At 65.2% G+C, this 56,005-nt stretch carries 55 protein-coding genes and 1 riboswitch (2 of these 56 cut by a window edge); of the genes, 32 read left to right on the plus strand and 23 right to left on the minus strand.

The window, feature by feature from the left end:
* Both HT136_RS11720 and HT136_RS11725 read right to left on the minus strand, forming a co-directional pair.
* Window positions 1-2,636, minus strand: the 5' portion of a protein-coding gene (locus tag HT136_RS11720) for a translocation/assembly module TamB domain-containing protein (protein WP_214199952.1). Its footprint begins 1,615 nt before the window's first position; only the first 2,636 of its 4,251 coding nucleotides appear in the window; the start codon lies at window positions 2,634-2,636; its stop codon lies beyond the left edge, outside the window.
* Window positions 2,636-4,747, minus strand: a complete 2,112-nt coding sequence (locus HT136_RS11725) for an autotransporter assembly complex protein TamA (RefSeq protein WP_214199953.1) — start codon at window positions 4,745-4,747, stop codon at window positions 2,636-2,638. Before HT136_RS11725 ends, HT136_RS11720 begins: the two co-directional genes overlap by 1 nt.
* A gap of 328 nt (window positions 4,748-5,075) precedes the next feature.
* Here HT136_RS11725 and HT136_RS11730 point away from each other — a divergent pair, with 328 nt between their 5' ends.
* The 5 genes from HT136_RS11730 to HT136_RS11750 all read left to right on the plus strand — a co-directional run bounded on the left by HT136_RS11730 (window position 5,076) and on the right by HT136_RS11750 (window position 9,314).
* Window positions 5,076-6,119, plus strand: a complete 1,044-nt coding sequence (locus HT136_RS11730) for a YihY/virulence factor BrkB family protein (RefSeq protein WP_246543636.1) — start codon at window positions 5,076-5,078, stop codon at window positions 6,117-6,119.
* Window positions 6,120-6,200: 81 nt separating this feature from the next.
* Window positions 6,201-7,502, plus strand: coding sequence for a 3,4-dihydroxy-2-butanone-4-phosphate synthase (gene ribB, locus HT136_RS11735; protein WP_214199954.1), 1,302 nt, complete (start codon window positions 6,201-6,203; stop codon window positions 7,500-7,502).
* Window positions 7,503-7,516: 14 nt separating this feature from the next.
* The gene (gene ribH, locus HT136_RS11740) at window positions 7,517-7,939 is read left to right on the plus strand and encodes a 6,7-dimethyl-8-ribityllumazine synthase (protein ID WP_214199955.1); all 423 of its coding nucleotides are present in this window, start codon (window positions 7,517-7,519) and stop codon (window positions 7,937-7,939) included.
* Between the two features lie 421 nt (window positions 7,940-8,360).
* Window positions 8,361-8,525 (plus strand): hypothetical protein, encoded by a 165-nt coding sequence (locus tag HT136_RS11745; protein ID WP_214199956.1) that lies wholly within the window; start codon window positions 8,361-8,363, stop codon window positions 8,523-8,525.
* Window positions 8,526-8,708: 183 nt separating this feature from the next.
* Entirely contained in the window at window positions 8,709-9,314 is a 606-nt protein-coding gene (locus tag HT136_RS11750) for a helix-turn-helix domain-containing protein (protein ID WP_214199957.1), read from the plus strand.
* Between the two features lie 90 nt (window positions 9,315-9,404).
* Here HT136_RS11750 and eno read toward each other — a convergent pair whose 3' ends face one another.
* Window positions 9,405-10,691: a phosphopyruvate hydratase gene (gene eno, locus HT136_RS11755; protein WP_214199958.1), complete on the minus strand. Its 1,287-nt coding sequence runs from the start codon at window positions 10,689-10,691 to the stop codon at window positions 9,405-9,407.
* 197 nt (window positions 10,692-10,888) lie between these two features.
* Between eno and HT136_RS11760 the strand changes: the two genes are divergently transcribed.
* The 5 genes from HT136_RS11760 (at window position 10,889) to HT136_RS11780 (ending at window position 13,033) form a co-directional block, all read left to right on the plus strand.
* The gene (locus tag HT136_RS11760) at window positions 10,889-11,419 is read left to right on the plus strand and encodes a hypothetical protein (protein WP_214199959.1); all 531 of its coding nucleotides are present in this window, start codon (window positions 10,889-10,891) and stop codon (window positions 11,417-11,419) included.
* Between the two features lie 24 nt (window positions 11,420-11,443).
* A complete protein-coding gene (locus HT136_RS11765) occupies window positions 11,444-11,839 on the plus strand; it encodes a phage holin family protein (protein ID WP_214199960.1) in 396 nt (131 codons plus the stop codon).
* A gap of 44 nt (window positions 11,840-11,883) precedes the next feature.
* Window positions 11,884-12,153, plus strand: a complete 270-nt coding sequence (locus HT136_RS11770) for a hypothetical protein (RefSeq protein WP_246543638.1) — start codon at window positions 11,884-11,886, stop codon at window positions 12,151-12,153.
* A complete protein-coding gene (locus HT136_RS11775) occupies window positions 12,146-12,685 on the plus strand; it encodes a hypothetical protein (protein ID WP_214199962.1) in 540 nt (179 codons plus the stop codon). Before HT136_RS11770 ends, HT136_RS11775 begins: the two co-directional genes overlap by 8 nt.
* A 123-nt stretch (window positions 12,686-12,808) precedes the next feature.
* Window positions 12,809-13,033, plus strand: coding sequence for a DUF4170 domain-containing protein (locus HT136_RS11780; RefSeq protein ID WP_214199963.1), 225 nt, complete (start codon window positions 12,809-12,811; stop codon window positions 13,031-13,033).
* 116 nt (window positions 13,034-13,149) lie between these two features.
* Here the strand turns inward: HT136_RS11780 and greA are convergent, their stop codons facing one another.
* The 4 genes from greA to carA all read right to left on the minus strand — a co-directional run bounded on the left by greA (window position 13,150) and on the right by carA (window position 18,582).
* Window positions 13,150-13,626 (minus strand): transcription elongation factor GreA, encoded by a 477-nt coding sequence (gene greA / locus HT136_RS11785; protein WP_214199964.1) that lies wholly within the window; start codon window positions 13,624-13,626, stop codon window positions 13,150-13,152.
* Between the two features lie 139 nt (window positions 13,627-13,765).
* Window positions 13,766-17,089, minus strand: coding sequence for a carbamoyl-phosphate synthase large subunit (gene carB / locus HT136_RS11790; RefSeq protein ID WP_214199965.1), 3,324 nt, complete (start codon window positions 17,087-17,089; stop codon window positions 13,766-13,768).
* A gap of 29 nt (window positions 17,090-17,118) precedes the next feature.
* Window positions 17,119-17,412 (minus strand): hypothetical protein, encoded by a 294-nt coding sequence (locus HT136_RS11795; protein WP_214199966.1) that lies wholly within the window; start codon window positions 17,410-17,412, stop codon window positions 17,119-17,121.
* Window positions 17,413-17,415: 3 nt separating this feature from the next.
* Window positions 17,416-18,582 carry a glutamine-hydrolyzing carbamoyl-phosphate synthase small subunit gene (carA, locus tag HT136_RS11800; RefSeq protein WP_214199967.1) on the minus strand — a complete coding sequence of 389 codons (1,167 nt, stop codon included), beginning with the start codon at window positions 18,580-18,582 and terminating at the stop codon, window positions 17,416-17,418.
* Window positions 18,583-18,742: 160 nt separating this feature from the next.
* Between carA and HT136_RS11805 the strand changes: the two genes are divergently transcribed.
* From HT136_RS11805 to rpoD, 3 genes are read left to right on the plus strand one after another with little or no spacing between them, the layout of a single operon-like run.
* Window positions 18,743-19,195 carry a GatB/YqeY domain-containing protein gene (locus tag HT136_RS11805; RefSeq protein WP_214199968.1) on the plus strand — a complete coding sequence of 151 codons (453 nt, stop codon included), beginning with the start codon at window positions 18,743-18,745 and terminating at the stop codon, window positions 19,193-19,195.
* A 20-nt stretch (window positions 19,196-19,215) separates the two neighbouring features.
* Window positions 19,216-21,099: a DNA primase gene (dnaG, locus tag HT136_RS11810; RefSeq protein ID WP_214199969.1), complete on the plus strand. Its 1,884-nt coding sequence runs from the start codon at window positions 19,216-19,218 to the stop codon at window positions 21,097-21,099.
* 52 nt (window positions 21,100-21,151) lie between these two features.
* Window positions 21,152-23,173 carry an RNA polymerase sigma factor RpoD gene (gene rpoD, locus HT136_RS11815; RefSeq protein ID WP_214199970.1) on the plus strand — a complete coding sequence of 674 codons (2,022 nt, stop codon included), beginning with the start codon at window positions 21,152-21,154 and terminating at the stop codon, window positions 23,171-23,173.
* Window positions 23,174-23,243: 70 nt separating this feature from the next.
* Here the strand turns inward: rpoD and HT136_RS11820 are convergent, their stop codons facing one another.
* Window positions 23,244-24,959 carry a M20/M25/M40 family metallo-hydrolase gene (locus HT136_RS11820; RefSeq protein ID WP_214199971.1) on the minus strand — a complete coding sequence of 572 codons (1,716 nt, stop codon included), beginning with the start codon at window positions 24,957-24,959 and terminating at the stop codon, window positions 23,244-23,246.
* 146 nt (window positions 24,960-25,105) lie between these two features.
* Between HT136_RS11820 and rpiB the strand changes: the two genes are divergently transcribed.
* From rpiB to HT136_RS11865, 9 genes are all read left to right on the plus strand, one after another.
* Window positions 25,106-25,543, plus strand: coding sequence for a ribose 5-phosphate isomerase B (gene rpiB, locus HT136_RS11825; RefSeq protein ID WP_214199972.1), 438 nt, complete (start codon window positions 25,106-25,108; stop codon window positions 25,541-25,543).
* A gap of 20 nt (window positions 25,544-25,563) precedes the next feature.
* Window positions 25,564-26,862: a serine hydroxymethyltransferase gene (gene glyA / locus HT136_RS11830; protein ID WP_214199973.1), complete on the plus strand. Its 1,299-nt coding sequence runs from the start codon at window positions 25,564-25,566 to the stop codon at window positions 26,860-26,862.
* Window positions 26,863-26,867: 5 nt separating this feature from the next.
* Window positions 26,868-27,095 (plus strand): hypothetical protein, encoded by a 228-nt coding sequence (locus tag HT136_RS11835; protein WP_214199974.1) that lies wholly within the window; start codon window positions 26,868-26,870, stop codon window positions 27,093-27,095.
* A gap of 38 nt (window positions 27,096-27,133) precedes the next feature.
* Window positions 27,134-27,622, plus strand: coding sequence for a transcriptional regulator NrdR (gene nrdR, locus HT136_RS11840; RefSeq protein WP_214199975.1), 489 nt, complete (start codon window positions 27,134-27,136; stop codon window positions 27,620-27,622).
* Window positions 27,615-28,385, plus strand: coding sequence for an RNA methyltransferase (locus HT136_RS11845; protein ID WP_214199976.1), 771 nt, complete (start codon window positions 27,615-27,617; stop codon window positions 28,383-28,385). The genes nrdR and HT136_RS11845 overlap by 8 nt, the downstream gene beginning before the upstream one ends.
* Before the next feature lie 4 nt (window positions 28,386-28,389).
* Window positions 28,390-29,295, plus strand: a complete 906-nt coding sequence (bla, locus tag HT136_RS11850; RefSeq protein ID WP_214199977.1) for a class A beta-lactamase — start codon at window positions 28,390-28,392, stop codon at window positions 29,293-29,295.
* A gap of 81 nt (window positions 29,296-29,376) precedes the next feature.
* A riboswitch (SAM-I-IV-variant riboswitch) is annotated at window positions 29,377-29,482 on the plus strand.
* A 42-nt stretch (window positions 29,483-29,524) separates the two neighbouring features.
* Window positions 29,525-30,451, plus strand: a complete 927-nt coding sequence (locus tag HT136_RS11855; RefSeq protein WP_214199978.1) for a homoserine O-succinyltransferase — start codon at window positions 29,525-29,527, stop codon at window positions 30,449-30,451.
* Between the two features lie 246 nt (window positions 30,452-30,697).
* Window positions 30,698-31,309, plus strand: coding sequence for a 30S ribosomal protein S4 (gene rpsD / locus HT136_RS11860; RefSeq protein ID WP_214199979.1), 612 nt, complete (start codon window positions 30,698-30,700; stop codon window positions 31,307-31,309).
* Between the two features lie 145 nt (window positions 31,310-31,454).
* The gene (locus HT136_RS11865; RefSeq protein ID WP_214200093.1) at window positions 31,455-31,652 is read left to right on the plus strand and encodes a hypothetical protein; all 198 of its coding nucleotides are present in this window, start codon (window positions 31,455-31,457) and stop codon (window positions 31,650-31,652) included.
* A gap of 10 nt (window positions 31,653-31,662) precedes the next feature.
* Here HT136_RS11865 and HT136_RS11870 read toward each other — a convergent pair whose 3' ends face one another.
* Window positions 31,663-32,313, minus strand: a complete 651-nt coding sequence (locus HT136_RS11870) for a ParA family protein (RefSeq protein WP_214199980.1) — start codon at window positions 32,311-32,313, stop codon at window positions 31,663-31,665.
* 315 nt (window positions 32,314-32,628) lie between these two features.
* On the opposite strand from HT136_RS11870, the gene HT136_RS11875 reads away from it, so the two are divergent.
* Complete coding sequence (locus tag HT136_RS11875) at window positions 32,629-33,228, plus strand: murein L,D-transpeptidase catalytic domain family protein (protein WP_214199981.1); 600 nt, start codon at window positions 32,629-32,631, stop codon at window positions 33,226-33,228.
* A gap of 44 nt (window positions 33,229-33,272) precedes the next feature.
* Here the strand turns inward: HT136_RS11875 and tgt are convergent, their stop codons facing one another.
* From tgt to HT136_RS11920, 9 genes are all read right to left on the minus strand, one after another.
* A complete protein-coding gene (gene tgt / locus HT136_RS11880) occupies window positions 33,273-34,412 on the minus strand; it encodes a tRNA guanosine(34) transglycosylase Tgt (protein ID WP_214199982.1) in 1,140 nt (379 codons plus the stop codon).
* A gap of 18 nt (window positions 34,413-34,430) precedes the next feature.
* Window positions 34,431-35,393, minus strand: a complete 963-nt coding sequence (locus HT136_RS11885; protein ID WP_343222173.1) for a DUF481 domain-containing protein — start codon at window positions 35,391-35,393, stop codon at window positions 34,431-34,433.
* 107 nt (window positions 35,394-35,500) lie between these two features.
* Window positions 35,501-36,274, minus strand: coding sequence for an ABC transporter permease (locus tag HT136_RS11890; protein ID WP_214199984.1), 774 nt, complete (start codon window positions 36,272-36,274; stop codon window positions 35,501-35,503).
* A complete protein-coding gene (locus tag HT136_RS11895; protein ID WP_214199985.1) occupies window positions 36,271-37,221 on the minus strand; it encodes an ABC transporter ATP-binding protein in 951 nt (316 codons plus the stop codon). Before HT136_RS11895 ends, HT136_RS11890 begins: the two co-directional genes overlap by 4 nt.
* 69 nt (window positions 37,222-37,290) lie before the next feature.
* A complete protein-coding gene (gene queA, locus HT136_RS11900; protein ID WP_214199986.1) occupies window positions 37,291-38,331 on the minus strand; it encodes a tRNA preQ1(34) S-adenosylmethionine ribosyltransferase-isomerase QueA in 1,041 nt (346 codons plus the stop codon).
* Window positions 38,332-38,405: 74 nt separating this feature from the next.
* Window positions 38,406-39,092, minus strand: a complete 687-nt coding sequence (locus tag HT136_RS11905) for a peptidylprolyl isomerase (RefSeq protein ID WP_214199987.1) — start codon at window positions 39,090-39,092, stop codon at window positions 38,406-38,408.
* A gap of 96 nt (window positions 39,093-39,188) precedes the next feature.
* On the minus strand, window positions 39,189-39,716 hold the full coding sequence (gene coaD, locus HT136_RS11910) for a pantetheine-phosphate adenylyltransferase (protein ID WP_214199988.1): 528 nt from the start codon (window positions 39,714-39,716) through the stop codon (window positions 39,189-39,191).
* An 87-nt stretch (window positions 39,717-39,803) separates the two neighbouring features.
* Window positions 39,804-40,712, minus strand: coding sequence for a polyprenyl synthetase family protein (locus HT136_RS11915; protein WP_214199989.1), 909 nt, complete (start codon window positions 40,710-40,712; stop codon window positions 39,804-39,806).
* Between the two features lie 4 nt (window positions 40,713-40,716).
* On the minus strand, window positions 40,717-40,971 hold the full coding sequence (locus HT136_RS11920) for an exodeoxyribonuclease VII small subunit (RefSeq protein ID WP_214199990.1): 255 nt from the start codon (window positions 40,969-40,971) through the stop codon (window positions 40,717-40,719).
* Window positions 40,972-41,105: 134 nt separating this feature from the next.
* On the opposite strand from HT136_RS11920, the gene purL reads away from it, so the two are divergent.
* Window positions 41,106-43,265 (plus strand): phosphoribosylformylglycinamidine synthase subunit PurL, encoded by a 2,160-nt coding sequence (gene purL / locus HT136_RS11925; RefSeq protein ID WP_214199991.1) that lies wholly within the window; start codon window positions 41,106-41,108, stop codon window positions 43,263-43,265.
* 96 nt (window positions 43,266-43,361) lie between these two features.
* Here purL and HT136_RS11930 read toward each other — a convergent pair whose 3' ends face one another.
* Together HT136_RS11930 and serB are read right to left on the minus strand one after the other, a co-directional pair.
* Entirely contained in the window at window positions 43,362-44,123 is a 762-nt protein-coding gene (locus HT136_RS11930; RefSeq protein WP_246543657.1) for an HD-GYP domain-containing protein, read from the minus strand.
* 155 nt (window positions 44,124-44,278) lie between these two features.
* Window positions 44,279-45,187 (minus strand): phosphoserine phosphatase SerB, encoded by a 909-nt coding sequence (serB, locus tag HT136_RS11935; protein WP_343222174.1) that lies wholly within the window; start codon window positions 45,185-45,187, stop codon window positions 44,279-44,281.
* Here serB and miaA point away from each other — a divergent pair.
* From miaA to HT136_RS11970, 7 genes are all read left to right on the plus strand, one after another.
* A complete protein-coding gene (gene miaA / locus HT136_RS11940; protein ID WP_214199993.1) occupies window positions 45,180-46,175 on the plus strand; it encodes a tRNA (adenosine(37)-N6)-dimethylallyltransferase MiaA in 996 nt (331 codons plus the stop codon). The genes serB and miaA overlap by 8 nt on opposite strands.
* Window positions 46,176-46,351: 176 nt before the next feature.
* On the plus strand, window positions 46,352-48,094 hold the full coding sequence (ilvB, locus tag HT136_RS11945; RefSeq protein WP_214199994.1) for a biosynthetic-type acetolactate synthase large subunit: 1,743 nt from the start codon (window positions 46,352-46,354) through the stop codon (window positions 48,092-48,094).
* 28 nt (window positions 48,095-48,122) lie between these two features.
* Window positions 48,123-48,641, plus strand: coding sequence for an acetolactate synthase small subunit (ilvN, locus tag HT136_RS11950; RefSeq protein ID WP_214199995.1), 519 nt, complete (start codon window positions 48,123-48,125; stop codon window positions 48,639-48,641).
* A 130-nt stretch (window positions 48,642-48,771) separates the two neighbouring features.
* The gene (gene ilvC, locus HT136_RS11955; protein WP_214199996.1) at window positions 48,772-49,791 is read left to right on the plus strand and encodes a ketol-acid reductoisomerase; all 1,020 of its coding nucleotides are present in this window, start codon (window positions 48,772-48,774) and stop codon (window positions 49,789-49,791) included.
* Between the two features lie 169 nt (window positions 49,792-49,960).
* Window positions 49,961-50,284, plus strand: a complete 324-nt coding sequence (locus HT136_RS11960; protein ID WP_214199997.1) for an I78 family peptidase inhibitor — start codon at window positions 49,961-49,963, stop codon at window positions 50,282-50,284.
* A 293-nt stretch (window positions 50,285-50,577) separates the two neighbouring features.
* Window positions 50,578-52,266: a 2-isopropylmalate synthase gene (leuA, locus tag HT136_RS11965; RefSeq protein ID WP_214199998.1), complete on the plus strand. Its 1,689-nt coding sequence runs from the start codon at window positions 50,578-50,580 to the stop codon at window positions 52,264-52,266.
* Between the two features lie 183 nt (window positions 52,267-52,449).
* On the plus strand, window positions 52,450-53,424 hold the full coding sequence (locus HT136_RS11970) for an NAD(P)H-dependent flavin oxidoreductase (RefSeq protein WP_214199999.1): 975 nt from the start codon (window positions 52,450-52,452) through the stop codon (window positions 53,422-53,424).
* Here HT136_RS11970 and HT136_RS11975 read toward each other — a convergent pair.
* The 3 genes from HT136_RS11975 to HT136_RS11985 form a co-directional block, all read right to left on the minus strand.
* Entirely contained in the window at window positions 53,379-53,948 is a 570-nt protein-coding gene (locus HT136_RS11975) for an AHH domain-containing protein (RefSeq protein WP_214200000.1), read from the minus strand. The two genes, HT136_RS11970 and HT136_RS11975, sit on opposite strands and share 46 nt — an antisense overlap.
* A 13-nt stretch (window positions 53,949-53,961) precedes the next feature.
* Window positions 53,962-54,738: a hypothetical protein gene (locus HT136_RS11980; protein WP_214200001.1), complete on the minus strand. Its 777-nt coding sequence runs from the start codon at window positions 54,736-54,738 to the stop codon at window positions 53,962-53,964.
* A gap of 132 nt (window positions 54,739-54,870) precedes the next feature.
* Window positions 54,871-55,377: a flavodoxin family protein gene (locus tag HT136_RS11985; protein WP_214200002.1), complete on the minus strand. Its 507-nt coding sequence runs from the start codon at window positions 55,375-55,377 to the stop codon at window positions 54,871-54,873.
* Window positions 55,378-55,459: 82 nt separating this feature from the next.
* Between HT136_RS11985 and recJ the strand changes: the two genes are divergently transcribed.
* Window positions 55,460-56,005, plus strand: the 5' end (the start) of a protein-coding gene (recJ, locus tag HT136_RS11990; RefSeq protein WP_214200003.1) for a single-stranded-DNA-specific exonuclease RecJ. Its footprint extends 1,251 nt past the window's final position; 546 of the gene's 1,797 nt are visible here — the first part of the coding sequence; it begins with the start codon at window positions 55,460-55,462; its stop codon lies beyond the right edge, outside the window.

Genomic DNA, 56,005 nt, shown 5'->3' on the forward strand with positions numbered 1-56,005 from the left:
ATGGCCATGTCGAGGCCTTCGAGGCGGCTCTGGAGCTTCATGTCCTCGCCGTAGTGGCCCGCCACCCGCAAGGTTCCGCTGCCGATCGAGAGTGCGGTGGGCAGCAGCTCGTAGGTGCCGTCCTTGATCGCAATGCGCGCGGGGCTCAGCGTCTTGACCGATTGCCCGCGCATGCGCCCATTTAGCGCCACGCGCCACAATTCGGGTTGCATCTCGGCGTTGAGGCCCACCCGGAACGGAATGCCGCTGACCCCTTCCACCAGCGCTTTCGCCTTGCCCTTGCCGTCGCGGTAGTCAACCAGCACGCGCGCGGCGGCAAGGTCGAGCGTGCCAAACTGGGTCCCTGCCACTTGCGCATCGGCAACCAGCAAGGGCTGGTCGTAAAGCACCACCCGTCCATCGATGATCGCCGAACCGATCGTCAGCTTGGCGGGGCCATCGAACACGGCATCCTTGGCGCGAAGATGGAACGCCGCCGCCTGGTAGGCTCCGTCGGCGGACAAGTCCGCGACACCACCGATCCCGTTGCCCGTAGCGGTCAGCTGACCCGAGAAGGGCCCGGCCTTGGTCTGAACCAACCGCCCCGCGAAGTCGACGCCCGACAGGTTGGCGCTGTTGATCTGCACGGCGGTCGCCTGTGCCAGTTCCAGCGTCACGTCGGCCTTGAGCGGTCCGTAATCGGTGTCACTGGTCAGCGCGAGGCGATAGCCCCTGGGCGCGCCTGTAACGCGCGCTTCGAGATTGGCGAGGCCGATCCCCAGCCCCGGTTTCTCAGCGGTCAGATGGGCATCGGGATTGCGGATGGTCCCCGTGACGCGCAGCGCCAATGCACCGTAGTTCGTCGAAGTGCCATTGGCGCGGAAGGCGATCCGGCCATCGGGCGACCACAGGCCCGATCCACCGCGCACCTTGAGCAAGGGAGCCGTCAGCGCGAGATCGGAGAAGCGCGCCACACCATCGGAGCCGTATTGGACCCGCGAGGACACCGCGAAGTTGCCCCCCAGATACGTCGCGACATTGTCGTTGAGAAGCTTGGTCGATTGCGCCCGTACGGTCCCGTCGAGCGCATAGGCACCGCCCTGGCTCTTGAGATCCATGTTGGTGCGGATGTTGAAAATGCCGACGCTTGCCAGCTTGTAGTTGTCGATCCGCCCGTCGATGGCGCCGGTGTAGAGCCCGGTGCTGACGTCGGCGACGAGGATGACGCCGGCATCGATGCGATCCGAGCGCAGGCGGATGTTGTCCGAAAGCACGCGCGGCCCCTTGATCGCAAGGTCGCCATCCAGACGCACGTTCGCGAGCGTGCCACCCGCCACGGTATCAAGCCCGGTGATCCGCGTGACCCGGGCTGCGACAGGGATCAGGATCTTGTCGGCATCGACCGTCGCCTTGCCGCTCGCACGCAGCCCCTGGAGGCCCATGTCGTTCATCACCAGCCGCGCGGCGGAAAGGGTGTAAGCGACCGTGGGGGTCGTGAAGGCACCGTCGAGCGCCAGCCGCGCATCTACGCCCGCACCCTTCAGGTTCTGCGCCAGGGCCGAGGGTCGCAGCAGGGCAAAGTCGAGCGAAAAGCCGCGGAAGGTGTTGTTGGAAAGGTCGATGCGTCCCTTGGGAACCAGTCGGAACGCCTCGCTCGCGACAAGCCCCTGCACGTCCATGTGACGCTCGGCAAGGGCAGCCGTAAGGTCGACTTGCGTCGTCGGTCCGAGGAGCTGCGCGGTCGGTCCACCGACCACTTGCGCAAGCTGCGCGTCCCCCTTGATGTGGAAAGTGCCGTTACGTGCGGTCAGCGCGAGGTCGGCGAGATCGCTCTTGCCGTAGGTGCCCTTGAGCGTGCCGTCCCATCTCGCCCAGTCGCCCTTGCCGCCGAGGCGCAAGGCCATAGGCTGCTTGAAACCGCCCAGCGCGGCAATCACGCCGCCCGTGGGCGCATTGAGGTCCAGCTCGATCCCGAGGCGATTGCGCGAAGGCACGGCGTCGAGCTTGACGTCGAAACTGTCCCCGCCCTCCTTGCCTTCGATCGCGATCGTCGCGCCCTTGGCTTCGACTTCGGCGCGGCCATTGGCGATGTGGGTGTGCCCCGCCACGGTGAGGATACGCCGTTCGCCCGAAACGGGTGCCTCGGCGATGAAGCGATCGATACGCAGTTCCCCGATGTCGATATCGAGATCGGGGAGAAGCGGCGCGTCGCTCGCAGGTGTCGGCTTGAACACCGGAGAACGACGCAGCACCATCTTCTCGGCGATCGCGCTGCGTACGTCGACGTGGTTCTGCAGGTAGGCGAAAGGCCGCCAGTCGACGACGATGTGCGGCGCGAACAGAAACTCGCCCTTGGTGTCGCGCACCGAAAGATCGTGCAGCGTCATCTTGCCGTAGAGAGAGCCCTCGATCCGACCGACGCGTATCCGCATGCCATTCTCGAACGCGAGGCTGCCGATCTGCTCGGCGACGAAGCGGTGACCCGGCCCGGTGTCGATCCCGAAGATGAAGGCCCCGACGAGGACGACGAGGCCGAGCACACCGGCCACGATCGTCTTGAGCAGGCGCATGCGCGTACGCTGCCAGATGGTCGGCTTGACGGGTGCGGTCTCCACCACCTCGGTTTCGACGGCTTCGGGGATCGGTTCATCCGCCATCAGAAGGACTGCCCGATCGAGACATAGACGTTGATCCTGGATTCGCCCGGCCGGCGATCGATCGGGGTCGCGACGTCCAGTCGCATCGGCCCGAAATTGGTGTAGAAGCGGCCGCCGATGCCGACGCCGTAGCGGATGTCGTTGAACTGCGGGGTCGTCTCGCGATAGGCCTGCCCCGCGTCGACGAAGGCGACGACGCCGTAGTTGCCAAAGCGATAGCGCGCCTCGACCGAGGCCTCGTTGAGGCTGCGTCCCCCCACTGGCTTGCCGTCAGGTGCCTGCTCCCCCAGTCCCTGGTAGCTATAGCCGCGCACCGATCCGCCGCCGCCCGCATAGAGCCTGCGCGAAGGCGCGAGGTCGAACAGGCCGACGCCCTGGATCGTCCCCAGGCGCACCCGTCCGGCAAGAACCAGGCTGTCCATGACCGGGAAATAGGCCGAACCGTCGATCCGCGCACGCACGTATGGGTTGAACCCCTTGTTGAGCGTCGCTTCGGGCTGGATCAGTGTGGTGACCTTGTAGCCCTTCGTGGGATCGAGCAGGCTGTTCGAGGTGTCGAAGCCAAGCTGTCCGTTGACACCGGCAATATAGTAGGTGCGGCGAATGCGGTCGTTGGAGGCGGCGTCGTAGTCGGTCTCTGCCGTGCCGATCAGCTCCACGCCGTAAGCGTAAGTGACGCGCTTCTGCCAGATCGGGGTCGAATCGCGGCTGACACGCGCGGCGAGGCGCCCGGTATAGGCACTGTAGGCGTCGTAGTCGTTGTGGAAGGCCTCGGCGGTCAACTCGAGCGTCCGGTCGCGACGCCCGGCGTTCGAACGGCGGAACGTGGCGCCCAATCCCTGCTGCTGCGTACCCGCGATACCGCTGGCGATGAGCGCGCCTTCGGGCGGAAACATGTTGCGGTGGGTCCAGGTCGCCTGCGCGGTGATGCCCTCACCCGCCGCGTAGCCAACTGAGCCCGCGATGGTGTGCGGCGGGCCCGCCTCCTGATGGACGCGCAACTGCACCGCCTCGGTGCCATCCTCGAGGGTCTTGCCGGTCTTCTCGGGCTCGACCGCGATCGTCGCGAACAGGCTCGTGCCCACCAGCGCCTTGCGCAAGTCGTCCACCTTGCGGCTGTCGTAAATCTCGCCCGGCTTGAAACGGGCCAGAACCGCGATGTGCTCGGCATCGAACGCGGTCTTGCCGTCGGTCACGATCTCGCCGAACCGGCCGCGCGGCCCGATCGTGATCGGGAGCGTGTAATCCCCCTCGCCGCTCTCGCGGTCCAGCAGAATGTCGCGCTGACCGACTTCGGCGAAAGGATAGCCATTTTGCGGGAGCGCCACCGCAACCTGGGCTTCGGCGCCCTGGACCCGCTGCGCGACGATCGGCTCGCCGACCTTGAGCGCGAAATTGTCGGCGATGAGGTTTTCCGGCACGGTCGGATCGGCTTCGATCTTGATGCTCGAGAGCACATAACGCTGGCCCGGCGTCACCGTAAGGCTGGCTTTGAGCGTGCCGTCGTCGCTTTCGCGCGAAGGTGCGAGGCGCGTGCGGATGCGCGGCGTATACCAGCCTTCGGATTCGAGGATGGTCTGCAGGAGCTGGCTGTCCTCCTCGAGCCGCGCCGAGACCATCGCCGCGTTGGCAGCCTTGCCATCGCCCTTGTCGAGCGCCGAGAGCGACTTGAAGGTATCCTCGATGCTGGTCGTGGTCTCCTTGTCGACATCCTGGAGCCCGTCGAGCGCCACGACATAGCGCACCTGGCTTGCCTTCTCGTCGCTCTTCGCCTCGGCGAACTCGACGGGTGTCACCTCGAACTGGTCGAGTGGCGGGAGTGGAACGGCAAGTTCCGCATCCTCGACCGGAGCGTCGCCGATTTCCTCGTCGGCATCACCATCGGCCAGTGCCGCATCGCCGAGCGGCGGGGCGCTTCCTTCATCAGGCTTGGCGCCGGCCTGCTCCTGCGCGAGCCGCTTCTCGAAGGCCTGGACCGATTCCAGCGGCTTGTCGAGTTCGGCATCGTCGCTCGCATCGAGCGCCGGCACGCGCCGGTTGAATTCCTTGTCGGTGATCACCGGTTCGACTTGCGGAAGCTGATCGGACGCAGGCGCTGCGGGGACATCCATGGTCCCGGCCTTCAATGCGTTGCTGTCTTCCACTCGTTCCTGGGAGGTCCGCGACGAACTGCCGGCCTTTGCGCCCGTGGCGTTCGCAGATGCCGCATCCTGAGCGCAGAGCGGTGCAGCTTGGGCGATTCCCGCCGCCAGAGCCAGGAGTGCGCAACTGCAGCGGATAACACGAGCCCTTCCCGTTCCAACGCCGGAAATGGATGTAACGCCTAGCCCATTTATAAACAACGCCGTTTCTGCTCCTTAGCGCGCCGGATCGCATTCGCACCCGCGATAGTCTGTATCGCATTGCAACCGCAATGGTTCCCGATCAGTTTGTCCTGACATGAGCGACGATTATCTCCCACAAGACTATCCGCCCGGCGCGGATTCGCGATGGCCCGTGCAATTGCCGCCACGAGCCTGGCTGACGATCCTGCGGCGCGTCTGGATCATGGCTGGTTTTCACGAGCTTGGGCTGATCGCGGGGGGGCTCGCGTTCTACTGCTTTCTTGCGCTGACGCCGCTGATTGCGGCCACAGTGATGATCTACGGGCTGATCGGCGATGCCGATACCGTGCGCGAACAGATGCAGAGCATCGTCGAAATCGTTCCGCCCGAAGTCGCGCATGTCCTTGAGCAGCAGCTGATCCAGATCGTCTCGACGAGTTCGGGCGTGACCGGCCTCGCTCTGTTCATCGCCCTGTTCTTCGCGATCTTCGGCGGCATGCGCGCCGCCAATGGCATGATCGCCGCGCTCAACATCGTCAATGAGGAGCACGAGACGCGCGGGACCATCGCCGTCTCGCTGCGCGCCGCGAGCCTGACGCTCGCCGCGGTGCTCATCGCGCTGACCGGCGTACTCTCGGGCGGTGTCTTCGCCTGGCTGCAAAGCCGTGCGGCCTTTTTCCTGGGCGATTCGACGGCAACCTTGTTCAAGTGGCTCACCTGGCTCGCCGCGATCCTGTTGGGAACGGCGGGATTCGCGCTCATCATGCGCTTCGGGCCCGATCGGCGCCCCGCGAAATGGCGCTGGCTCGCACCGGGCGCGAGCCTTGCAACGCTTCTGTGGCTGGCGGTATCGTTCGGCTTCTCGCTCTATGTCGCCTACATCAGCGACTACAACGCGACCTACGGATCGCTCTCGGCGATCGTCGTCTTTCTCATGTGGCTCTATCTTTCGGCTTACGGAGTCCTTCTCGGCGCTCTCCTCAACGCCGAAATCGAGCGCCAGGTCTTCCGCGACACCACCAAGGGCATCGACCGCCCGCCCGGGAAGCGCGGCGCCGTCCTGGCCGACATTCTCGACGATCGGGTCCCTACCCGACGCGACCTGGAAGACCGCAAGGTCAACCGCGCCCGCGTCGCGCGCCACCAGCACGAAGCCTGACCGCACAGCGAGAAGACAGCGCTTGCATTGTGATGTGATTAAGGTCTACCGGACGCACATCGCAATGTGAGTACATCCGACATGCCCGCCAAAGTCATCGATCAGGTCCGCAAGCTCATCTCCGACGGCGGCATGAGCCGCGCCGGCCTCGCCCGCGCCGCCGGCCTCCACGCCAACACCCTGCGCGACTGCACCGAAGAAAGCTGGAATCCGACCACCGAGACCCTCGCCAAGCTCGAGCACGTGCTCTTTTCGAACGATGACACGCAAGTCCTTGTGCCGATCGAGGAGATCATCGACGAAGCGCGCAATGGCCGCATGTTCATCCTCGTCGACGACGAGGACCGCGAGAACGAGGGCGACCTCGTGATCCCGGCGCAGATGGCGACCCCGGCCGCGGTCAACTTCATGGCCACCCACGGACGCGGGCTGATCTGCCTCACGCTGACCAGCGAGCGGGTGGAGGAACTCGGCCTCGAACTCATGAGCCGCAACAACGGCACCCGGCATGAAACGGCCTTCACGGTCTCGATCGAAGCGCGCGAAGGCGTGACGACCGGCATCTCGGCCGGCGATCGCGCGCGCACGATCTCGGTCGCGATCGACGGCACCAAGTCACGCGACGACATCGTGACGCCTGGCCACGTATTCCCGCTGCGCGCGCGCGACGGCGGCGTCCTCGTGCGCACCGGTCACACCGAGGCGGCAGTCGACATCTCGCGCCTTGCAGGCCTCAACCCTTCGGGCGTGATCTGCGAGATCATGAAAGACGACGGCACCATGGCGCGCATGGACGACCTCATTTCCTTCGCGCGCCTGCACGATCTCAAGATCGGCACGATCCGTGATCTCATCGCCTATCGCCGCAAGCACGATCGCATGGTCGAGAAGACGAATGAACTCACCTTCCAGAGCCGTTACGGCGGCCAGTGGACGGCCTGCTGCTACTACAACCGCGCCACGGGCGACGAGACGATCGCGCTCGTCAAGGGCCGCATCGACCCCGCAAAGCCGACTCTGGTGCGCATGCACACGCTCTCCAACTTCGTCGATCTGTTCGGCGAGGAATCGGACGATCGCTCCGACCTCCTGCAGCGCTCGATGCTCACCATTGCGGAAGAAGGCGCGGGCGTGATCGTCGTCATCAACAGTCCGATGAAGCATTCCATCTCGCAGGTCATGGACCTCAAGCGCCAGTTCCGCGAAGGAAGGAATCCGAATCTGGAGGAACTGCGCGATTACGGAGTGGGTGCGCAGATTCTCGCCGAACTGGGCATTCACGACATGATCTTGCTGACCAACACCCGTCATTCGCTCGTCGCGCTCGAGGGCTACGGCCTCAACATCGTCGACGAACGTCCGATCGCAGCAAGCGAAAGCTGAAGGAACACACGACCATGGCTCGATTTCTCATCGTCGAAGCACGCTTCTACGACCACCTCAACGACATGCTGGTCGCCGGCGCGCGCAAGGCCCTCGAGGCCGAAGGCCATTCGGTGGACTGCATCACGGTTCCCGGCGCGCTCGAGATCCCCGGTGCCCTGGCGCTGGCTGACGGCTCGGGCGAATACGACGGCTATGTCGCCATCGGCGTCGTGATCCGGGGCGAGACCTACCATTTCGAGATCGTCGCGGGCGAAAGCGCGCGCGGGATCATGGCCCTGACGATGGACGGCATCGCCATCGGCAATGGCGTCCTGACGGTCGAGAACGAGGAACAGGCCCTAGTCCGCGCCGACCCCGCACAGAAGGACAAGGGTGGCGAAGCGGCCAAGGCGGCCATCGCGCTGCTCAAGCTCCAGGAAAAGTTCGGGGCCTGAACGCCCGCGCGACCGGGTCTTTCCCACCTCCCGCCGTCAAACAACCAGTCATCAAACAAGGCGCCGCAGCACTTCGCTGGGGCGCTTTTTTTTCGGGCTCAAAGTGTCTCAGGCGCCGCGATCCAAGCCCCTTCACACCATCGAAGCCACGCCAGGAAGTGCATGCCGGCGTCAACGATCCGGCGCTATTTGGGGTTGCGGCATTGGCAATGTGGCCCATGTCCCAAGCCATGACAGGCCTTACCTTCGCTATTGCAACATCCGCCGGATCGTTGCAATTGATTGCAGAAGAGATGATTGGCCCATACCGGATGTTAACATGACAACCCTCGGGTGCTGATCCAGTTACCAGAGCAGAAGATAAATCCCATGCGCGTGATGTCGCACACACGCAACGACAGCCGACAGGAGAAACGGCACGATGGATAGCAAACGCGAACTGAAGTCCTTGCTCGAGGACCTCTATCTACGACTCGCCCAGCTCGACATGGCGGGAGAGGCAGTGGCGGCTGCGCATCTCGACGCAGCGGCCTGCATGTTGTCACGATCGATAGAATTGCTGCCAACTGCCGCCGATTCGGAGTAACCTCGCGGAGACGCGAAACCGCAATTGCGCTTAAGGTAAACGTCCATGTTGAACGGTCGGGGCAAGAAATCGTTCGGGCGGATCGAGCAAGGTTGAGTGCCCCCTACGTCGGCATGGGTTCAGGCTTCCGGTCGGCCATTCGGCCCATCGGACCACCACCTTGGGCGACGGTGATCCGAACTGATGGAAAATACCGAACACATGATGCGCAACCGAAACAAGGCCATTCGCCTGATCGGAATTGCGAACGAATTGCTGGCCATGGCGCGGCAGCTGGAAATCGGAGATGACCCGCTCGACGGCGTGGCTCCGGTCGACTTCCTGACTGACGTCTCCGCGCAGAGCACCAATGCAACGAGGTTGCGAAAGGGGCCTGCCTCGGGCGAAGTATGCCGGCGCGACCACCCGATCTGGGTGGAGCTCGCACGTCAGACCTACGAGGACCGGCGCAGGCGATCCAAGATATTCCAGTCCGACGATCTCTTCGGTGAGCCGGCCTGGGACATCCTGCTCGACCTCTTCATCGCAGCCAAGGAACGGCGAAGCGTCTCGGTCACGAGCGCGTGCATCGGCTCGGCGGTCCCCTCCACCACCGCCTTGCGCTGGATCACGATCCTCGAGCGCAACGGCCTTTTGGTGCGGGAAGCTGACCCCGGAGATGCCCGCAGGGTTTACGTGAAACTCAGCGCGCGCGGCTACGCCGCGATGCTCGACTATTTCACCGCCTCGTCGCGGTCGGTCGTCCTGCTCGACGAGACCCCCGCGGTGCCTCTCGCGAAAATGCGCTGAAACTGAACGCGAAGGGCCCCGCTGCCTATCGGCAACGGGGCCCCTTGTTTCACAGCGGCGGCCATTCCCAACGGGGATGGCCAAAACCAATCAGCCAAGGAAGGCCTTGAAGGCACCGGCGCCGGCGTAGTGTGCCGCATTGCCCAGCTCTTCCTCGATGCGGATGAGTTGGTTGTACTTGGCAAGCCGGTCCGAACGTGCGAGCGAGCCGGTCTTGATCTGGCCGCAATTGGTCGCAACCGCGAGATCGGCGATGGTCGCGTCCTCGGTTTCGCCCGAACGATGCGACATGACGGCGGTGTAACCCGCGCGATTGGCGATCGACACCGCTTCAAGCGTCTCGGTGAGCGTCCCGATCTGGTTGACCTTGACCAGCAGCGAGTTGGCGAGACCCTTCTCGATGCCCATGGTGAGGCGCTTGGGGTTGGTGACGAAAAGATCGTCACCAACCAGCTGGACCTTCTTGCCGACCGCGTCGGTCAGCGCCTTCCAGCCCTCGAAATCGTCCTCGGCCATGCCATCCTCGACCGAGATGATCGGGTAGGCCGCGCACAGATCGGCCAGATATTCGGCGAAGGCGCCCGGCTCAAGCGAAAGGCCCTCACCGCTGATCTCGTACTTTCCGTTCTTGAAGAACTCGGTCGAGGCGCAGTCGAGCGCAAGCTGGATCTCGCTGCCGGGCTTGAAACCGGCCTTCTCGATCGAGGCCATCACGAAGTCGAGCGCGTCGCGCGTGCTGGCAAGATTGGGCGCGAAGCCGCCCTCGTCGCCCACCGCGGTGGCCAGGCCCTTTTCCGAAAGACCCTTCTTGAGCGTGTGGAAAATTTCCGAACCCCAGCGGACCGCCTCGGCGATCGAGCCGGCGCCCACCGGCATGATCATGAATTCCTGGAAATCGATCGGATTGTCGGCGTGCTCGCCGCCATTGATGATGTTCATCATCGGCACCGGCAGGACATGCGCCGAAACGCCGCCAATGTACGAATAGAGCGGCAGGCCGCGTGCGTTCGCGGCGGCCTTGGCGACCGCGAGGCTGGTGCCCAGGATGGCGTTGGCACCAAGCAGGCTCTTGTTCTCGGTGCCATCGAGAGCGATCATGGCAAGGTCGATGTCGCGCTGGTCTTCGGCGTCGAGCCCGACGAGCGCCTCCGCGATCGCGTCGTTGACGGCATCCACCGCCTTGAGCACGCCCTTGCCGAGATAGCGCGACGTGTCGCCGTCTCGCAGTTCAACCGCTTCGTGCGCGCCGGTCGAGGCGCCCGAGGGAACCGCTGCGCGGCCAAAGCTGCCGTCTTCGAGCAGCACGTCGACTTCCACCGTCGGGTTGCCACGGCTATCCAGAATTTCACGGCCATGAATGTCGATGATCGCGGTCATTTTCAAAAGCTCCTCTGACGCCACTTTCGAGTGACTCCGGAACCGCGCCTTAAGCAGCGGAACAACCGGTGACAAGTTGCGTTGCAGCAATAACGATGAGCTTGTGCTACACTGTGCGCACACCATATCATACAGACGCCGTGCTCTTCCCCTCAGGGAAGGTGCTTGCGGCGCTCGGGCTAAGGAAGGAATCTGCAATGGTCGATCCCACCGTAACCGCAGGCGACGATCTGAACACGAACGGCGCCGAAGCCGCCAAGAGCCACTTCGCCAAGGCCATGGATGAAGCCAAGGCGGGCGCCCATGCGCTGGCCGAGGAATACCGCGAGAAATTCGCGCAGAAGAAGTCCACTCTCAGCGACGAAGCCAAAGTCCGCTCGGACGAAGCCAAGACCAAGGCCGACGCCTTCGCCACCGATGCCAAGGCAAAGGCCGGCGAATACGCGTTGGAAGGCAAGGCCCAGACGAGCAAGGCGATCGTGCGCCTCTCCAAGGTCATCGACGACAACGTCGCCTACATCGACGACAAGGCTGGCCCCAAGTACGGGGACTATGCCCGCTCGGCGTCGAAATCGATGCAGGATGTGGCGACGCGGCTCGACGCGAAGTCGTTCGAGGAACTGGGCGAGGATGCGCGCACCTTCGTACGCACGAACCCGGTCATGGCCATGAGCATGGGCATCTTCACCGGATACGTGCTGGGCCGCCTTTTCGCCAAGAGCAAGTAAGGCGGCGCGAACGAGCCTGGATTGATGAACTACGAAGCTCCGGCGCCATCCGCGTCGCTCACTGACCGCGAGGGCATCACCCTTGGCGAAGATTTGCGCCTGCTCGCCGAGGAAGCCCGCGAGTTCGCCAAAGCCGAGGTCACGTTCCAGAAGTCGCGCGCCGCATTTGCGGGCAGCCAGATCGGCCGGATCGTGGGCTTGCTCGTGGCCGCTCTGGTGGTTCTGTTCTTCGCGGTCATGGCTCTGGTCGTCGGACTTGTCATCGCCCTGGGCCCGCTGCTCACCCCGTGGGGCGCGATGGCTGCTGTTGCGATGGCATTGCTGATCCTTGCCATCATATGCGCGCTGGCCGCGAAACGTGCACTCACTACGTTGAAGCGGGTGATGTCCGCCCCCCTGCGCGGGGAACCCAGCGAATGAGGGTCTCGGCCGAGGAAGTCCTGGCAAATCGCGACACGCGCAACTTGGCCAAGGCCGCCTTTGACTCGCGCTACCGTGCGATCCGCGCCGACATGGAGGAACGCGGCATTGCCGGGCGGATCATCGACGAGACGATCGAGAAGGCCGTCGGCATCGTCGACGAGGCGGTCGAAGTTGCCGAGGAACACCCGGCGCTGGTCGGAGGAACTCTCGCCGCCCTGATGCTTTGGATATTCAGAAATCCGCTAATCGCGTGGATCGGAAGCGTCCTGCGGACCGATGGCGACAAAGAAGAGGAAATCGAGCATGGCTGACAGCGAACCCACGATCCCCGCCACTTCGGCGACGAGCGCCAACACCGGCAATATCGTCGCATTGCCGGGGCAGAAGCAGCGTGAAAGGCCCTCGAGCAAGGTGCTCGGTTTCGTCAAGCGCCATCCCGTCGTCGCGGTAGCCGGTGGCCTCGCGGTCGGCGCTGCGGTCGCCGCACTGCTACCCCGGCGGATCACCCGTGGCCCCGCGATCCGGGCGATGAACCTCGCCGAGGCCGCAGGCACCTCAACAGCCCTGTTCGGCAAGCGCGCGGGCTCGCACATCAAGCGGCTGACCGGCCGGGCCGGCGATGAAGCGCACGAGGCGCTTTACGGGATCGAAGCAAAGGCCGAGCGGATCGGTGACTTTACCGCCACCCGGCTTGAGAAACTCGCGACCATTGCGCTGGCAACTGCGTCTTCGCTTGGCAAATTGGGCGGAAAGCAGGCCGAACGTCTCGAGGACGCGGCCAGCGAAGGCACGCACAAAGCGCTCGATATCGCGGAATCCTTGCGCAAGAAGCTCCATCGCTGAGCCATATTGATAATACTTCGCGATAGCAGAGTAGGGTATTTCCAGTAGGCGATACGGCCTTGCCCAAAAGGGCCTCTAAAATTATAGGCCAAGGCTCTCCCAACTGGAAAAGTGGCACATCGCATGCAGCAGAAACTTCATCTCGTGATGGGCGGCCGGGTCAAGGATCCGACCGGTCTCGAATTCGTCGACCTCGACAACATGGACATCGTGGGTGTCTTCCCGAACATGGAAACGGCCAAGAACGCCTGGAAGTCGGCCGCGCAGCGCACCGTCGACGATGCCGAGATGAAGTACGTGATCGTGCACCTGCACCGCCTGCTCGATCCGGAACAGACCGAGGTCTGATCCACCGCGATCGCAGGACATGAAAAGAGCCGCACAAGCACCGGGCTTGTGCGGCTCTTTTCATGTCTTTCTCGGCCGACCGGCAGGGAGCCCCCTGCCCGGCCGCCCAAGCGAATTCAGATGAAGTCGATCTTCTCGACGAGATAGAACTTGTCGCCCGAGGGCACGGTCACTTCGATCTCCTCGTCGACCTTCTTGCCGATCAGCGCCTTGCCGAGCGGCGAGGCATAGCTGATGCGGCCCGCCTTCGCGTCGGCCTCATAAGGGCCCACGATCTGGTACTTGACCGGCTTGTCCTCGTCGTCGAGCAGCGTGACCGTCGCCCCGAAGATGATCTTGTCGCTGGTCAGCGACGCGGGATCGATGATCTGCGCACGGCTGAGCTTGTCTTCCAGGTCGGCGAGCGTCGCCTCGATCTGACCCTGGCGTTCCTTGGCAGCGTGGTATTCGGCGTTTTCCGAAAGGTCCCCGTGCGCGCGCGCTTCCTCGATCGCGTCGACGACGCGCGGGCGCTCTTCACGCAGGGCCTTGATTTCCGCTGCCAACCGTTCGTAGCCCTCGGCGAGCATCGGCAGCTTTTCAACACTTGCCATTTTCCAAATCTTCCTTCTGTCGCCTCCCCCCCGAACACCGCCGCGCCGCGATCAGCGACTAGAGACCTGCCCGGTCCCCGGCGTGATGCCAAACAGGGACCGGTCCGATCTGCAGCGATGTGGGAAGGCTAGATCGATCTCAACTATAATAATCTTGCAACGAACGGACTTCAAGCTGGCTCCCACGGATCGTCGCAATCGCCTCGCTGGCGGCGACGCTTGCCGCCGCCGTCGTGAAGATCGAGACCTTGGCCGTCAGCGCCGAAGCGCGGATCGACTGCGAATCCTTGAGGCTCTGCCAGCCTTCGGTCGTGTTGAAGATAAGGGCGACTTCGCCGTCCTCGATCTTGTCGACGATGTGCGGGCGCCCTTCGGCGACCTTGTTGACGCGTTCCACCGCGATCCCGGCGTCGGCCAGGAACTTCTGGGTGCCCGAGGTCGCGATGATGCGGAAGCCTTCGTTCGAGAGCTTCTGGACTGCCGAAAGGATCTGGTCCTTGTCGCTGTCCTTGACCGAGACGAAGACGGTGCCCTCGGTCGGCAGGCGCATGCCAGCGCCGAGCTGGGCCTTGGCGAAGGCGCGCGGGTAATCACGGTCGATGCCCATGACTTCGCCGGTCGACTTCATCTCGGGGCTGAGCACGGGGTCCGTGCCGGGGAAACGCGCGAAGGGGAAGACCGCTTCCTTGACCGCGTAGTAGCTCAGCTCGCGCTTGATCGGCGGGAACGTGGAGAGCTTCTCGCCCGCCATGACGCGCGCGGCGATCTTCGCAATCGGCTGACCGATGGCCTTGGCGACGAAGGGCACCGTGCGCGAGGCGCGCGGGTTGACCTCGATGAGGTAGACCTCGCCGTCCTTGACCGCGAACTGCACGTTCATGAGGCCGCGCACGCCCAGGCCGAGCGCAAGCGCGTGCGACTGGCGCTCCATCTCGGCGATGATCGCGGGCGGGAGGCTGTAGGCGGGGATCGTGCAGGCGCTGTCGCCCGAGTGAACACCGGCCTCCTCGATGTGCTGCATGACGCCGGCCACGACAACCTGCTCACCATCGCACAGCACGTCGACGTCGCACTCGACGGCATCGCGCAAGTACTGGTCGATGAGCACCGGGCTGTCGCCCGAGACCTGCACCGCGGTAGCGATGTAGTCGTCGAGTTGCTGTTCGCTGTCGACGATCTCCATCGCGCGGCCACCCAGCACGTAGCTGGGACGCGTCAGGACGGGGTAACCGATGCGGTTGGCGACCGCCACGGCCTCGTCACGGCTGCGTGCGATGCCGTTGGCGGGCTGCTTGAGGTTCAGCTTGTCGACGAGGGCGGCAAAGCGCTCGCGATCTTCGGCCAGGTCGATCGCATCGGGCGAAGTACCCAGGATCGGGATACCCGCCTTCTCGAGGGCGGCCGCAAGCTTGAGCGGGGTCTGCCCACCGAACTGGACGATCACGCCGACGAGTTCACCCTTCGACTGCTCGACGCGCAGGATTTCCAGCACGTCCTCGGCGGTCAGCGGCTCGAAGTAGAGACGGTCCGAGGTGTCGTAGTCGGTCGAGACGGTTTCCGGGTTGCAGTTGACCATGATGGTCTCGAACCCGGCTTCCTCCAGCGCGAAGCAGGCGTGGACGCAGCAGTAATCGAACTCGATGCCCTGGCCGATGCGGTTGGGACCACCACCCAGGATCACGACCTTGCGGCGCTCCGAAGGCATGGCCTCGTCCTCGGGGGCGCCGAACAGCGGCGCTTCGTAGGTCGAGTACATGTAGGGCGTGACCGCCTCGAACTCGGCCGCGCAGCTGTCGATGCGCTTGAACACGGGGTGGACACCCAGCTTGGCGCGAAGGTCACGGACCTCCTCTTCGCTGGTGGCACCGGCCATCGCGCGGATGGTGTCGTGCAGAAGCCCGGCGCGCTTGGCCTGGGTCTCACCCAGACCGCCCGCAACGTGGACCGAACGCACGGCGAGCGTCGCGAGGCGCTTGTCCGAGAAGCCCATGGCCTTGACGCGGCGCAGACCGGCTGCGTCGATCGGCAGGCCGTCCTTCATGATCTTCGCTTCCTCGGCGATGATCTCCTCGATGTGGCGCAGGAACCACAGGTCGTAGAAGGTGATCGCGTGGATCTCCTCGACCGTGAAGCCCTCGCGCATGGCCTGCGCGACGTTGAGGAGGCGTGTGGGCGTGCGCTGCGAGAGCGCCGCCGTGATCGTGTCGCGGCTCGCGCCTTCGAGCTCGACCACGCGGTTGAAGCCATCGAGGCCGGTCTCGAGCCCGCGCAGGGCCTTCTGCATCGATTCCTTGATGTTGCGGCCGATTGCCATGACCTCGCCGACCGACTTCATCGCGGTCGAGAGCTCGGGCTTGGAGCCCTTGAACTTCTCGAAAGTGAAGCGCGGGATCTTGGTGACGACGTAGTCGATGGTCGGCTCGAACGAGGCGGGCGTGGCGCCGGTGATCTCGTTGGTGACCTCGTCGAGCGTGTAGCCCACGGCCAGCTTCGCCGCGACGCGCGCGATCGGGAAGCCAGTGGCCTTGGACGCCAGCGCCGAAGAGCGCGAAACACGCGGGTTCATCTCGATCACGATGAGGCGCCCGTCCTTGGGGTTCACCGCGAACTGCACGTTCGAACCGCCGGTTTCGACGCCGATCTCGCGCAGCACCTCGAGCGAGGCGGTGCGCATGATCTGGTATTCCTTGTCGGTCAGCGTGAGCGCAGGCGCGACGGTGATCGAGTCGCCCGTGTGGACGCCCATCGGGTCGACGTTCTCGATCGAGCAGATGATGATGCAGTTGTCCTTGCGGTCACGGACAACTTCCATCTCGTATTCTTTCCAGCCGAGCAGCGATTCCTCGATGAGGACCTCGGTGGTGGGCGAAGCGTCGAGACCCGACTTCACGATCGCCTCGAACTCGGCCTTGTTGTAGGCGATGCCGCCGCCGGTGCCGCCGAGCGTGAAGCTGGGGCGGATGATCGAGGGCAGGCCCGTGCGCTCGAGCACGGCAAGCGCTTCCTCCAGCGTGTGCGCCACGCCCGAACGCGCGCTTTCGAGGCCGATCTTGTCCATTGCTTCGCGGAAGCGCTGGCGGTCCTCGGCCTTGTCGATCGCGTCGGCGTCGGCGCCGATCATCTTGACGCCGTACTTCTCGAAGGTGCCGTCGTTGAACAGCGCCAGCGCGCAGTTGAGCGCGGTCTGACCACCCATCGTGGGCAGGACCGCGTCGGGGCGTTCCTTCTCGATGATCTTGGCGACGACCTCGGGGGTGATCGGCTCGACATAGGTCGCATCGGCCATGTCCGGATCGGTCATGATCGTGGCGGGGTTCGAGTTGACGAGGACGACCCGGTAGCCCTCTTCCTTGAGCGCCTTGATCGCCTGGGTGCCCGAATAGTCGAACTCACAGGCCTGGCCGATGATGATGGGTCCTGCGCCAATGACGAGGATCGAGGAGATGTCGGTGCGTTTGGGCATGGTTCAATCCTGCCTTTGATCTGTTCGGGTCAATTCGGGTTCGGAGCGGACGGCGCGGACGTGCTGCGCGATCCGGCTTCGACGATACGGGCGGCGGGGAGCGAGCGGCGCACTTCGCGCAAGGTGCAGGTGCGCTGCTCGTCCGTGAGAGTGGATACGAGGGTGACCGTGGCTTCGCCTTTTCCGCCCGAGAACATCGTCTCGGGCACGCCGCAAATCTCGGCGATCGCCTTCCCGTCGGTGGTCACGACCTGGGCCTTGGGCGGCGGATTGCCGCAGGCCGCCAGCGCGAGGACGGGAAGGAGATGGAAGCGGCGAAACATCGCTCAGCCCAGCATGCCCACGAACTTCTCGAAGAGGTAGAAGCTGTCCTGGGGCCCCGGCGAGGCCTCGGGGTGGTATTGCACGCCGAAGGCCTTCTTGCCCTTGATCGTGATACCGCAGTTCGAACCGTCGAAGAGCGAGACGTGGGTCTCCTCCACATTCGCGGGCAGCGAAGTGTTGTCGACCGCAAAACCGTGGTTCATCGAGGTGATCTCGACGACGCCGTCTTCGTAGCGCTTGACCGGGTGGTTGGCGCCGCGGTGGCCCTGGTGCATCTTGGCGGTCCTGGCGCCCGCCGCGATGGCCAGCATCTGGTGGCCAAGGCAGATGCCGAAGATCGGCACGTCGCGTTCGAGCAACCCCTGGATGACGGGCACGGCGTAAGCGCCGGTCGCCGCCGGGTCACCCGGGCCGTTGGAAAGGAATACGCCGTCGGGCTTCAGCTCGAGGACCTTCTCGAGGCTCGTCTCGGCGGGAACGACGGTCACGCGCGCGCCGGCCTTCACCAGGTTGCGGAAGATGTTGTCCTTGGCGCCGTAGTCGAGCGCGACGACGTGCGGGCGGCTTTCGCCCTCGCCCGCCGCGTAGCCTGCGCCCAGCGTCCAGGTCGAGCCGTCCCAGCTTTCCTCGTGCTGGCGGCTGACGCCCTTGGCAAGGTCCATGCCCTCAAGCCCCGGCCAGGCCTGCGCCTGCGCGATCAGCGCGGGCACGTCGAACTTGCCTTCGGGATCATGCGCGATCACCGCGTTGGGCGCACCGGCCTTGCGGATGCGGCGGGTCAGCGCGCGGGTGTCGATCCCTGCGAGGCCGACCTTGCCCTTGGCCGCGAGCCAATCGCCGAATTCACCGGCGGCGCGGAAGTTGGACGAGAGCGTCACGTCTTCGCGCACGACGCAGCCGACCGCGCCATCGACCTTCGATTCCAGATCCTCGTCGTTGACGCCGACGTTGCCGATGTGCGGGAACGTGAAGGTGACGATCTGGCCCGAATAGGACGGGTCGGTCATCACTTCCTGGTAGCCGGTCATCGCCGTGTTGAAGCAGACCTCGCCTTGCGCCACGCCAACGGCGCCGAAGCCGCGACCCCACAGAACTTCCCCCGTGCTGAGTACGAGAGCGCCAGTGGCTCCTTCCGGTTTGGGCGCAGGCGAAGATGCGGCGTCGGCCATAGTGGGTCGCTCCGTTGAGGCTGTTTCGGACATGTGTGCTAAGGCGCTCCCGCTAGAGAGGGTTGTGCATCACGTCAAGGCAGCAGGGTGCAAATTTCCCTGCGGCTTGCTAGTTATGCTGCCCTACCACATCCCACATACTAGCACTGACAGGAAAACAATGCTCCGTGATTCGATCAAGGCCGCCCAGATCGCAGCCATGAAGGCCGGCGACAAACCGCGCCTTGCCGCCGTTCGGCTGATCCTTGCCAAGCTCAAGGACCGCGACATCGAGCTGCGCACCTCCGATGCGCCGGTGGACGATGATGCCATGGTGATCGAAGTCCTGCAGAAGATGGTCAAGCAGCGCCGCGAATCGATCAAGCTGTTCGAGGAAGGCGGACGCCCCGAGCGCGCCGCCGAGGAACAGGCCGAAGTCGACGTGATCGAGACCTTCCTGCCCGCGCAGATGAGCGAGGAGGAAACCAAGGCCGCGATCGAGGCGATCAAGGCCGAAGTGGGTGCGAGCGGCATGAAGGACATGGGCAAGGTCATGGGCCTGCTCAAGGAACGCCACGCCACCACGCTCGACATGGGCAAGGCCTCGGGCTGGGTGAAGGCCGCCCTCGCCTGATCGTATAAGGCAGATCCCCCGTGCTCACCCCGCAATGGCTCGACCAGCTTCGCTCGCGCACCACGCTTTCCGCGCTGGTGGGGCGCAGCGTGCGCCTGCAGAAGGCCGGGCGTGAGCACCGGGCCTGCTGCCCCTTCCACGACGAGAAATCGCCCAGCTTCTACGTCAACGACGAGAAGGGCTTCTACCACTGCTTCGGCTGCGGCGCGCATGGCGATGCCATCCGCTGGATGACCGACCACCAGGGCCTCGCCTTCATGGACGCGGTCAAGGAACTCGCCGCCGAGGCGGGCATGGACGTGCCCCAGCCCGATCCGCGCGCAGCCAAGGCCGCCGAAAAGCGCGACACGCTCTACGACGTCACCGGCGCGGCGCAGGAGTGGTTCCGCCAGATGCTCGGTGCACCCGAAGGGGCACAGGCGCGCGCCTACCTGGAAACGCGCGGGTTCGACGCGCACACGATCGCGCGCTTCGGTTTCGGCTTCGCCCCCGATGAACGCCAGGCGCTCAAGCACGCGCTCGTTCGCTACCCCGAGCCCATGCTCGTCGAGGCGGGCCTGCGCATCGAGGTCGAGGAGCGCGATCCCTACGACCGCTTCCGCGGCCGCCTGATGCTGCCGATCGAGGACGCGCGCGGGCGGGTGATCGCCTTTGGCGGCCGCATCCTCTCAAAGGAGAAGACGAACGCCCCCAAGTACCTGAATTCACCCGACACCCCCCTCTTCGACAAGGGACGCACGCTTTACAACCTGCACCGCGCCGCGCCCGCTGCGCGCCAGTCGGGCCGGATCGTGGTGGTCGAAGGCTACATGGACGTGATCGCGCTGGCCGCGGCCGGCATCGCCGAGGCAGTCGCCCCGCTCGGCACCGCACTAACCGAGACGCAGATCGAGATGCTGTGGCGCCACGTCGAGGCGCCGATCCTGTGCTTCGACGGCGACGCCGCCGGGCAACGTGCCGCGATGCGCGCGATCACCCGCGCCCTGCCCCTGCTGCGCCCAGCGCACACGCTTCGCATCGTGCGTCTGCCCGAAGGCCTCGACCCCGACGATCTCATCAAGCGCAGCGGGCCAGCGGCGATGGAGGAGCTGCTCGGCCAGTCGCGCAGCCTCGTCGAGGTGCTGTGGGAGGTCGAGCACGCCGCGCAGCCACTCGTCACGCCCGAGGACAAGGCCGGGCTCAAGGCACGCCTCATCCAGCACGTCGAGACCATCCAGGACCCCGACATCGCCAGTCTCTACAAGCGCGAACTGCTTGATCGCTATGGCGAATTCGCCTTTCCGCGCCGCGAGAACCGTTGGCAGGCCGGTGGTGGCGGCAACGCACGACAGGGCGCGTTCACCCGCGGACGTCCGCAGGGCCGCTGGAACGGACGCAATGCCCCAGCCCCCTCGCTGCCCGAATCCATCGAGCGCTTGAAGCACGCGCTTTCGGGCGGATCGCGCGATGCACTTTCCGCGGCCGTGATCGCGGGCCTGATGCGCTGGCCCGACCAGTTGTCGCGCCACGCAGAGGCGCTTGCGCGCACGCCCGATCTCGATTCGCGCTTCGACGCGCTCATCGAATGCTGCGATGCGATGGCGCCGCTTGAAAACGGCGACCTTCCCACCATATTGAGCAAAAATGGTCTCCAGGTTCCCAGGACCGCTGAATACTCGGGGCTTCGCTTCGGCTTCCTTGCCCCCGACGCAAATGCACAGCACGCGGCAGAGGAACTTGCCCAGGCCATCGATCTCTTGGTCGAGCGACCAGTTCTCGAAACGGCACTGGCTCAGGCGACGGCGCGGTTCGAGACCGAGCTTTCGGAGGAATCTTTTGCCGAGCAGCAGCGCCTACTCAAGAGAAAGCTGGAATTTGACAATCGCCTGAGGCAAATGGCGACAAGACATGCGTCTTCGTCCTAATTGTATAATTGTACGTTCAGGGTGACGGACAGCACGGGATAACGGCGGAAGAATGAGCAAGAACGAGACCACCAGCGGCGATAACGACGGTACCGACGCGCCGCTGATCGACCTCAACGAGGCTTCGGTCAAAAAGCTGATCGCTCGCGCGAAGCGCAAGGGTTACATCACGATCGACGAACTCAACGAGGCCCTGCCGCAGGACCAGATGAATTCGGACCAGATCGAGGACATCTACGCTGCCATCAACGAAATGGGCGTCAACATCGTCGAGAACGACGAGGACGCTCAGTCGGACGACGACGACGACGAGGAAGAAGACGTCGATTCGGGTGACGATTCGTCGCCCAAGCCCTCCGTCGAGACCAAGAAGAAGGAAACCGTCGAGCGCACCGATGACCCCGTGCGCATGTACTTGCGCGAGATGGGCGCGGTGGAGCTGCTCAGCCGCGAGGGCGAAATCGCCATCGCCAAGCGCATCGAGGCCGGCCGGGACATGATGATCCTGGGCCTGTGCGAGAGCCCGATCACCTTCCACGCCATCATCCAGTGGTCCGAGGCGCTCAACAACGAGGAAATGCAGCTGCGCGAGATCCTCGATCTCGACGCGATGCTCTCGAAGGAACCTGCGCCCGAAAGCCTCAACGAAGACGGCGAGAGCGAAGACGACGGCGAGATTTCCGAAGCCACGGCCGGCCCGTCCTACAAGGACGACGAGGACGACGAGGAAGAGGACAACTCGAACGAGGACGAGGACGGCGAGGAAGGCTCCTCGCGCCGCAAGGAAGAGGAAGACGAGGAAGACAACACCCTCAGCCTCGCCCAGATGGAAGCGGCCCTCAAGCCCGAAGCGCTCGAGAAGTTCGCCACCATCACCGAGCTGTTCCAGACCTTCGAGAAGCTCCAGTCCGAGCGCCTCGAGGCGCTCGCGCTGGGCATCGACTTCCCAGCCGCGAAGGAGGACCGCTACAACGAACTGCGCGAGGAACTCACCGCGCAAGTCGAATCAGTCCAGTTCCACGCGACCAAGATCGAATACCTCGTCGACAACCTCTATACCTTCAACCGTCGCCTCACCACGCTAGGCGGCCAGATGCTGCGCCTTGCCGAGCGCCACAAGGTCAAGCGCACCGATTTCCTGGGCAGCTACGTCGGACGCGAGCTCGACGACACCTGGCTTCCCGAAGTCGGCAAGAAGGACAAGAAGTGGGCGGCCTTCGCGGCCGAGGAAGCCGATGCGGTCGAACGCATCCGCCAGGAAGTCTCGGACATCGCGGCAGCCACCGGCATGGCGCTTCCGGAATTCCGCCGCATCGTCAACATGGTCCAGAAGGGCGAGCGCGAGGCGCGCATCGCCAAAAAGGAAATGGTCGAGGCGAACCTGCGCCTGGTGATCTCGATCGCCAAGAAGTACACCAATCGCGGCCTGCAGTTCCTCGACCTCATCCAGGAAGGCAACATCGGCCTGATGAAGGCGGTCGACAAGTTCGAGTACCGCCGCGGCTACAAGTTCTCGACATATGCCACGTGGTGGATCCGCCAGGCCATCACCCGCTCGATCGCCGACCAGGCGCGCACGATCCGTATTCCGGTCCACATGATCGAGACGATCAACAAGCTCGTGCGCACGAGCCGCCAGTTCCTTCACGAGCAGGGTCGCGAGCCCACGCCCGAGGAAATGGCGGAGCGCCTCTCGATGCCGCTCGAGAAAGTGCGCAAGGTCATGAAGATCGCCAAGGAGCCGATCTCCCTCGAAACGCCGATCGGCGACGAGGAAGACAGCCATCTGGGCGACTTCATCGAGGACAAGAACGCGATCATCCCCGTCGATGCCGCGATCCAGGCCAACCTCAAGGAAACGGTCACCCGCGTGCTCGCCAGCCTCACGCCGCGCGAGGAACGCGTGCTGCGCATGCGTTTTGGCATCGGCATGAACACCGACCACACGCTCGAGGAAGTCGGTCAGCAGTTCTCGGTCACCCGCGAACGCATCCGCCAGATCGAGGCCAAGGCCCTGCGCAAGCTCAAGCACCCGAGCCGCAGCCGCAAGATGCGCTCGTTCCTCGACCAGTAAGGTCGCCGAACACCAGACAGGAAAAGCCCCGCTCCGGCGGGGCTTTTTTGTGTCCCGCGAGAGGCGAGGGTCACAGGCTCTTTAGCGCACTGCGCGCTTCCGAATAGACCGGAATGCTGGAAGCGAGCGGGTCGAGACGCACCCACAAAGCAAGGGCGAAGGCGCCCGCCAGGCCAACGAGGGCGACCTTGGGCACTCGCGATTTCAAGGCGCCCGTGGGCCGCAGCGGCACGAATACGAGCGCGATCAACGCCAGGGGAAGTATGGCAATCGACGGCAACCCCGGCCCGACCGCCTGATAGAGCGCGAAGCCGATCACCAGCGCGTAGCCCCCGACCAGCGCGGCCGAAATGGTCTGAAATGCTATCACCGGTCCGGCAGGCAACCTGCCCCCTGCGGCGAACCCCAGGCCGGACAGCATGACCGCGATGACGACGAAATAGACCGCCACGGGCGCAAGCGCCTGTCCAGCCACCGCCATCAGCAGTACGGGAAGCGCCAGTCCGGCCTCGCCCGAAGCACTATCGGGCCTGCGCGCGAGCAAGGGGACCGCGACACCGAGGCACGCCAGCACAGCCATCGCCTGCAGCAGCGGTATCGCGGCGAGACGGTCGTAATAGTCGTCGCCCCCGGACCGCCCGGATATCGCGTTCAGCACCGTCAGGAGCAGCCCCACCCCGGCGATCAGCGCCAGCATGCGCGCGGCCCCCGCACCGAAAGCGCGCGCATCCCAGCGTCCAACCAGCCCAACTGCGAAACCGCCGAGCCCGAGGATCAGCATCGGCCATCCCCATGCGGGCGCGTAGTCGAGCACGAAAAGCCCGAAGACGTCGAAGAACACCCGGTCCGCGCTCGGTCCCGGCAGTCTTTCGGATTGCACGAGCGCCCGCGCCAGACCCAGTGTCTGGTCCCCCATCTGCCGCAGCGCCCCGCGATCGAGCGCATCGGCGCTTGCCAGTGGCGAGTGGTAGAGCGAAGGCCGACCAATGAAGGCGAAATTCCACGCGGCATAACCGCGCGGCAACGCGACGGTCAGGTCAGTATCGTTGGGCAGCAGGCCATAGATGAACGTCGCCATCGAAGTTCCCGCCGGGCTCGGGGCATGTTCGGCCCAGAACCGCGCCACTTCGCCATTGCCGGGTGAGGTCTGGAACAGGTTTGCCCGGCCACCGCCCCCGCGCGCCTCCAGATTGATCACCGCACCGATTCGGTCCGCCTCCGGCGCCTCGCCGAAGAACAGGCGCGCACCCGAAAGGTCCGCCTCCTCCCCATCGGTGAACAGCACGAAGACATCGCGCCGGCGATCCTTCATCGCGGACAGATGGCGCACCGTTTCGAGAATCGCGGCCACCCCCGCGCCATCGTCCGCCGCGCCGGGCGAACCATAGACGCTGTCGTAATGCGCCATGAGAAGTAGCGCGGGCTGGCTGCGATCGGTTCCCGGCAGGCGGGCCACCAGGTTGACGAGTGGGATTTCCCTCGCCGCCTCGCCGCTGCGCCGATTGAGCCTTTCGCGCACCGCCACTGGGAATTCCCCCCGCTGCTCGCGAACCTGCAAGCCCATCGCGCGCAAGCGCACCTCGAGATAGCCGCGTAATCGCGCAAGCTCGGGTGAGCCACTGGGGTGCGGCGCACGGGCGATCACGCGCACATCCTCCATCGCCCGCACGACCGAAAACGCATCGCTTGCCTCGGCCACGCCGCGCGCGACGGGCGGCGTCGTCCCCAGCACCGCAAGCGCGACGCCCCCCACCAGCGCAAGCCAGAAACCCCAAATTCGGACCATGCCAAACCCCTATTGGCGCATTTCCCTATCGCGCGAAGCAGTCTGACTGTAAAAGCGTGGGAGGCAAGGGTGTGGTTTCTTCGGCCCCATGAGACTAAGGGGTGCGAATCGAGTCTTACACCCCAAAGGACAGGGCCCTCTCACCCATGCGCATTGCCATCGCATCCGATCACGCCGCCGTCGATCTCAAAGCCAGCTTGTGCGAGTACCTCATGGAACTCGGCCATGAAGTTGCCGACCTGGGTCCGGCCACCGCCGATCGCGTCGACTACCCCGACTACGGCTACCTGCTGGCCTCGGTCGTCGCCGATGGCACTGCGGACTACGGCGTGGCGCTGTGCGGTTCGGGCATCGGCATCTCGATCGCCGTCAACCGCAACCCGGCGGTGCGCTGCGCGCTCGTTTCCGAGCCGCTCTCGGCCGCCCTCGCGCGCGAGCACAACGATGCCAACTGCATTGCGATGGGCGCCCGCCTGACCGGCATCGACATGGCCAAGGCCTGCCTCGACGCCTTCCTCTCGACCGAATTCGGTGGCGGACGCCACGCCGGACGCGTCGACAAGCTCTCCAACCCTCCCGCCTGAACCGAAGAGGCTCCTCCCAGATGACCGTTGAAACCGCAATCCGCTCCCCCGGCTTCTTCACCGACAGCGTGGCCTCGAGCGACCCCGCCGTCGCCGCTGCCATCGGCAAGGAAATGAAGCGCGAGCGCAAGCAGATCGAACTGATCGCTTCGGAGAACATCGTCTCCAAGGCCGTCCTCGAGGCGCAGGGCTCGGTGCTCACCAACAAGTACGCCGAAGGCTACCCCGGCAAGCGCTACTACCAGGGCTGCGAACCCTCGGACGAAGTCGAGAGCCTCGCCATCGATCGCGCCAAGCAGCTGTTCGGCTGTGATTTCGCCAACGTCCAGCCCCACTCGGGCGCACAGGCCAACGGCGCGGTGCTCCTCGCCACCGTCAAGCCCGGCGAAACGATCCTGGGCATGAGCCTCGATGCCGGTGGCCACCTCACCCACGGTGCGCGCGCCGCGCTCTCGGGCAAGTGGTTCAACGCCGTGCAGTACGGCGTGACCAAGGACACCCACCTCATCGACTACGACGAAGTCGAGCGCCTCGCCAAGGAGCACCAGCCCAAGCTGATCATCGCGGGCGGCTCGGCCTATCCGCGCGTGATCGACTTCAAGCGCATGCGCGAGATCGCCGACAGCGTGGGCGCGATCTTCCAGGTCGACATGGCCCACTTCGCCGGCCTCGTCGCGGCGGGTCTGCACCCCTCGCCGTTCCCCCATGCCCACATCGCCACCACCACCACGCACAAGACCCTGCGTGGCCCGCGTGGCGGCATGATCCTCACCAACGACGAGGCACTGGCCAAGAAGATCAACTCGGCGGTGTTCCCCGGCCTCCAGGGCGGTCCGCTGATGCACGTGATCGCGGCCAAGGCGGTCGCCTTCGGTGAAGCGCTGCGTCCCGAATTCAAGGACTACGCCGCCAAGGTCATCGAGAACGCCAAGGTCCTTGCCGACACTCTGGCCGGTCGCGGTGCCGCGATCGTCTCGGGCGGAACCGATACCCACGTCGCGCTGATCGATCTTTCGCCGCTGGGCGTCACCGGCAAGGACGCCGACGAGGCGCTCGAGCGGGCTGGCATCACCTGCAACAAGAACGGTATTCCCTTCGACCCGCTGCCGCCGATGAAGACCAGCGGTATCCGCGTCGGCACGCCCGCCGGCACCACGCGCGGTTTTGGTGCGGAAGAATTCCGTGAAATCGGCAACATGGTCGCCGACGTGCTCGACGGCCTCGCACGCTGCGGCGAAGAAGGTGACGCCCAGGTGGAACAGAACGTGCGCGCGCGCGTAGAAGCCTTGTGTGACCGTTTCCCGATCTACGAGGACTAAAAGCCATGACCGACCCCGAACGCCCCCACGACACTGGTGACTTCGTCTACGACGCGCGCCAGGAGCTTGCCGGAATGCTGAGCGATGGCATGGCCCATCCCTCGACCAAGCCGGTGCTCGCGTGGGGTGCGGTCGGGGCCGTCGCTGGCGCCTTCCTGCCCTTCGTCTCGATCGGCATGGGGCTGGCCGCCGGCGCCGGATACGCCTTCTACAAGCGCGTGCGACCCGACTGAGGTCGCCCGCGCCCCCTTTCCAGTTGCGATAGGCTGAAATGCGCTGCCCTTTCTGCGCCCATGACGATTCCCAGGTGAAGGACAGCCGTCCGGCCGAAGACAACGCCGCGATCCGCCGGCGCCGCCAGTGCACCAGTTGCGGCGCGCGCTTCACGACCTTCGAGCGCGTCCAGCTGCGCGAAATCACCGTGATCAAGTCGGGCGACGAAGGCGATGAGCGGCGCGAACCCTTCGACCGCGCCAAGATCGAGAAATCCGTCGCGCTTGCCTGCCGCAAGCGCCGGATCGATCGCGAACGCATCGACCAGCTCGTCTCGGGCGTGCAGCGCCAGGTCGAGACCGCAGGCGAATCCGAAGTCCACTCACGCGAGATCGGCGAGATGGTGATGGAAGGCCTGCGCCAGCTCGATTCGGTCGCCTACATCCGCTTCGCCTCGGTCTACCGCGCCTTCGACGAAGCGCGCGACTTCGAGGAATTCGCAGGCACCGTGCGCGACGTGGCGACAGGCGATAGCAAAAATGACTGATACCCGATCGAACACCCCCGCCATCGGCAGCGTTCCTGCCGAGCGTAAGCCCGTCGTCGTGCTGGTCCGCCCGCAACTGGGCGAGAACATCGGCAAGGCCGCGCGCGCGATGCTCAACTTCGGGCTCACCGAGATGCGCCTCGTCACCCCGCGCGACGGCTGGCCCAACCCCTCGGCGGGCCCGGCCGCAGCCGGCGCCAACGTGATCCTCGAGAAGGCACAAGTCTTCGAGAGCCTTGCCGAAGCCGTCGCCGACTGCGCCAACGTCTACGCCACCACCGTGCGCAAGCGCGGCGTGACCAAGCCCGTCGTCACGCCCGAAGAAGCCGCGCGCGAGATCTACGCCGAACAGGGCCGCTCGGCCTTCGTCTTCGGTCCCGAGCGTTCGGGCCTCGAGACCGAGGACGTCGCGCTCGCGCGGTCGATCCTGACCGTGCCGATCAACCCCGAATTCGCCTCGCTCAATCTCGCCCAGGCCGTGATCCTGTGCGCCTACGAGTGGTCCAAGGGCGCTGGCCTCAGCCAGCCCACGCAGGAGGAAACGCTGCCCCCTGCCCCGCAGGATGAACTGGAAGGGCTCATCGGCCACTTCGAACGGCTGCTCGAGGACAAGAACTACTTCTGGCCCGAGACGCGCGCCGAGGCGAACCGCCTGACCTTGCGCAATCTCCTCACCAAGCCGGCGTGGAACCATCTCGAAGTGCGCACCATGCGCGGCGTGCTCTCGACCCTCGAGAAAGCCCGTCGCGCACGCGAGGGCTAAGCCCTTGCGCAGGCCGCTCGCCATGCTGACCCGGCGCAAAGCCTGCTCGCTGGGCGTCGGCGCGGCGCTGGCGCTGGCCGACCTGCCGGTACTGGCCCGGAGCCCTCGAAGCTCGGCCGAAGTCGAACTCGGCACGCTCGAGAAGCGCGCGGGCGGACGGCTCGGCGCCTTCGTGCGCGACACCCAGACCGGCGCACATTTCGGCTGGCGCCAGCACGAGCGCTTTACCCAGTGCAGTTCGTTCAAGCTCTCGCTGGCCGCCATGATCCTGGCACGCGGAGACGCAGGCACGCTCGATCCCGATCGGGTACTGCACTGGAGCAAGGCCGAACTGCTCGGCCATGCGCCGGTCACGCGCGCGCATCTGCGCGATGGCCTGAGCGTACGCGACCTCGCCCGCGCGGCGGTAATCGAGAGCGACAACACCGCCGCCAACGTGCTGCTCAAGGCCTTCGGCGGACCGCAGGCGCTTACCCGCTTCTGGCGCTCGCTGGGCGACACGCAAAGCCGGCTCGACCGCTTCGAACCCGACCTCAACGTGACGCCGCCAGGCACGGCGCTCGACACGACGACACCGGCTGGCATGGCTGGAACACTCGAGCAGCTGCTCTTCGGGCACGCCCTCACCGAGGCATCGCGCTGCACGCTCCAGGACTGGATGCAAGCCGTCGCGACCGGAAAGAATCGAATTCGCTCGGCGTTTCCAGGTCACTGGATCAGCGGTGACAAGACCGGCACCGGTCCGCAAAGCGTTATCGATATCGCCTTTGGCGGACCGGCCGGACGCAAGCCTCTTATCGTCACGGCCTATTTCGACCCGGCTGCGGATCGTCGCGCGGACACGGGCGCGGCCAGCGCCATACTCGCCCAAGTCGGCCAGGTCGCCGTGCGAACCTTCCTCGCGCGATAAAGCGCCATCCCAGCTTCCTCGGCGAATTTCCCGATATGCCCGAAACCCCATTTTGATTTTGTCCGAATAGGTGTATGGGCGGCTCAGCATCAAGAGTTGGGACGACGCCCAACGCCAACCTGCCGGTCCGGGCAAGGTGGCACTCCGCATGGAGGATGTGGCCGTTCCGGCAACCCACGGAAAAAGCCACATGTAAGCGTCGTTTCCCGCCCAGGAGTACGACGTTACAATGCCCATCAAGATCCCCGACGACCTGCCCGCCCGTCAGACTCTCGAAGCCGAGGGTGTCACGGTCATGGGCGAGGCCGACGCCGTGCGGCAGGACATCCGCCCGCTGCAGATCGGGCTCCTCAACCTCATGCCCGACAAGGTGCGCACCGAGACCCAGCTCGCGCGGCTGCTCGGCGCAACGCCGCTGCAGATCGAACTGACGCTGGTGCGCATGACCGATCATGTCTCGCGCAACACCTCACAGGACCACATGGAGGCGTTCTACCGCCCCTGGGACGACGTGCGCCACGGCCGCTTCGACGGCTTCATCATCACTGGCGCACCGGTGGAGCGCCTGCCCTATGAGGACGTCACCTACTGGTCCGAATTCGTCCAGATCCTCGAATGGACGCAGACCAACGTGCACAAGACGCTGACCATTTGCTGGGCCGCGCAGGCTGCGCTCTACCACTTCCACGCCATCCAGAAGCGCACGCTGGGCGAAAAGGCCTTCGGAGTGATCCCGCACGGCACGTGCGTGCAAGGCTCGCCGTTCCTGCGCGGCTTTGCCGATACGTTCCAGGTGCCGGTCTCGCGCTGGACGGAAATCTGCGCCGAGAGCCTCGCCGCGACGTCGGGCCTCGAAGTGCTGGCCGAGAGCTCGCTTACCGGCCCCTGCCTGGTCGACGATCCTGCCCACCGCGCGCTGCACATGTTCAATCATCTCGAATACGACACCGAGACGCTGGCCAAAGAATACTTCCGCGACGGTGGCAGCCAACTCCCGCTGGGCTACTTCCCCGAGGACGATCCAGCCAAGGCGCCGATGAACTCGTGGCGCGCCCACGGGCACCTGCTCATCGGCAACTGGATCAACGCGATCTACCAGACCACGCCTTTCGATATCGCCGCGATCGGTTCGGGAAGCGCCCTGACCGCGGCCTGAGCGGCAAATTTCCGGCTCTCCGGCGGGGCGCGAGGCGGGTTTCAGCTTGACTTTGCGCCCCCATCCCGTAAGGGCCACGCCTTCACGGGACGCCTGTTCGACATGTCGCCAGGCGCCTCCTTCGGCCCCGCACCCCGGTGAAGCGGCGGCCGCATCCGGCACTCTATGGCCGGATGGTGCGCTCCGGGACCTCACGGATCGCCCTGCCACGGTGGCACGGGCGGCAGCAGAACGGAAAGAAACGTTATGTCGAAGCGTAAAAGCGCCAAGTACAAACTCGATCGCCGCATGGGCGAGAACATCTGGGGCCGTCCCAAGAGCTCGGTCAACCGCCGCAGCTACGGCCCGGGCCAGCACGGCCAGCGCCGCAAGGGCAAGCTGTCGGACTACGGTCTGCAGCTGCGCGCCAAGCAGAAGCTCAAGGGCTACTACGGCGACGTGACCGAGAAGCAGTTCAAGCGCACCTACCAGGAAGCGTCCTCGATGAAGGGCGACACCGGCATGAACCTGATCGGTCTCCTGGAGCAGCGCCTGGACATGGTGGTCTACCGCGCCAAGTTTGCGCCGACCATCTTCGCGGCTCGCCAGATCGTCTCGCACGGCCACATCCGCGTCAACGGTGTGAAGTGCAACATCGCTTCGCGTCGCATCCGCGTGGGTGACGTGATCTCGCTCGGTGAAAAGGCCAAGGAAATGGCTCTGGTCATCGAAGCTCAGGCTCTGCCCGAGCGCGAGATTCCCGACTACGTCGCTGCTGAAGGCGACAAGGTGACCTTCGTTCGCGTCCCGACGCTCGACGAAGTGCCCTACCCGGTGAAGATGGAACCGAACCTGGTCGTCGAATTCTATTCGCGCTAAGTTTCGGCTCCTTCGGGAACGAAATTCTTTCGGGAAAGGGCGGTTCTTCGGAGCCGCCCTTTTTCGTTGCGCTTCCCCCGCGCGAAAGGGCCTTGCACAATTTTAAGTGGGAACCTGGGAGCCCTCCCGGCATTCCTTGGTGGCCATGCACCGCTACCGCTACATCACGCCCCACCGCGTCGGAAAATGGTACCCGGACCTTGCGACCGCGCAGCGCTACGCCTGCACCATCGGCGCCGGTTTCCTCGAGGAAAGCAGCGGCCAGTTCGTCGCCTATGTCGGCACCGTGCTTGAACGGGTGGATGACAGCGAACACGCCAGCCGCCTCGCAGAAATTGCCTGAATTATCGACCTTAGGCGTCTGAATTAGAATATTTTTCTGAAATTCCAAGCTGCGTGCTGGCCCAGGCCCACAAGGCTCCGACCTCCCCCGCTGCCTTACCCTCGGGCTCGATCTCGATGGCGACCTCGCCCGACGCCGAACTGCGGTGAAAGGCTGCGCGTTCGCCGAAATGGAGAGGGCACACGGATAGACCCAAGGCCTGTGCCGACTTGGCCGCCTCCTCGAGCATCCGGCTCGCCCGCGCCGGCACTGCGTTGAAGACGACATGCGCGGGCTTCGAGGCATAGGCCATAAGCCCTGCCGTCGCCTCCAGCGCATGCAGATCGAACGCACGGGCCTTGGTCGGCACAAGCACGAGGTCGGCCACGCGCACCGCCTCGCGCGAGGCGGTATCGCCATGCGGCGGGGTATCGATGACGATGACTTGCGCCCCGCCCCGCCGTGCCCGGTCGACCGTGCTGAACAGGCGCACCGGAGGACAGGTGATCACTTCGGGCAGGAAATCGCCGCGCCAGTCGCCCCAGGCCGCGGCCGTTGCCTGCGGATCGGTGTCGATGATACTGGCCCGGTAGCCCGCGTATACCGCGCTCGTCGCGAGATGCAGCGCAAGCGTCGTCTTGCCCGATCCCCCCTTCTGGCTGACAATCGCGATCGTGGGCATCGTGGCAATCTCCTTGCGTGGGGGAGCGCGTGCCCTGCATCCGAATCGAAGCAGGGCTCCCGACGAATGTCCGGACCATCCCGAAGGTTGTCCAGTGAAAGCCACGAAAATCGCTACTTGCCTCGCGGCCCCATGCGCCCAGACCGCAGCGCGATGCTATAGATCCCGACACATCCCCCGATCGCAAAATATATCCAAATGAAAGCAATCTATTATGCGCTTTTTCGGCGCACGCTGCGATCAGTGTTTGAATTTGACGATGTGAAAACACATACTGCAGCCAACGAATATGCGGGTCGGACTACACACAAAACGATGAATTTCTCCAGACGTCATGTACTTGGCGCGCTTGTTACCGGCGCGGCGAGTCTCGCCTCCCCTGTCTCCTTTGCTGCCACACGCCCGCGCGACATGCCGCGCGGTCTCGATCGTGCAATGGCCGCTCTCGACAGCCATGCGGGGCGCATTCCCCACCGGGACATTCTCGGTCTCGTCGATTTCAACGCGCCTTCGGGCGAGCCGCGCTTCCGGCTCGTCGACGTCGGCAACGGACGGATCCTGTCCGATTTCCTCGTCGCGCACGGGCGCGGCTCGGACCCCGCCAACACCGGCATGCTCCAGAGGTTCTCGAACCGGCCGGGCTCGAACGCCTCGTGCCAGGGCAGCTTCCTGATCGGCGATGCGTACTACGGCAAGCACGGTCGCTCGCGCCGTATCCACGGCCTCGATCCGGAAAACAGCCTCGCCTACGAGCGCGCGATCGTCATCCACTCCGCACCCTACGTGAGCGAAGCCATGGCGCGCAGCAGCGGACGGGTCGGCCGCAGCCTGGGCTGCTTCACGGTCACGTCGCAGGATCTTGGCGCGGTGATGACGCAGCTGGCGCCAGGACGCCTGCTCTACGCGCACAAGTAAGCCTGCGCCGCCTGGCGCAGTCCCGTCCACCCGGAGGAGGCGGCTCAGCCGCCCTTGCGCCCCGCGAAATAGTCGCGCCGGAAATCCGCTGCGAAAGCCGCGAAACGCTGTTCGGCAATCGCATCGCGCATGCCCTGCATGAGCTGCTGGTAGAACCAGATATTGTGCTCGGTCAGCAGCATCGCGCCGAGCATCTCGCCCGAACGGATCAGGTGATGCAGATAAGCGCGACTGTAGGTCGTGCAGACCGGGCACTGGCAGCGCGCATCGATCGGATCGGTATCCTCTGCGTGACGCGCGTTGCGCATGTTGAGCGGACCGTTCCAGGTAAAGGCCTGCCCATTGCGCCCCGAGCGCGTGGGCAGAACGCAGTCGAACATGTCGACCCCGCGTTCCACCGCACCGACGAGGTCGTCAGGCTTTCCCACGCCCATCAGGTAGCGGGGGCGGTCCTCGGGCAGTTGCTGTGGCGCGAATTCGAGCGTCGCGAACATCGCTTCCTGCCCTTCGCCGACCGCAAGCCCGCCGATCGCGTAGCCGTCAAATCCGATATCGACGAGCGCGTCGGCGCTCGCCTTGCGCAAGCCCTCGTCGAGCGCACCTTGCTGGATGCCGAACAGCGCCGAGCGTTCGGCGTGCTCCTCGCCGCTGTCGAAGCCCTCGCGGCTGCGCCTGGCCCAGCGCATCGACATCTCCATCGAGCGCGCGATCACGTCGCGGGGCTGATCGATCTTGGGGCATTCGTCGAAGGCCATGACGATGTCCGAGCCGAGCAGGCGCTGAATTTCCATCGAGCGCTCGGGGCTCAGCATGTGGCGCGAGCCGTCGAGGTGGCTTGCGAAAGTCACGCCCTCCTCGGTGATCTTGCGCAGGTCCGAGAGGCTCATCACCTGGTAGCCGCCGCTGTCGGTGAGGATCGGGCGGTCCCAGTTCATGAACTTGTGCAGTCCCCCCAGCCGCGCCATGCGCTCGGCGCCCGGGCGCAGCATGAGGTGATAGGTGTTGCCAAGAATGATGTCCGCCCCCGCGGCACGGACCGCCTCGGGCTTCATCGCCTTGACAGTCGCGGCGGTTCCCACTGGCATGAAGGCGGGAGTGCGGATCTCGCCCCGGCGCATCTTGAGGACGCCGGTACGGGCCCGTCCTTCGCGGGCGTGGATCGAAAATTCAAATCTGGGGTTCATCCCCGCCCGTTAGCCCGATCAGAACCCGTAGACCAGCGAGAAGGTGGAGGTCGTGTCGGTCTTCAAGGTACCGGACGCGGGCGAGGTCTCGTGCTCGAAGTTGTAGGAGAGCCTGAGCTTGAGCCGCTTGGTCATCGCGCTCTCGATACCGGTCAGGGTCGTGAAGGTGTTGTTGTCCGACCCGACATAGGCACTCGCGGTCTGCGTGATCTTGACGGTGTCGTTGAGTTTCCAGCCGAAATCGAGCGACGTCAGGATCGACCACTGGGTTTCGCTGGGATCGTCGACATAGTCGATCTGCCGCAAGGCCGGACCCGCTTCCACTGAAAGCGTCATCGCCTTGTTGCTGATCAGACGGCGCCCGAGACCGCCCGAGAGCGAATAGCGGTTGTCATAACCGGAAATGGGATCGCGTTCGTACTGCGTCCGCCCGTAGACGAAATACCCTTCATGCAGCGTGAAGCGCGGCTGGTAGGCGAACAGGTACTTGTTCGTCGTCACCGCGCCCGAGGTTTCCTGGTAGTTCGCTGTCGCCGTGATCGTGTGCTGCCACTTGATCCCCTGGCGATCGAGCTTGAGCGCTCCGGTCACGCCGAAATTGTCTGTATTGCCGGTATTGCGAAAGCCGCCAAGTTCCACCTGGCCGGTCCAGAGCTGGAGGAACCCGGCCTGGCGGATACGCCGTTCCTTGGCCTCGGCCTTGTCCTTGGCTTCTTGGTCGCGGCGGTCGTGATCCGCCTTCTGCATCGCCTTGATCTCGTCCTTGAACCAGGGCTGGACCTTCATGGCGAACTTGACGACGGCATCGGCCTCCTCGACCTTGTCCGACTTCATCGCCTCGGTGATCATGTCGCGCACGTTGCGGGGCAACTTGGGCTGCTCGGCCGGAACGAACGGCACCGGCTCGACGAAGTCGGGCAGGTCAAGCCGGATCGGCGGCTGCTCGATCGGATCGGGCATCGCGATGACGTCCCAGTCCACGCCCTCATCCTCCGGCACTTCCTGAGCAAGGGCCGGGGTGGAAAATACCAGAACGGAAAGGGCGAGACTTGACCGAATACGAAAAGGCATGCCGCACGACTACTTAATCAGGATCGCAAACGCCACCCCGTAGCGAAAATCCGAGCGATAATCAGGACGCACAGAGCCAGGAAGCCCAGGGTCATCGCCAGCGAGAGCATGACCGGGAAATCCGCGGTGTCGTAGAAGCACCAGCGCAAGCCGTTGACGAGGTAGACCATCGGATTGACGAGCGCGATCGAGCGCCAGGGCTCGGGCAGCACGTCGATCGAATAGAAGGTCCCGCCCAGGAACGTCAGCGGCATGACGAAGAGCGCGGGCACCATGCCCACCTGCTCGAAACTGCGGGCCCAGATGCCCAGGATGAACCCGAAGAGCGAGAACGAGGCCGAAACCAGAAGGATGAACCCCAGCACGAAGACGGGGTGGACAATCGAATAGTCGACGAAGAAGCGCGCGGTCCCGAGGATGATCGCGGCGAGCACCAGCGACTTGGTTGCCGCCGCGCCGACGAAGCCGACCAAGGTCTCGGCAAATCCGACGGGCGCCGAGAGCAGTTCGAAGATGGCGCCGGTGAAGCGCGGCATGTAGATCCCGAAGGCGCCATTCGACGTGCTTTCGCTCAGCAACGTGAGCATGAGCAACCCGGGCACGATGAAGGCGCCGTAGCTTACCCCGGCCAGGCCCGAATCCATGCGTCCGCCCATCGCCGCGCCGAACACGACGAAATAGAGCATCGTCGAGAGCAGCGGCGCGATGATCGACTGGAGCGCGGTGCGCAAAGCGCGGGCAAGTTCGTGCTTGTAGATGGTCCAGGCGCTGCGCGCGTTGAACAGGCTCATGCCGCCTCTCCCTCTGCGTCCGCATGTTCGAGCAGATTGACGAAGATCTCCTCGAGGTTGGATTCGCGAATGTCGATCGCGGTGTAGTCCACGCCCGTCGCAATCAGGGCCTTGGTCAGGCGCGCGACCTCCGCCTTGCCCTGCCCGGTTCCATCGCCGCCCCGGTAGACGAGGCTGAGCCGGTCGGACGCCAGCACGAGCGGGAAGCTGTCAAGCGCTTCGGGCACGACCTCCAGAGGCTGGGCCAGCGTGAACACCGCTTCGGTGCGGCCGAGCCGCGCCATGATCTCGCGCGTCTCCTCGACCATGCGGATGCGCCCGGCCTGGATGATGCCGACCCGGTCGGCCATCTCCTCAGCTTCCTCGATGTAGTGCGTGGTGAGGATGATCGTGGTGCCACGTTCGCGCAGCGCCGAAATCTGGCGCCACATGTCGCGGCGCAGCTCTACATCGACGCCGGCGGTCGGTTCATCGAGGAACAAGAGGTCCGGGTCGTGCGCGAGCGCCTTGGCGATGAGCACACGGCGCTTCATGCCGCCCGAGAGCGCGCGCAGCGATTCCTTGCGCTTGTCCCACAAGCTGAGCGAGCGCAGGATCTCCTCGACCCGGTCGGGATCGGGCCCAAGGCCGAAGAGCCCGCGCGAATAATTGACGGTGTTGATCACCGAATCGAACATGTCGGTGCTCAGCTCCTGGGGGACGAGGCCGATCCGCCGCCGCAGGCGACGCCAGTGGCGCCCCATGTCCTCGCCAAAGGCCCGGATCGTTCCTCCGGTCGGTTGGACGAGCCCGCAGACCGCTCCGATAAGGGTGGTCTTGCCGGCCCCGTTGGGGCCGAGCAGAGCGAAAATCTCCCCCTTGCGAATGGTGAGATCGACGCCGCGAAGTGCGGTGAAGCCACCGTCATAGGTCTTTGCAAGACCTTCGATTTCGAGAATGTTCTGCATCGCGGGCCAAGATGGGCAAGACCGCTGCCGGTTCCAACCCCTTTTTGTACCGCGAGGTAAAAAAAGATTTCAACCGCCCTGCGAGGGCAACAGCAGGCTCGAATCGCCGTAGCTGTAGAAGCGATAGCCGTTCGCGATCGCATGCGCGTAGACGGCCTGCATCTTCTCCAGCCCCATCAGCGCCGAAACCAGCATGAACAGCGTGGACTTGGGAAGATGGAAATTGGTCATCAACCCGTCGATCGCCTTGAAGCGGTAGCCGGGCGTGATGAAGATGGCGGTGTCGCCCTCGAAGGGGCGCACCACGCCATCCTCACCCGTCGCGCTCTCGAGGAGGCGCAGGCTGGTCGTACCTACCGCGATGATGCGTCCTCCCGCCGCCCGCACGGCGTTCAGGCGATCGGCCGTCGCAGCATCGATACGGCCCCACTCGGAATGCATCTGATGCTCGGTGGTGTCATCGGCCTTGACCGGCAGGAACGTCCCCGCGCCGACATGAAGCGTGAGCGTTTCGCGCCCGATCCCGGCGGCATCGAGGCGCTCGACCAGTTCGGGTGTGAAATGGAGCGCGGCGGTAGGGGCCGCGACAGCCCCCTTTTCGCGCGCGAACATCGTCTGGTAGTCGCTTTTGTCGGCTTCGTCGGTATCGCGCTTGCCCGCAATGTAGGGCGGCAGCGGCATGCGGCCGGCACGCTCGAGCAGGATCTCGACGGGCTCCTCGCCCTGGAAGGCAAGCGTCCAGCTGCCATCTTCCCAGCGCTCCTGCGCAATCGCTTCGACGTCGGCCGGGAATGCGATCCGGTCGCCCACCTTCAACCGCTTGCCATTGCGCACGAAGGCCTGCCAGCGGCGCAAGTCGAGCCGCTTGTGCAGCGTCGCACCAATGCGCGCCTCGCCCCGGCGCCCCTCGAGCTGCGCGGGAATGACGCGGGTGTCGTTGAAGACGAGCACGTCGCCCGCGCGCAGCACCTCGGGCAGATCGCGCACGATCCGGTCGGCAAGCGGCGCAGTGCCATCCGCGACAAGAAATCGTGCCGCGTCCCTCGGCTTGGCCGGGCGCAGCGCGATGTTGTCGGTGGGCAGGTCGAAATCGAAAAGGTCTACTCGCATGGAGGCATGCCGCTAGACCGAGATGCGCGCGACGGCAAGCGCGGCGTCACCACCGCGCTCGCCAAGCCACGCCCTTACTTCGAGGGCGAAGCGTTCAGGTCGTCGAGCGTGACCGGCTTGCCGGTCGCGGCCGGGGCCAGGGGTGCGGCCGGCTGGGGCTTGTTCTGCGAATAGAGCGAGGCCTGGAGGATCTTGGTCGGATCCTCGGGCGGCTCGCCGCGGTGAATTTCGTCGACATAGTTCATGCCCGCGATCACGCGGCCGAACACCGTGTACTTATGGTCGAGCGAGAAGCGCGGGTAAAAATCGATGAAGAACTGGCTGTTCGCGCTGTCCGGATCGTTGGTACGCGCCATCGCCACGGTGCCGCGCACGTTGGGCATGGCGTTGAACTCGGCCTTGAGGTCGGGGAGCGGCGAGCCGCCCTGCCCGGTTCCGGTCGGATCCCCGGTCTGCGCCATGAAACCGTCGATCACGCGGTGGAAGATCACCCCGTTGTAGAAGCCCTCGCTTGCCAGCTTGGAAACGCGCTCGACATGGTTGGGGGCCCATTCGGGCACCATGCGGATGAGCACGCGCCCACCGTTGCTCAGATCGAGAACGAGCACGTTCTGCGGATCGTGCGTGGGATCCATGTCGATCTTGGTCGGCAGCGCGGGAGGCGCCTCGACTACGTCCTTTTCCTTGTCCTTTGCCAGGGCAGAGCCGGAAAAAGCAGTGGCACCAAGCATCAAAGCGGCAATGGAAATGCGAAATTTCATGGATTACTCACAAACTCGGAACCGATCCTCGGCCTGCGGCGATAGAGCCGCTGCGCTGTCGGTACAATGAATGATTTGCAAAAACGCGTGGCCCGCTCAGTAGTCCCCGAGCTGGCCGCGCTGCGCGATCCGGGCGATGACGTCGTCGCGCACCGAAGGACTGACAAACTTCGCGATGTCGCCGCCGAACAACGCGATTTCCTTGACCAGCTTCGAGGCGATCGGCTGCAGGCTGACGTCGGCCATCAGGAAAACCGTCTCGATTTCGGGATCGAGTTGCTGGTTCATGCCCGCCATCTGGTACTCGTATTCGAAGTCCGCCACCGCGCGCAGGCCGCGCAGGATGACGTTGGCGTTCTGCTTGCGCGCAAACTTCATGAGGAGCGCGTTGAAGCCCACCACTTCGACATTTTCGATCCCCATGTCCGCGACCTCGCGCCCGACCATCGCCATGCGCTCGTCGGGCGTAAACATCGGGTTCTTGGACGGATTGGTCGTCACGCCGATGATCAGCCGGTCGACCAGCTTGGCGCCGCGCCGGATGATGTCGGCATGGCCCAGCGTGATCGGATCGAAGGTGCCGGGGTAGACCCCGATACGCGCGCTTGCCGGATTGTCCGTCATTCCTGTCCTCCAGGGCAGCTCATGGCCGCCACTCCCTAGCTTGATGGCCGATCCGGAGCCTGGCCCGAGAGGCCCGGCACGCCCGGCTCAGTGATCGCGTTCTACGATGTAGCGTGCAACGGCGCGCAGAAGATCGGCTTCCGTGCCGTGCTGGGCGAGATGGCCGATCGCCTGTTCGACCAGCATGCGCGCCTGTTCGCGCGCGCGTTCGGCCCCCATCAGCGAGACGAACGTTGCCTTGCCCGCATCGGCGTCCTTGCCGACCGCCTTGCCCGCAACCGCAGCGTCGCCTTCATGGTCGATGAGGTCGTCGGCGATCTGGAACGCGAGGCCGATGTCGCGCGCGTAACTGCGCAAGTGCGCCCGCCCCTCGGGCGCGACATGACCGAGCACGGCCCCCATCTCGACCGCCGCCCCGAGCAGGGCCCCGGTCTTGAGTTGCTGGAGCTTGGTGATCGTGTGCAGGTCGAATTCGGTGGTTTCGGCGACCAGGTCCATCATCTGCCCGCCAGCCATGCCCGCCGCCCCGCTCGAGGTGGCGAGCACGCGCACGAGTTCGATGCGGGTGAACGGATCGGCGCTTGTCGCGACTTCGGACAGCAGTTCGAAGGCGAAGTCATGAAGCGAATCGCCGGCCAGGACTGCCGTCGCATCGTCGAAGGCAAGGTGCACCGTCGGCTTGCCGTGACGCATGGCGTCGTTGTCCATGCACGGCAGGTCGTCGTGGATCAGCGAATAGACGTGGATCGATTCGAGCGCGATGGCCGCACGGATCGCCGCCTCGCGCTGAACGCCGTACATTTCGGCGACGGCCGTGAGCAGCAACGGGCGCAGCCGCTTGCCGCCCCCGATGCAGGCGTAGCGCATCGCTTCGTAAAGCCGCGCACGGGCATCGTCGGGAACCGGAAGGAGCGCGTCGAAGGCCCCGTCCACTTCCTCGGCGATGCGCGCGAGCGCCTGGCCCAGCAGCGAATCGGCCGGAACGACCGTGCTCATCGGCTCAGCGCTCCTGCGCGTCGAAGGGTTGCGTCGATACCGGCGCCCCGTCGGGGCCGGTCACGATCTTCTCGATCCGGGCCTGCGCCGCATCGAGCCGCTTCTGGCAATGCTGGCGCAGCTTCTCGCCCTTCTCGTAAAGCGAGATCGAATCCTCGAGCGGCACTTCCCCGCTCTCGAGGCGGCGCACGATCGTTTCCAGTTCGCGCAGCGCATCTTCGAAGCTGAGCGTGTCGAGTTCGGGTGTCTGGGCATCCATGCCCCAGCAATGGCGCTGCCCGCTACATGGGTCAAGGTCGCACGGGGCTGTTACTCCACCCAAATTGCGCTTCGTCGGGCTTCAGGCCATTTTCGAGACTAGAAAGCGGGCACCGAGATGGCTAAGGGCCACGCATGAGCGAAATCACCCCTGACGTCGTCGAGGCGCATGGCCTCAACCCCGAGGAATACGAGCGCGTCGTGAACGCGATGGGCCGCGTGCCCAATCTCCTGGAACTCGGCATCTTCTCGGTCATGTGGTCCGAGCACTGCTCGTACAAGTCGAGCCGCTTCCACCTCAAGAAACTGCCGACCGAAGCGCCCTGGGTCATCTGCGGCCCCGGCGAGAACGCGGGCGTGATCGACATCGGTGATGGACAGGCCGCCATCTTCAAGATGGAAAGCCACAACCACCCCTCGTACATCGAGCCCTACCAGGGCGCGGCGACGGGCGTGGGCGGTATCCTGCGCGACGTCTTCACGATGGGCGCGCGTCCGGTGGCGAACATGAACGCGCTGCGCTTCGGCCGCCCCGAACACCCCAAGATGAAGCACCTCGTGCAAGGCGTCGTCGCGGGCATTGGCGGCTATGGCAACTGCGTGGGCGTGCCCACGGTGGGCGGCGAGACCAACTTCCACAAGGCCTACGACGGCAACATCCTCGTCAACGCGATGACCGTGGGCGTGGCCGACACCGACAAGATCTTCTACTGCGCGGCCACCGGCCTCGGAAACCCGATCGTCTACGTCGGCTCGAAGACCGGCCGCGACGGCATTCACGGCGCCACCATGGCCTCGGCCGACTTCGACGAAAAGTCGGAAGAGAAGCGCCCGACCGTGCAGGTGGGCGATCCCTTTACCGAGAAGCTGCTGATCGAGGCCTGCCTCGAACTGATGGCGACCGACGCCATCGTCGCGATCCAGGACATGGGCGCGGCGGGCCTTACCTCGTCCTCGGTCGAGATGGCCAGCAAGGGCGGCGCGGGCATCAAGCTCAACATGAACATGGTGCCGTGCCGCGAAGAGGCGATGACGCCCTACGAGATGATGCTCAGCGAATCGCAGGAGCGCATGCTCATGGTCCTGAAGCCCGGCAAGGAAGCCATGGCCGAGGCCATCTTCAAGAAGTGGGAGCTCGATTTCGCGGTCATCGGCGAAGTGACCGACACCGGCCACATGGTGCTCGAGTTCGACGGCGAAGTGGTCTGCGACATTCCGCTCGGGCCGCTCGCCGACGACGCGCCCGAGTACGAGCGCCCTTACGTCAGCCCCGAGGACTACAAGGCCTGGGCGAAGGTCCCGGCGATGAGCGCGGTTCCCGAAACGACCGACCTCGGCGCGGATCTCACCACGCTGATCGGTTCCGCCGACCTTGCCTCGCGCAAGTGGATCTGGGAGCAGTACGACAGCCAGGTCGGCGCCGACACGATGCAGAAGTCGGGCGGTGACGCCGCCGTCGTGCGCGTCCACGGCACGCAGAAGGCGCTGGCGATCAGCACCGACTGTAGCCCGCGCTACTGCTATGCAGACCCCTACGAGGGCGGCAAGCAGGCCGTGGCCGAGACGTACCGCAACATCTCGGCCGTGGGCGGACTTCCGCTCGCGATCACCAACTGCCTCAACTTCGCCAACCCGCAGCGCCCCGAAATCATGGCGCAGATCGTGGGTTGCCTGAATGGCATGGGCGATGCCTGCCGCGCGCTCGACTACCCGATCGTTTCGGGCAACGTCTCGCTCTACAACGAATCGAAGGCCACCGGCGGTGGTTCGGCGATCCTGCCCACCCCCGCAATCGGCGGCGTCGGCATTCTCGTCGACCACGCGGTGATGGCCACGATCGCGTTCAAGAACGAGGGCGATGCGATCTGGCTGATCGGCGGCGTGGGTACGCACCTTGGCCAGTCGCTCTGGCTCAAGACCATCGGCGGCGAGGAAGCGGGCGAGGCACCCAAGGTCGACCTCAAGGCCGAAGCCACCAACGGCGCAGCGGTGCGCGGTCTGGTCCAGGCCGGCACGGTCAACGCGGTGCACGACATCTCGGACGGCGGCCTGCTCGTCGCCCTCGCCGAAATGGGTCTGGCCAGCGGCCTTGGCTGCACCCTCGACCGTGATCTCACGACCGCCGAGGCCTTCGGCGAGGACCAGTCGCGCTATGTCGTGACCGCGCCGGCCGGAACCGAAATCCCTGGCGCCGTAAAGATCGGCACGGTTTCGGGCACGCAAGTCGCGGGTGTCGAGATCGCCGCGCTGCGCGCCGCGAACGAGGCCTTCTTCAAGGAGTGGATGGAGGCCTGAGCCTCTCACCCCCTTCACACCGGAACGCGAGAACGCCCCCGCGCCGAAAGGTCCGGGGGCGTTCTTGCGTTCGGGGGTATCTGGGTCCGGCCTGCCTCAACGGCGCAGCAGGCTCTTCTCGAAATGGGCGAGCAGTTCAGCGTCGTGCCCCCCGGATCGATGCAATTCGGTAAGCGCCTCTTTGCCGCTCCAGGGCGTCTTGTACGAGCGTGTCGAAATCAAGGCGTCGTAGACGTCGCAAATCATCGCCATGCGTACCGGCCGCGAGATCGCCTCGCCGCTCAAGCCATCGGGGTAGCCGCTGCCATCGAGGCGTTCGTGGTGGTGACGGCAGACATCACGGATCACCGCGCTCGCGCCGCCGCAGCGATCGAGCATGATCTCGCCATCCTCGGCGTGCTCACGCATCCGGTCGAGTTCGTCATGGTCGAGCGGGCCAGGCTTGTCGAGGATGACACCGGGGACGCGCAGCTTGCCGATGTCGTGCAGCAGCCCCGCCGTTCCCAATTCGATGGTCTGGTCGGACGGCATGTCCAGTTCGATGGCGAGGTTGATCATCAACCCGGCCACCGCCAGGGCATGCGAGCGCACACCGTGACGCCCATAGTGATCGTGCACCGCGGCCAGAAAAATCTGCGGGCTGTCCTCGACCAGGCGCGCAAGCCGACCGGCGAGCCGGTGTGCGCCTTCCAGTGCGCTGCCGTCGCCTTGCGAAATCTGCAAGGCGACCCGTTTCATGGATAGGCGCAGGGCATGACGGATGGTCGGAGCCGACGCGTCGCACCACACGGCGCGCGCCTGCCCTTCGTCCTGCGCAAGGCCCGGCCCTGCGTGTCCCCAGTCCTCGTAAAACGCCATTTCCACCGTTTCGCTCTCAGGCTCCCGATGCCGTCAACGGCCGACAGGCCGGCACGCACATCACGGGCTCACGGCGACGAACAGCCGCCGACAAGGGTGATAGCCCCCAAGCGTTGCTATTGCCTAAACGTAGGAAAAGTGGACGGATTACTCCGTCAGGAACGCACCCAGGCCTGCTCGTCAATGCCCAGAAGGCGCAGCACGTCGGTCAGGTCGCCGCGGTCGATCCAGCCATTTGCGGCGAGGCGCGCCTTGGGTTTGGCATGATAGGCGATACCGTAGGTCGAGGCCTCCAGCATCGGAATGTCGTTTGCTCCGTCACCCGTCGCCAGGCTCGGCACAAAGGCATCCGGACCGAACGTGCCAGCGCTCTGGATCGCCGCGATCTCGGCGAGCAGGGTCGCCTTCTTGACCGAACTGTCGACCACCGGCCCGGCGAGATCTCCGGTCAGCTTACCATCGGCCACGCCCAGGCGATTGCCTACGACGTGCTCAAAGCCCAGCATCGCCGCGATCGGATCGGCGAAATGGTGGAAGCCGCCGGTCACCAGGACCGTGCGGCAGCCCAGCTTCTTGAGCGTTTCGACCAGCGTCTTGGCGCCGGGCATCGGGCGGATGCGTTCGGCGAGGCAATCGTCGACTGCGGTCTCGCGAAGGCCCGCAAGCAGCCCCACGCGCTCACGCAGCGCCGATTCGAAATCGAGCTCGCCCTGCATCGCGCGCTCGGTGATGTCGGCGATCTTTTCCTTGAGCCCCGCAAAGTCGGCCAGTTCGTCGATGCATTCCTGCCCGATCATGGTCGAATCCATGTCCGAGATGAAGACCTTGGGCACGATCGGCTCGTGGTCGGTGACAAGGCCGTCGCTGGGGCTGAAGTGGGCGTCGAGCGCGGCGCGCAGCACGCCTTCGTTGCCGTCGGGCGAACCGATCTGCATCGTACGGTCGCAGAAATCGAGCATGGTCGCCGAAGCGAGGCGCACCCCGCCCTGCTCCATCTCGGCGCGCGCCGTGTCGATTTTTGCCGAGAGATTTTCCGCGTCTGCTATCAGCCGGGCGATGAGCACTGCCAAATTCCTTGATGCTATCGGTGATTCATTCGGAACCGGGGCCGACGTGCGGCCTCCGCTCGCGCTCATTGCAGGGCCGACGGCCAGCGGCAAGAGCGATTGTGCGGTGGCGCTCGCGCGCGAGTTGCAAGACCGGGGCCGCAGCGCCGTCATCGTCAACGCCGACGCCTCGCAGGTCTACGCCGACATCCCGATCCTGAGCGCCTGTCCAAGCGAAGACGAACGCGGCGGGATCGACCATCGCCTGTTCGGCACCTGGGACGCGGCCGAAAGCTGCTCCGCCGCCGACTGGGCGAACGCCGCGGCCCGCGAGATCGCCGCCATCCACGCGCAAGGCGCGGTCCCCATTCTGGTGGGCGGCACCGGCCTATATATTCGAACCCTGCTCGATGGCATCGCCCCGATCCCGCCGATCGATCCCGAAATCCGCGAGGCCGTCCGCGCGCTTCCCGTCGCCGAGGCGCATGCCGCGCTAACTCGCGAAGACCCGGAGCGCGCCATGCGGCTTGCCCCTGCCGACACCACCCGCGTCGCGCGCGCGCTCGAGGTCGTGCGCTCGACCGGGCGTCCGCTCGCCCACTGGCAGGCGCGCAAGGAAGGCGGCATCGGCGAGACGGTCACGCTTTTTCCCGCCATCCTCATGCCCGAGCGCCAATGGCTCTATGATAGGTGCGATTTGCGCTTCGCGCGCATGATCGAGGCCGGAGCCCTCGAGGAAGTGCGCAAGCTGCTTGCCCGCGACCTCTCCCCTGACCTTCCCGCGATGCGCGCAATCGGGGTGCCCGAACTTGCCGAGCACTTGCGCGGGGCGATCGCACTCGACGAAGCCATGGCCCGCGGCGCACAGGCCACGCGGCGCTACGCCAAGCGGCAATTCACCTGGCTGCGCCACCAGCCCCCGGGAGATTGGCTCCGAATTGAAGTTGAAAATTACACCCTGAAGTCGATATGCGATATTTTATTTCGACGTTTTGGGTTGACGTGATATTTCGCAATGCCTAAAGGCTCCCCATCGAGCCCTTGGAAGTTGGGCTGGGAGGAGAGGATGACCCGGCGCGGCGATTGTCGTGCCGGGTCCGCTTCTTTGGAGGAATATCCTCCTGACTTATCCATCTCGTGTGTGGCGGATTTCCGCGGCCTCGAGGAAAAAAGGAACGTAGTGTGAGTGACGAGCGCAGTGGCGCCAACATCCTGGTCGAAAGCCTGGTCCGGCAGGGCGTCGAATTCGTTTTCGGCTATCCCGGCGGCGCCGTGCTACCGATCTACGATGCCCTATTCGGTGATGAGCGCCTGCGTCACATCCTCGTACGGCACGAAGCCGGTGCAGCCCACGCCGCGGAAGGCTACGCGCGTTCGACCGGCAAGCCCGGCGTCGTCCTCGTCACCTCGGGCCCGGGCGCGACCAACGCGATCACCGGCATCGCCGATGCCTACATGGATTCGATCCCGCTGGTCATCATCTCGGGCCAGGTCGCGACCAACCTGATCGGTTCGGACGGCTTCCAGGAAGCCGACACCGTTGGCATCTCGCGCCACTGCACCAAGCACAACTACCTGGTGAAGGACCCGGCGGACCTCGCCGCGGTCATCGACGAGGCGTTCCAGATCGCGACCACCGGCCGCCCCGGCCCGGTCCTCATCGATATTCCCAAGAACGTCCAGGTCGCGACCGCTCCCTGGAGCGACGGCCCGATCCAGCGTCGCGACCGCTACGCCCCGCGCCTGCGCGCCGAAGCGAGCGAGATCGAGCAGGCGATCGCGATGATCGCCGATGCCCGTGCCCCCGTGCTCTACACCGGCGGCGGCGTCATCAATTCGGGCCCGCGCGCCACGCAGCTGCTGCGCGAGCTTCAGGCGAAGACGGGCGCTCCGGTCACCTCGACGCTGATGGGCCTGGGGGCCTTCCCGGCCGACAGCTCGGACTGGCTCGGCATGCTCGGCATGCACGGCACTTACGAGGCCAACCTGGCGATGAACCAGGCGGACCTGATCGTCTGCGTCGGCGCCCGCTTCGACGACCGCGTCACCGGCCGCCTCGACGCCTTCGCGCCCAATTCAAAGAAGATCCACATCGACATCGACCGCGCCTCGATCAACAAGATCGTGCCCGTCGACCTGCCGCTGGTCGGCGACTGCGCCGAGATCCTCACCCAGCTTCTCGAAGCCTGGGGCGATCGCAAAGGACAGGATCTTTCGGGCTGGAAGAGCCGGATCGACGGCTGGCGCGAGCGCAACAGCCTGGCCTATCCCGGTAACGCGCAGGCGATCATGCCCCAGCTCGCGGTCGAACGCCTGTTCGCGCTGACCAAGGCCAAGGATCCGATCATCGCCACCGAAGTGGGCCAGCACCAGATGTGGGCCGCGCAGTACTTCCACTTCTTCGGTCCGAACAAGTGGCTGACCTCGGGCGGCCTTGGCACGATGGGCTACGGCCTGCCCGCCGCGATCGGCGCACAGCTCGGCAACCCCGACAGCCTGGTCATCGACATCGCGGGCGACGCCTCGATCCAGATGAACATCCAGGAGATGGGCACCGCCAGCCAGTACCGCCTGCCGGTCAAGGTTTTCATCCTCAACAACGAGTGGATGGGAATGGTCCGCCAGTGGCAGGAGCTCACCTACGAGAGCCGCTACTCGAACTCCTACTCGAGCAGCCTGCCCGACTTCGTGACGCTTGCCGAGGCCTATGGCTGGAAGGGCATCCGCATCGAGAACGAGAGCCAGCTCGACGCCGGCATCGAGGCCATGATCGCGCACAACGGCCCGGTCATCGTCGATTGCCGCGTCGCCAAGGAATCGAATTGCTTCCCGATGATCCCCTCGGGCGCGGCGCATACCGAGATGATCCTTTACGGCGATGCCGTCGCGGGCACGCTCGACGACGCCGCCAAGGCGCTCGTCTGAGCGCTCCGAAGCGAATTCAGGAAGAGTTATGACGCACATCAAGCAAGAGGTCGAGGAACGCCACGTCCTGACCGTCATGGTCGACAACGAGGCCGGTATCCTCGCCAAGATCGCGGGTCTGTTCACCGCGCGCGGCTACAACATCGACAGCCTGACCGTGGCCGACATCACCGAGAACCACTCGGTGAGCCGGATCACGATCGTCACCCACGGCCCGCCGAGCCAGATCGACCAGATCCACGCCCAGCTCGAGCGCCTCGTGCCCGTACACAAGGTGGTCGACCTGACCGAGGCCGGCCCCCACGTGCAGCGCGAACTCGCGCTCATCAAGGTGGCGGGCGTGGGCGAAAAGCGTGTCGAGGCGCTGCGCGTCGCCGACGTGTTCCGCGCCAAGGCGGTCGACACCACGACCTCCAGTTTCATCTTCGAGCTGACCGGTTCCCCTGAGAAAATCGACAGCTTCGTGGCCATCATGCGCGAGCTGGGCCTTGTCGAAGTGGGCCGTACCGGCATCGTCGCGATGATCCGGGGCGCGCAGGAAGCCTGAAAATTATCTGAAACACGCGTCGCACCGCACTTGATTGCGGGCAAGCGGTCGATAAACCGCGACGCACGATCGAAAGCGATCCGACCGACCTGACCGCAAGGCCGCGCCGGAGCACGAAAAGGAAAGACCGATGAAAGTCTATTACGACGCCGATTGCGACATCAACCTGATCACCTCCAAGAAGGTCGCGATCCTGGGCTACGGCAGCCAGGGCCACGCCCACGCGCAGAACCTGCGTGACAGCGGCGTCAAGGACGTGGCGATCGCGCTGCGCCCGGGTTCGGCTTCGGCCGCCAAGGCGGAAGGCGCCGGCTTCAAGGTCATGGCGAACGCCGAGGCCGCCGCCTGGGCCGACGTGCTCATGATCCTCGCGCCCGACGAGCACCAGGCCGCGATCTACGCCGAGGACCTGCACGCCAACCTCAAGCCCGGCGCCGCGCTCGCCTTCGCGCACGGCCTCAACATCCACTTCGGCCTGATCGAGCCGCGCACCGACATCGACGTGATCATGATCGCCCCCAAGGGCCCGGGCCACACCGTGCGCGGTGAATACCAGCGCGGCGGCGGCGTGCCCTGCCTCATCGCGGTCGACCAGGACGTCTCGGGCAACGCCCACGACATCGCGCTTGCCTACGCTTCGGGCGTCGGCGGCGGCCGTTCGGGCATCATCGAAACCAACTTCCGCGAGGAATGCGAAACCGACCTGTTCGGCGAGCAGGCCGTGCTCTGCGGCGGCACCACCGCGCTTGTCCAGGCTGGCTTCGAGACGCTGGTGGAAGCCGGCTACGCGCCGGAAATGGCCTACTTCGAGTGCCTCCACGAGCTCAAGCTGATCGTCGACCTGATGTACGAAGGCGGCATCGCCAACATGCGCTACTCGATCTCGAACACCGCCGAATACGGTGACATCAAGACCGGTCCGCGCGTGATCACCGAAGAGACCAAGAAGGCCATGAAGGAAGTGCTCGCCGACATCCAGTCGGGCCGCTTCGTGAAGGACTTCGTGCTCGACAACCGCGCCGGCCAGCCCGAACTCAAGGCGTCGCGCAAGGCCGCGCAGCGTCACCCGATCGAGGAAACCGGCGCCAAGCTGCGCGCCATGATGCCCTGGATCGGCGCCAACGCGCTCGTCGACAAGACCAAGAACTGATCCCTTCCCTTGCCTCGGGGACGCAGGCCATCGTCTGCGTGCCTGGGCAAGGGAAGAGCCAGTTCGGCCTTTTCGGACCCGACCCTGTTCGTTCAGGGTCGGGTCCGTGCTATTCGGGCAATGGCAATGGCCGCGAGGCACGCGCGCCCCGAAAGCAGGAACGAGGATCATGATGCGACATCACGCAAGTCTGGCCATCGCCGCCATCACGCTGGCCGGCTGCACGCCGGCAACGCAAGGAGAAGCGAACATGCCCCCTCCTCCCTCGACCACGCGCCCCGATCCCCAGCCCCTGTGCGGCGCCGAGCTTTACCAGAAGCACGTGGGCGAGGTGGCAAGCGAAGCGCTGCTCGCCTCGATCCGCGAGACCCAGGGCAAGAAGCCGGTTCGCGTGCTGAAGCCCGGTTCGGTCATGACGATGGATTACCGCGGCGACCGTCTCAACGTCGAAGTCGATGCCGACAACGTGATCACACGCCTGCACTGCGGGTGATCGCCGTCCGGCCCTGTGCGCGGGCCGGATCCTGCGGGAATCGTCGCGCCACCCGCACCTTGCCTTGCGCTTTTGGCAGATGAGGACCCTTTACATTGGGCGTCCCAGTGCCCATAGGCTTGCGCATGACTCGTCGTCTCGGCCTTCTCCTGCGACTTACACGCCCTTGGGCGTGAGCTTGCGTGCCGTCCTTTCGGTGCGCGACGGCGCTCAAGGGGACCTGATCGAAAGCGCTGGACAGCGGTCCGCGCTATAAATCCGCAAGAGCCGAATTTCCGAACGAGACACTTCCCATGACTATGCTCAAAGACCCCTCGGTCAAGTATCGCCCCTTCCCGCAGATCGAACTGCCCAATCGTCAGTGGCCGTCGAAGACGATCACCAAGGCGCCGCGCTGGCTCTCCACGGACCTGCGCGACGGCAACCAGGCCCTCATCGACCCGATGGGCGCGGAGAAGAAGACCCGCTTCTTCGACCTCCTGGTCAAGGTCGGCCTCAAGGAGATCGAGGTCGGCTTCCCGAGCGCGGGCGCGACCGAATTCGACTTCATCCGTGGGCTGGTCGACAGCAACCGCATCCCCGAGGATGTCCTCGTCCAGGTCCTGACCCAGTCGCGCCAGGACCTGATCGAGAAGTCGTTCGAGAGCCTGGCCGGCGTCCACGAGGCGATCGTCCACGTCTACAACGCGGTCTCGCCGCTGTGGCGCAACGTCGTGTTCGGCATGGACCAGGCCCAGATCCGCGGCATCGCCGAGAACGGCGCCAGGATCATCCGCGACCAGATCGCCAAGTACCCGCAGACCAAGTGGCACGTCGAATACAGCCCCGAGACCTTCTCGACGGCCGAACTCGATTTCTCGATCGAGTGCTGCGAAGCGGTGATGAATATTCTCCAGCCCACCCCCGAACACCCGATCATCCTCAACCTGCCGGCAACGGTCGAGGCGGCAACGCCCAACATCTACGCCGACCAGATCGAGTATTTCTGCAACAACCTGCCCAACCGTGAGAGCGCGGTGATCTCGTTGCACACCCACAACGACCGGGGCACCGGCGTCGCCGCGGCGGAGCTGGGCCTGATGGCGGGCGCGGACCGCGTGGAAGGCTGCCTGTTCGGCAACGGCGAACGGACCGGCAACTGCTGCCTCGTGACCGTGGCCATGAACATGTACACGCAGGGCGTGAACCCCGAACTGGACTTCTCGAACATCGACGAAGTGATCCAGACGGTCGAGTACTGCAACCAGCTCAAGGTCCCCGAACGCCACCCTTACGGCGGGGAACTGGTCTTCACCGCGTTCTCGGGCTCGCACCAGGATGCGATCAAGAAGGGCTTTGCCGCGCAGGAGAACCGCAACGACGAGCTCTGGTCGGTACCCTACCTGCCGATCGATCCGGCGGATCTGGGCCGCGACTACGAGGCGGTCATCCGCGTCAACTCGCAGTCGGGCAAGGGTGGCTTCGCCTGGGTGATCGAGCAGGACCAGGGCCTCAAGCTCCCCAAGCGCATGCAGGCGCACTTCTCCAAGCACGTCCAGCAGCTGGCCGACGAACTGGGCCGCGAGCTGCAGGCGGGTGACATCTGGGACGTGTTCCGCGCCGCCTATCGCCTCGATGCTCCGCAGCGCTTCCAGCTGATCGACTGGGACGAGGCGCGCAGCGCCGACGGCACGCGCGTCTTTGCCGGCAAGATCGGCGTCGACGGGCAGGAGCAGTCGGTCTCGGGCCGCGGCAAGGGCCTGATTTCCTCGATCGTCGCCACGCTCGATGAAGGCTTCGGCGTCAAGCTCGACGTGCGCGACTACGCCGAGCACTCGATGGGCAAGGACTCCAACGCCCGCGCCGCGGCCTACGTCGAATGCGTCACGCCCGAAGGCCAGGTGATCTGGGGCGTGGGCATCGACGAGGACGTCGCGACCGCCAGCGTGCGTGCGCTGCTGAGCGCCGCGAACGCGGTCAAGAACGCTGCCGTCCAGACCTGATTTCAGGCGCACCGCAATTCTGAACGGGCCGGAGCCAAGCTCCGGCCCGATTTCGTTTGACCGTTGCTCTTCCGACCCATCCCTATTGGGAAAATATCTTCCCTATACGTAAAGCAATCTCGACAGCCTCCCTCACCTCGCTTATGCCCTTAGGCAAAAGCCATATAGGTCTGGAAGAGAGAGATGCCCGAAACCGAAATTCCCAGCGTCACCGCCGCGCGCCTGCTCAAGGGCCTGCGTTTGCCGGTGATCGCCGCCCCGATGTTCATCGTCTCGGGCCCCGAACTCGTGATTGCGCAAGTCCGCGCAGGCGTGATCGGCAGCTTTCCCGCGCTCAACGCACGCCCCGCCAGCCAGCTCGACGAATGGCTTCACCGGATCACCGAGGAAACCCGCGGCTGCACCGCGCCCTTCGCGGTGAACCTCATCGTCCACAAGTCGAACACTCGCCTGGAAGAGGACCTCGCCGTCCTCGCCAAGTGGAAGGTGCCGCTGGTGATCACCTCGCTTGGTGCCAACGTCGAGGTCAACAAAGCCGTCCATGATTGGGGCGGCGTGGTCATGCACGACGTGATCGATGATTTTTTCGCCCGCAAGGCGATCGACAAGGGCGCCGACGGACTGATCGCGGTCGCGGCCGGGGCCGGTGGTCACGCCGGGCGCCAGTCGCCCTTCGCGCTCGTGCAGGAAATCCGCAGCTGGTTCGACGGCCCCCTTGCGCTTTCCGGCGCGATCGCCAACGGCCGCGCGATCCTCTCCGCCCAGGCGATGGGTGCGGATTTCGGCTATATCGGGACGCCCTGGATCGCCACCGAGGAAGCCCACGCCATCGAAGGCTATAAGCAGGCCATCGTCGAAGGGCGCGCCGCCGACATCGTCAACTCCAGCCTGTTCACCGGCGTTCACGGCAATTACCTGCGCGCCTCGATCGTCGCGGCCGGGCTCGATCCCGACAACCTGCCCGAGGGCGACAAGAGCCAGATGGACTTCGGCTCGGGCGGCAACACCGCCGCCAAGGCCTGGAAGGACATCTGGGGCGCGGGACAGGGCATCGGCGCGGTCGAGGCGGTCGAGCCGGTGGCGCTGCGCGTCGACAGGCTCGAGCGCGAGTATCAGTTGGCCTTGGCAAGCCTGCGCGCGCGCACCGGCATGGCCTGAATGGTCCCGTCGGGTGTGATCGCGCAAACCGGCGTGGCCGCCCACAGGGCCTCGGCCATCTGGTCAAGCTCCTGGAAATCGCGGCTGGCGGGGTCGTAGCGATTGAGCAATGGCCTGTGTCCGCGCGTGTCGAGCAGAAAGCGGCGCAAGGCACGCTGGAGCAAGGCCAGGCGCATCTGCGCCTGCGCCCTTGCCACCCGGCCATCGCGAAGGCGTTCGCGTGACCAGCCCGCCTCGATCTGCCCGATCCGCAGCGCGACGAGCTCGCTGTACCGGTGGTGCGGTCCTCGGTGGAGGGGCAGGCCGAGCCGCAGTGCGGCGCCTTCGCGGCACGGCAGGAGCATGCCGTTCTCGCGAAAATCCTCGAAACGTGTGTCGTGATCGCCGATCTCGCCGAACATTTTCTGGAAGCCGGTCGTCGAGAGCAGTTGCCGGGGCAGAAGGTGGTGCCGCTGGAGGCCGGGATCGTAGCCCGGTTCATTCCGCCTATTGACCGAACGAAACGAAAGAAATCCGCGCCTCAAGCCCCGTGCGACCTCACTGTGAACGCCAGACCCACAGGCGCCGGCCTTGCCGCGAGGGCTCGAGAACCAGGTTTTCCGACCCGATCGTTATTCCGGTATCCTCGCGCGGGACGCCATTCGCCACAAGATAATCGACCACGCGCAAGGCAAGCTTGAAATCGGCCGCCGGATCCGCCGACCGTCCGGCTTCGAGCTGCATTTCCCAGCCCGTGAAGAACGACAGGCCCGAACTGGCGACACTACCGTCGGGCCCGGTCGCGAGCGAAGTCAGTCCGAGCGCCGGAAAGACGCCGCCGCCCAGCCAGTTCAGCACGATCCGCGCGAAATAGGCGGGCTCCATCGCCGAGCGGGCGGGCGGCCAGACGACCGCCGAGACAGGCAAGGCCAGCGCGATGTTGGCCGCCAGCCCCGCCATCGTGCGAATGACCGGCGCAAGTCCCGCCCCCGCAGCGATGTGTCCGGCCGGCCCCAGTGTGATCGCCTCCCCGTCCTGCCAGGCCGCGGCCGCTGCGCCCGATGCGAAGCCGTAGGCATGGGCCGTCGTCGCCAGCACTTGCGCGGGCGCCGGGCCCAGCCCCCGCACGTCGAAGGTCAGCCCGCTGGAGAGAATTTCCATCCAGCCCTCGCTCGGGTCGGGCACGTGGCTGAGACTCGCGATGAGGCCTTCCTGCCCGCCTTCCTCGAAGATCGCCCGGGCCCGCTCCAGGTCTGGCCGCATCCCGGGTGGGAAGACGAACGCGAAGGCCTCCTCCTGAACGGCGCAGGGCTGGCCTGGAATGCTGGCTTGCATCGCGTCCTCCCGCCTGCCGTACACCGACAACATCGTGGGCGTAATGTGATTGATAGGCGCAATAGGCACAAGTTTGGGCGCTGCGTCGAGTCTCTTGCCGTTCCGGCGCGAAAAAACACGGCTCCGCGCCCTTTAGAAGATGCCCATGGAAAGCCCCTGCACCAGAGCCTCGCCCAAGAGTCGGCAAGCCTCCAGGTCGGCGTCGGCCACGACCTTGGGCGCCGCGATCTCCTCGGGCGTCTGCGCGTTCACCAGCGCGATGATCGGATCTGCGAGGCGCCGCAACCGCCACCCTGTGACGATCCTCTCGATCTGCGCCTGTGCGCCGCGCCCGTCGGACCCGGCCGCGATGACCGTCGCGTAGCCACGCCCCTCGACCTTGCCCAGCAGCGGATAGTAGGTGCGGTCGAACAAGTCCTTCATGACGCCCGACATCGAGCCCAGGTTCTCCGGGCAGACGAAGACGTAGACGCCCGCAGCGAGCAGATCGCGCGCGCTCGCGAGGTCCGCGCGGATGCGCCGCACCCTTGCGGCATCCCCCGCGCGGCGCGCCCCCTCTTCCACCGCTTCGGCCAAGGCGCGCGAGGCCCCCGTCCGGCTGTGCCAGAGGATCACCAGATGCTGGCCTGGATCGTGCATTTCCTGCTTGTCCCGTTCGAGTTGCCGGCATGGGCATCATCGCCCTTTGCGTTGCCGCGCAGGGCAGTGTAACCGCTGCTCCATGGCATCGCGACCCGCAACCGTATTCGGTATCGATCGCTCGCTCTCCGGAAAATCCTGGCTCTGGCGCGGCGGCAACATGGACATTTCCCAAGGCGCGGGCGCGCCGGGCGGGCTGGAGGACGACATCGTCACCCAGCTCCTGCTTTCGCGCGGGGTGGACCGCGCCGATCTCGCCCGCCACCGCACGCCCTCACTGCGCGCCTTCCTGCCCGACCCGTCCGAATTCCGCGACATGGACGTGGCCGCCGAACGCCTCGCCAAGGCGGTCGTGACCGGTGAGGCGATCGCGGTCTACGGCGACTACGACGTCGACGGCGCGACCAGCGCGGCGCTGCTCATCCTGCTCCTGCGCCGGCTCGGTGTCGAAGCGCGCTACTACATTCCCGACCGCCTGCTCGAAGGCTATGGCCCCTCCGGCGAAGCGCTCGTGCGGCTCGGCCAGGAAGGCTCGGATCTCGTCGTCACGGTCGACTGCGGCGCGATGGCGCACGAGGCGCTGGCGATGGCGCGCGAGGCCGGGGTCGACGTCGTGGTGGTCGACCAC

The sequence above is a fragment of the Novosphingobium profundi genome, from assembly GCF_018491765.1.
Taxonomy (GTDB): domain Bacteria; phylum Pseudomonadota; class Alphaproteobacteria; order Sphingomonadales; family Sphingomonadaceae; genus Novosphingobium; species Novosphingobium profundi.

Coding starts and splice junctions, on each gene's coding strand:
- HT136_RS11725 (WP_214199953.1), bottom strand. CDS start 4,747: ATGGATGTCCCCGCAGCGCCTGCGTCCGATCAGCTTCCGCAAGTCGAA.
- HT136_RS11730 (WP_246543636.1), top strand. CDS start 5,076: ATGAGCGACGATTATCTCCCACAAGACTATCCGCCCGGCGCGGATTCG.
- ribB (WP_214199954.1), top strand. CDS start 6,201: ATGCCCGCCAAAGTCATCGATCAGGTCCGCAAGCTCATCTCCGACGGC.
- ribH (WP_214199955.1), top strand. CDS start 7,517: ATGGCTCGATTTCTCATCGTCGAAGCACGCTTCTACGACCACCTCAAC.
- HT136_RS11745 (WP_214199956.1), top strand. CDS start 8,361: ATGGATAGCAAACGCGAACTGAAGTCCTTGCTCGAGGACCTCTATCTA.
- HT136_RS11750 (WP_214199957.1), top strand. CDS start 8,709: ATGGAAAATACCGAACACATGATGCGCAACCGAAACAAGGCCATTCGC.
- eno (WP_214199958.1), bottom strand. CDS start 10,691: ATGACCGCGATCATCGACATTCATGGCCGTGAAATTCTGGATAGCCGT.
- HT136_RS11760 (WP_214199959.1), top strand. CDS start 10,889: ATGGTCGATCCCACCGTAACCGCAGGCGACGATCTGAACACGAACGGC.
- HT136_RS11765 (WP_214199960.1), top strand. CDS start 11,444: ATGAACTACGAAGCTCCGGCGCCATCCGCGTCGCTCACTGACCGCGAG.
- HT136_RS11775 (WP_214199962.1), top strand. CDS start 12,146: ATGGCTGACAGCGAACCCACGATCCCCGCCACTTCGGCGACGAGCGCC.
- HT136_RS11780 (WP_214199963.1), top strand. CDS start 12,809: ATGCAGCAGAAACTTCATCTCGTGATGGGCGGCCGGGTCAAGGATCCG.
- greA (WP_214199964.1), bottom strand. CDS start 13,626: ATGGCAAGTGTTGAAAAGCTGCCGATGCTCGCCGAGGGCTACGAACGG.
- carB (WP_214199965.1), bottom strand. CDS start 17,089: ATGCCCAAACGCACCGACATCTCCTCGATCCTCGTCATTGGCGCAGGA.
- HT136_RS11795 (WP_214199966.1), bottom strand. CDS start 17,412: ATGTTTCGCCGCTTCCATCTCCTTCCCGTCCTCGCGCTGGCGGCCTGC.
- carA (WP_214199967.1), bottom strand. CDS start 18,582: ATGGCCGACGCCGCATCTTCGCCTGCGCCCAAACCGGAAGGAGCCACT.
- HT136_RS11805 (WP_214199968.1), top strand. CDS start 18,743: ATGCTCCGTGATTCGATCAAGGCCGCCCAGATCGCAGCCATGAAGGCC.
- rpoD (WP_214199970.1), top strand. CDS start 21,152: ATGAGCAAGAACGAGACCACCAGCGGCGATAACGACGGTACCGACGCG.
- HT136_RS11820 (WP_214199971.1), bottom strand. CDS start 24,959: ATGGTCCGAATTTGGGGTTTCTGGCTTGCGCTGGTGGGGGGCGTCGCG.
- rpiB (WP_214199972.1), top strand. CDS start 25,106: ATGCGCATTGCCATCGCATCCGATCACGCCGCCGTCGATCTCAAAGCC.
- glyA (WP_214199973.1), top strand. CDS start 25,564: ATGACCGTTGAAACCGCAATCCGCTCCCCCGGCTTCTTCACCGACAGC.
- HT136_RS11835 (WP_214199974.1), top strand. CDS start 26,868: ATGACCGACCCCGAACGCCCCCACGACACTGGTGACTTCGTCTACGAC.
- nrdR (WP_214199975.1), top strand. CDS start 27,134: ATGCGCTGCCCTTTCTGCGCCCATGACGATTCCCAGGTGAAGGACAGC.
- HT136_RS11845 (WP_214199976.1), top strand. CDS start 27,615: ATGACTGATACCCGATCGAACACCCCCGCCATCGGCAGCGTTCCTGCC.
- HT136_RS11855 (WP_214199978.1), top strand. CDS start 29,525: ATGCCCATCAAGATCCCCGACGACCTGCCCGCCCGTCAGACTCTCGAA.
- rpsD (WP_214199979.1), top strand. CDS start 30,698: ATGTCGAAGCGTAAAAGCGCCAAGTACAAACTCGATCGCCGCATGGGC.
- HT136_RS11865 (WP_214200093.1), top strand. CDS start 31,455: ATGCACCGCTACCGCTACATCACGCCCCACCGCGTCGGAAAATGGTAC.
- HT136_RS11870 (WP_214199980.1), bottom strand. CDS start 32,313: ATGCCCACGATCGCGATTGTCAGCCAGAAGGGGGGATCGGGCAAGACG.
- HT136_RS11875 (WP_214199981.1), top strand. CDS start 32,629: ATGAATTTCTCCAGACGTCATGTACTTGGCGCGCTTGTTACCGGCGCG.
- tgt (WP_214199982.1), bottom strand. CDS start 34,412: ATGAACCCCAGATTTGAATTTTCGATCCACGCCCGCGAAGGACGGGCC.
- HT136_RS11890 (WP_214199984.1), bottom strand. CDS start 36,274: ATGAGCCTGTTCAACGCGCGCAGCGCCTGGACCATCTACAAGCACGAA.
- HT136_RS11895 (WP_214199985.1), bottom strand. CDS start 37,221: ATGCAGAACATTCTCGAAATCGAAGGTCTTGCAAAGACCTATGACGGT.
- queA (WP_214199986.1), bottom strand. CDS start 38,331: ATGCGAGTAGACCTTTTCGATTTCGACCTGCCCACCGACAACATCGCG.
- HT136_RS11905 (WP_214199987.1), bottom strand. CDS start 39,092: ATGAAATTTCGCATTTCCATTGCCGCTTTGATGCTTGGTGCCACTGCT.
- coaD (WP_214199988.1), bottom strand. CDS start 39,716: ATGACGGACAATCCGGCAAGCGCGCGTATCGGGGTCTACCCCGGCACC.
- HT136_RS11915 (WP_214199989.1), bottom strand. CDS start 40,712: ATGAGCACGGTCGTTCCGGCCGATTCGCTGCTGGGCCAGGCGCTCGCG.
- HT136_RS11920 (WP_214199990.1), bottom strand. CDS start 40,971: ATGGATGCCCAGACACCCGAACTCGACACGCTCAGCTTCGAAGATGCG.
- purL (WP_214199991.1), top strand. CDS start 41,106: ATGAGCGAAATCACCCCTGACGTCGTCGAGGCGCATGGCCTCAACCCC.
- HT136_RS11930 (WP_246543657.1), bottom strand. CDS start 44,123: ATGGCGTTTTACGAGGACTGGGGACACGCAGGGCCGGGCCTTGCGCAG.
- miaA (WP_214199993.1), top strand. CDS start 45,180: ATGAGCACTGCCAAATTCCTTGATGCTATCGGTGATTCATTCGGAACC.
- ilvN (WP_214199995.1), top strand. CDS start 48,123: ATGACGCACATCAAGCAAGAGGTCGAGGAACGCCACGTCCTGACCGTC.
- ilvC (WP_214199996.1), top strand. CDS start 48,772: ATGAAAGTCTATTACGACGCCGATTGCGACATCAACCTGATCACCTCC.
- HT136_RS11960 (WP_214199997.1), top strand. CDS start 49,961: ATGATGCGACATCACGCAAGTCTGGCCATCGCCGCCATCACGCTGGCC.
- leuA (WP_214199998.1), top strand. CDS start 50,578: ATGACTATGCTCAAAGACCCCTCGGTCAAGTATCGCCCCTTCCCGCAG.
- HT136_RS11970 (WP_214199999.1), top strand. CDS start 52,450: ATGCCCGAAACCGAAATTCCCAGCGTCACCGCCGCGCGCCTGCTCAAG.
- HT136_RS11980 (WP_214200001.1), bottom strand. CDS start 54,738: ATGCAAGCCAGCATTCCAGGCCAGCCCTGCGCCGTTCAGGAGGAGGCC.
- HT136_RS11985 (WP_214200002.1), bottom strand. CDS start 55,377: ATGCACGATCCAGGCCAGCATCTGGTGATCCTCTGGCACAGCCGGACG.